This window comes from Paenibacillus plantarum (genome assembly GCF_013141695.1).
In the GTDB taxonomy this organism is placed as follows: domain Bacteria; phylum Bacillota; class Bacilli; order Paenibacillales; family NBRC-103111; genus Paenibacillus_E; species Paenibacillus_E plantarum.
Genome location: NZ_WHNY01000004.1, coordinates 1 through 57,671, shown reverse-complemented (window position 1 = coordinate 57,671; position 57,671 = coordinate 1). Strand labels below are relative to the sequence as shown.

The 57,671-nt window shown below is 45.8% G+C and carries 37 protein-coding genes (1 of these 37 running past the window's edge); 31 read left to right on the top strand and 6 right to left on the bottom strand.

Annotation, left to right across the window (positions count from 1 at the left end; all coding sequences use genetic code 11):
* The 14 genes from GC096_RS00200 to GC096_RS00135 all read left to right on the top strand — a co-directional run.
* Positions 1 to 93: the 3' end of an ABC transporter permease gene (locus GC096_RS00200; RefSeq protein WP_171628288.1), read on the top strand. Its footprint begins 861 nt before the window's first position; 93 of the gene's 954 nt are visible here — the last part of the coding sequence; the start codon falls outside the window, past its left edge; the stop codon is at positions 91 to 93.
* 69 nt (positions 94 to 162) lie between these two features.
* Entirely contained in the window at positions 163 to 987 is an 825-nt protein-coding gene (locus GC096_RS00195; protein WP_171628501.1) for a carbohydrate ABC transporter permease, read from the top strand.
* Between the two features lie 40 nt (positions 988 to 1,027).
* Complete coding sequence (locus tag GC096_RS00190; protein WP_171628287.1) at positions 1,028 to 3,133, top strand: heparinase II/III family protein; 2,106 nt, start codon at positions 1,028 to 1,030, stop codon at positions 3,131 to 3,133.
* 34 nt (positions 3,134 to 3,167) lie between these two features.
* The gene (locus GC096_RS00185; protein WP_171628286.1) at positions 3,168 to 4,589 is read left to right on the top strand and encodes a sulfatase family protein; all 1,422 of its coding nucleotides are present in this window, start codon (positions 3,168 to 3,170) and stop codon (positions 4,587 to 4,589) included.
* 294 nt (positions 4,590 to 4,883) lie between these two features.
* A complete protein-coding gene (locus GC096_RS00180; protein ID WP_171628285.1) occupies positions 4,884 to 6,686 on the top strand; it encodes a sensor histidine kinase in 1,803 nt (600 codons plus the stop codon).
* On the top strand, positions 6,664 to 8,196 hold the full coding sequence (locus GC096_RS38535) for a helix-turn-helix domain-containing protein (RefSeq protein WP_171628284.1): 1,533 nt from the start codon (positions 6,664 to 6,666) through the stop codon (positions 8,194 to 8,196). Before GC096_RS00180 ends, GC096_RS38535 begins: the two co-directional genes overlap by 23 nt.
* A 144-nt stretch (positions 8,197 to 8,340) precedes the next feature.
* On the top strand, positions 8,341 to 9,201 hold the full coding sequence (locus GC096_RS00170; protein WP_171628500.1) for an ABC transporter permease: 861 nt from the start codon (positions 8,341 to 8,343) through the stop codon (positions 9,199 to 9,201).
* Complete coding sequence (locus GC096_RS00165) at positions 9,195 to 10,055, top strand: carbohydrate ABC transporter permease (RefSeq protein ID WP_171628283.1); 861 nt, start codon at positions 9,195 to 9,197, stop codon at positions 10,053 to 10,055. Before GC096_RS00170 ends, GC096_RS00165 begins: the two co-directional genes overlap by 7 nt.
* Before the next feature lie 46 nt (positions 10,056 to 10,101).
* Positions 10,102 to 11,664 (top strand): extracellular solute-binding protein, encoded by a 1,563-nt coding sequence (locus GC096_RS00160; protein ID WP_171628282.1) that lies wholly within the window; start codon positions 10,102 to 10,104, stop codon positions 11,662 to 11,664.
* A 20-nt stretch (positions 11,665 to 11,684) separates the two neighbouring features.
* Positions 11,685 to 12,965 carry an FAD-dependent oxidoreductase gene (locus GC096_RS00155; protein ID WP_171628281.1) on the top strand — a complete coding sequence of 427 codons (1,281 nt, stop codon included), beginning with the start codon at positions 11,685 to 11,687 and terminating at the stop codon, positions 12,963 to 12,965.
* 174 nt (positions 12,966 to 13,139) lie between these two features.
* Positions 13,140 to 15,713: a fibronectin type III domain-containing protein gene (locus GC096_RS00150; protein ID WP_171628280.1), complete on the top strand. Its 2,574-nt coding sequence runs from the start codon at positions 13,140 to 13,142 to the stop codon at positions 15,711 to 15,713.
* Between the two features lie 230 nt (positions 15,714 to 15,943).
* Positions 15,944 to 17,041 carry an SGNH/GDSL hydrolase family protein gene (locus tag GC096_RS00145; protein WP_171628279.1) on the top strand — a complete coding sequence of 366 codons (1,098 nt, stop codon included), beginning with the start codon at positions 15,944 to 15,946 and terminating at the stop codon, positions 17,039 to 17,041.
* A gap of 14 nt (positions 17,042 to 17,055) precedes the next feature.
* A complete protein-coding gene (locus GC096_RS00140) occupies positions 17,056 to 19,617 on the top strand; it encodes a glycoside hydrolase family 2 protein (protein ID WP_171628278.1) in 2,562 nt (853 codons plus the stop codon).
* 1 nt (position 19,618) lies between these two features.
* On the top strand, positions 19,619 to 20,389 hold the full coding sequence (locus tag GC096_RS00135; RefSeq protein ID WP_171628277.1) for a sugar phosphate isomerase/epimerase family protein: 771 nt from the start codon (positions 19,619 to 19,621) through the stop codon (positions 20,387 to 20,389).
* Positions 20,390 to 20,463: 74 nt separating this feature from the next.
* On the opposite strand, the gene GC096_RS00130 is transcribed toward GC096_RS00135, so the two are convergent.
* Entirely contained in the window at positions 20,464 to 21,252 is a 789-nt protein-coding gene (locus GC096_RS00130; protein WP_171628276.1) for a helix-turn-helix domain-containing protein, read from the bottom strand.
* Between the two features lie 170 nt (positions 21,253 to 21,422).
* Between GC096_RS00130 and GC096_RS00125 the strand changes: the two genes are divergently transcribed.
* From GC096_RS00125 to GC096_RS00110, 4 genes are all read left to right on the top strand, one after another.
* Positions 21,423 to 22,865, top strand: a complete 1,443-nt coding sequence (locus tag GC096_RS00125) for an L-fucose/L-arabinose isomerase family protein (RefSeq protein ID WP_171628275.1) — start codon at positions 21,423 to 21,425, stop codon at positions 22,863 to 22,865.
* Entirely contained in the window at positions 22,862 to 25,345 is a 2,484-nt protein-coding gene (locus GC096_RS00120) for a hypothetical protein (RefSeq protein WP_171628274.1), read from the top strand. Before GC096_RS00125 ends, GC096_RS00120 begins: the two co-directional genes overlap by 4 nt.
* A gap of 58 nt (positions 25,346 to 25,403) precedes the next feature.
* Complete coding sequence (locus GC096_RS00115; RefSeq protein WP_171628273.1) at positions 25,404 to 26,501, top strand: SGNH/GDSL hydrolase family protein; 1,098 nt, start codon at positions 25,404 to 25,406, stop codon at positions 26,499 to 26,501.
* Between the two features lie 241 nt (positions 26,502 to 26,742).
* Entirely contained in the window at positions 26,743 to 29,094 is a 2,352-nt protein-coding gene (locus GC096_RS00110) for an AraC family transcriptional regulator (RefSeq protein ID WP_171628272.1), read from the top strand.
* Between the two features lie 22 nt (positions 29,095 to 29,116).
* Here GC096_RS00110 and GC096_RS00105 read toward each other — a convergent pair whose 3' ends face one another.
* From GC096_RS00105 to GC096_RS00095, 3 genes are read right to left on the bottom strand one after another with little or no spacing between them, the layout of a single operon-like run.
* Positions 29,117 to 30,085 (bottom strand): ROK family protein, encoded by a 969-nt coding sequence (locus GC096_RS00105; RefSeq protein WP_171628271.1) that lies wholly within the window; start codon positions 30,083 to 30,085, stop codon positions 29,117 to 29,119.
* Entirely contained in the window at positions 30,082 to 30,732 is a 651-nt protein-coding gene (locus tag GC096_RS00100; protein WP_246302488.1) for a D-sedoheptulose-7-phosphate isomerase, read from the bottom strand. Before GC096_RS00100 ends, GC096_RS00105 begins: the two co-directional genes overlap by 4 nt.
* A gap of 13 nt (positions 30,733 to 30,745) precedes the next feature.
* Positions 30,746 to 33,079: a glycoside hydrolase family 2 protein gene (locus GC096_RS00095; RefSeq protein WP_171628270.1), complete on the bottom strand. Its 2,334-nt coding sequence runs from the start codon at positions 33,077 to 33,079 to the stop codon at positions 30,746 to 30,748.
* 220 nt (positions 33,080 to 33,299) lie between these two features.
* Between GC096_RS00095 and GC096_RS00090 the strand changes: the two genes are divergently transcribed.
* Together GC096_RS00090 and GC096_RS00085 are read left to right on the top strand one after the other, a co-directional pair.
* Positions 33,300 to 34,550, top strand: coding sequence for an FAD-dependent oxidoreductase (locus GC096_RS00090; protein ID WP_171628269.1), 1,251 nt, complete (start codon positions 33,300 to 33,302; stop codon positions 34,548 to 34,550).
* Between the two features lie 99 nt (positions 34,551 to 34,649).
* On the top strand, positions 34,650 to 35,657 hold the full coding sequence (locus GC096_RS00085) for an SGNH/GDSL hydrolase family protein (RefSeq protein ID WP_171628268.1): 1,008 nt from the start codon (positions 34,650 to 34,652) through the stop codon (positions 35,655 to 35,657).
* A gap of 30 nt (positions 35,658 to 35,687) precedes the next feature.
* Here the strand turns inward: GC096_RS00085 and GC096_RS00080 are convergent, their stop codons facing one another.
* Entirely contained in the window at positions 35,688 to 36,539 is an 852-nt protein-coding gene (locus GC096_RS00080) for an AraC family transcriptional regulator (protein ID WP_171628267.1), read from the bottom strand.
* A gap of 271 nt (positions 36,540 to 36,810) precedes the next feature.
* On the opposite strand from GC096_RS00080, the gene GC096_RS00075 reads away from it, so the two are divergent.
* The 4 genes from GC096_RS00075 to GC096_RS00060 all read left to right on the top strand — a co-directional run bounded on the left by GC096_RS00075 (position 36,811) and on the right by GC096_RS00060 (position 46,608).
* Complete coding sequence (locus tag GC096_RS00075) at positions 36,811 to 37,713, top strand: ABC transporter permease (RefSeq protein ID WP_171628266.1); 903 nt, start codon at positions 36,811 to 36,813, stop codon at positions 37,711 to 37,713.
* A gap of 12 nt (positions 37,714 to 37,725) precedes the next feature.
* A complete protein-coding gene (locus tag GC096_RS00070; RefSeq protein WP_171628265.1) occupies positions 37,726 to 38,634 on the top strand; it encodes a carbohydrate ABC transporter permease in 909 nt (302 codons plus the stop codon).
* Positions 38,635 to 38,705: 71 nt separating this feature from the next.
* On the top strand, positions 38,706 to 40,262 hold the full coding sequence (locus GC096_RS39270) for an ABC transporter substrate-binding protein (RefSeq protein ID WP_171628264.1): 1,557 nt from the start codon (positions 38,706 to 38,708) through the stop codon (positions 40,260 to 40,262).
* A gap of 88 nt (positions 40,263 to 40,350) precedes the next feature.
* Entirely contained in the window at positions 40,351 to 46,608 is a 6,258-nt protein-coding gene (locus GC096_RS00060) for an OmpL47-type beta-barrel domain-containing protein (RefSeq protein WP_171628263.1), read from the top strand.
* A 39-nt stretch (positions 46,609 to 46,647) separates the two neighbouring features.
* On the opposite strand, the gene GC096_RS00055 is transcribed toward GC096_RS00060, so the two are convergent.
* Positions 46,648 to 47,526 (bottom strand): AraC family transcriptional regulator, encoded by an 879-nt coding sequence (locus tag GC096_RS00055; RefSeq protein WP_171628262.1) that lies wholly within the window; start codon positions 47,524 to 47,526, stop codon positions 46,648 to 46,650.
* Positions 47,527 to 47,671: 145 nt separating this feature from the next.
* Between GC096_RS00055 and GC096_RS00050 the strand changes: the two genes are divergently transcribed.
* The 7 genes from GC096_RS00050 to GC096_RS00020 all read left to right on the top strand — a co-directional run bounded on the left by GC096_RS00050 (position 47,672) and on the right by GC096_RS00020 (position 57,587).
* Positions 47,672 to 50,254 (top strand): GH116 family glycosyl-hydrolase, encoded by a 2,583-nt coding sequence (locus tag GC096_RS00050; protein ID WP_171628261.1) that lies wholly within the window; start codon positions 47,672 to 47,674, stop codon positions 50,252 to 50,254.
* Positions 50,255 to 50,462: 208 nt separating this feature from the next.
* On the top strand, positions 50,463 to 51,347 hold the full coding sequence (locus GC096_RS00045) for a carbohydrate ABC transporter permease (RefSeq protein ID WP_171628260.1): 885 nt from the start codon (positions 50,463 to 50,465) through the stop codon (positions 51,345 to 51,347).
* Positions 51,344 to 52,225, top strand: a complete 882-nt coding sequence (locus GC096_RS00040) for a carbohydrate ABC transporter permease (protein WP_246302486.1) — start codon at positions 51,344 to 51,346, stop codon at positions 52,223 to 52,225. The genes GC096_RS00045 and GC096_RS00040 overlap by 4 nt, the downstream gene beginning before the upstream one ends.
* Before the next feature lie 169 nt (positions 52,226 to 52,394).
* Entirely contained in the window at positions 52,395 to 54,191 is a 1,797-nt protein-coding gene (locus tag GC096_RS00035; protein WP_171628259.1) for a sensor histidine kinase, read from the top strand.
* A gap of 43 nt (positions 54,192 to 54,234) precedes the next feature.
* Complete coding sequence (locus GC096_RS00030) at positions 54,235 to 54,489, top strand: hypothetical protein (RefSeq protein ID WP_171628258.1); 255 nt, start codon at positions 54,235 to 54,237, stop codon at positions 54,487 to 54,489.
* A 35-nt stretch (positions 54,490 to 54,524) separates the two neighbouring features.
* Entirely contained in the window at positions 54,525 to 56,165 is a 1,641-nt protein-coding gene (locus tag GC096_RS00025; RefSeq protein ID WP_171628257.1) for a helix-turn-helix domain-containing protein, read from the top strand.
* 114 nt (positions 56,166 to 56,279) lie between these two features.
* Positions 56,280 to 57,587, top strand: a complete 1,308-nt coding sequence (locus GC096_RS00020) for an ABC transporter substrate-binding protein (protein WP_171628256.1) — start codon at positions 56,280 to 56,282, stop codon at positions 57,585 to 57,587.
* Positions 57,588 to 57,671: the final 84 nt, after the last annotated feature.

The window sequence follows — 57,671 nt, the reverse complement described above, 5'->3', positions numbered from 1 at the left end:
GCGGTCGGTCTTTTCAATTCCGTCATTAATTTCATTTTGGTTGTTGGAGCTAATTATATAAGCAGGAAGACAAATGAAAACAGTTTGTGGTAATGAGGGGGGATACAGGTGAAAAAGAAAAGCCCTAGTGGCTTCATATTTGACTCAGGCAATGCAATATTTATGATATTTATGATTTGCGTAACACTCTATCCAATGTTGCATGTCCTTTTTTCATCATTGAGCAAGCCGGAATTACTGATGGCCTACAGTGGACCGCTCATAAAACCTCTGGGTTTTAGCATCAAGGCCTATGAAGCCGTGTTTAATAACAAGTACATTCTTAATGGATTTATTAATACTAGTATCATTGTTGTCAGCGGTGTAACCCTGAATGTTTTTATGACTTCTCTAGGGGCTTATTTCTTGTCCAGAAAGGATGTCTTGTTTCAAAGACCGATCACATTGTTTATTATTTTCACTATGTATTTCCAAGGCGGACTGATTCCATTTTACTTCACTGTTAAGGGACTTGGCATAGATAACACGTTTCTTGCAATTATTCTTCCCACTGCCATTAATACTTTCAACTTGATAATTCTACGAACGGGCTTTGCTTCGATTCCTGCGAGTTTGGAAGAAGCGGCAAGAATAGATGGCGCATCAGACTACACCGTTCTTTGTCGGGTCGTGCTTCCTCTGGCTAAGCCTATGGTCGCTGTTGTTACGCTTTACTATCTTGTGAGTCATTGGAATTCATGGTTTAATGCGATGATTTTTTTGACAGACAAAAAGATGTACCCGCTGCAGTTAATCTTACGTGAGATCCTTGTGCAAAATGATACAAGCTCTATGTCGACCTATTCTGAGGTAGGGCAACAAGAGTCAATTGGTGAAACGATTAAATATGCAACCATTATGATTGTTACCCTGCCTATTTTATTTGTGTATCCATTTGTACAGAAGTACTTTGAAAAGGGTGTCATGATTGGAGCCGTGAAACAATAGAAACATATCACTTTTGCAGATAAAGGAGCAAGAAGAAATCATGGTGAATGGGACGGTGAATCAAATGACTCCTCTAGGTAAACTGTTGGACAGAGAAACGGATATCACGGATAAGCAAGTATTTGAAGCCCTTAATCTTAATTATCCAGGTCTTCAAAAGGTCAGAAGGGCACTCGAGCAAGGTGACGAACAGCTTGCAAAGCATGAGGTCGTGGCGTATTTTCATAACCGGAAGAACCGAACCTTTTTGTTTGATTACCGAGGAATGCCACTGCGACCTATGGATCCGGATACATCACCGCTTTCGTACCAGTCATCGAATGGTTTAGAAGGGAGCCTCAAGGAACTTTGTTTAAAGGTGGCAGAAAAGATGATGAACAACATTTATCTGTTGCCGAGCGGTAAGCGTGGAGAGCATTTCCTTGGGGAGTACTTCGAAAATATGCTGTTGCATAATGCTCTGACGGATAACGTTATACGCCATCGCTACCCTCACGATATGTTCACACGGGGGCAATTTTACGAGTCTCTTGCGGTTGCATATCACGAGAATGGAGACATCCGGATTGCAACTAAGTTCAGAGAGATTCTGGAAAAATTCTTTGAGACATACGAGCTGATTATTGAAAATAAAGACGCTGATGCGGGGCATTGGATGTTGACCGATGATCGGGATGCCATGAGTGTCGGCGGACTTACCCTTGTTTTGTTGACACTACTTTACACGGAGCTGCCGTATACACTTCCGGATGATCTGGCCTTTAAAATCATCGGCCGTATTTGGTTTTTTGGGTCACAATATCGCAGATTTGATACCGACACCTATCGTCCACATAATCACCATTTATGGGAAAGAGGGGTCTTGCCTTATATATTGGCGGTTATGCTGCCGGAGTTTCCGGTGATCGAAGCCATGAAGCTCCGCTGCAGGGAAGTCATTCTAGAACACTTTAAGGATGACTTTAATTCTCGTGGGGGCTATGGAGAGCACTCTACCTCCTACTGGGCAGGTGCAACCATCGGAGATATGCTGTTTCGCGCAGTTACGATTGCACGACTGAACAATGACCCCCTCTTGGACGACGTATCACTTGTCTCCCTTGAGAAAAGTATTTCTGTTCTGACTTCAATCTCACAGCCGACGGAACGTTTCCCGAATATCGGAGACAATCAGGGGACGAGTATTGAGCCATTTTTGCTAGCAGCTATGCAAATGACGGATAATTCATACCCCCCAGCCGTATTGGCTGTCAGGAATGGAGCGACGTTAATGGAGGACCAGTTGCCCTCGCTCGATTATTGCGATAACACCGTGGGATTTGCAGCAAGCCGAAGTAGTTGGAAGAGAGATGCCAACTATTTTATCATGTCCATTAAGGAAAACTGTGGGGTGTGCGGACACAACCATATTGACATGCTCTCGCTGATCATGGTTCTTCGGGGGCAGCAGATTATCGGTGAACCCTATTCCGGTGCATTGTACCATAAAATTCGCATGAACAGTGATCTGCGCGGTTTTATGTATAATATGGAGTCACATAATACGGTGCTTGTTCACGGATCGGCGGTTCAGCCCAACCGAATGTATGCGAACCGATGGGGGGTCTACCGTCCGGATGTCCATATCAGCCGATATGAAACAACCCCTCAGGGTATGCTCGTTCAAGGGTATCATGATGCATATACGTTCTGCCGTCATCAACGAACCGTTGTTTTTTCAAGAACAAAGGGATGGATCGTGAAGGATATCATTGAACACGGTATGCGTCAGCAACAAAAGCACATTCAACGGTGGTTTTTGGAACTGGACGTGATTTGTGAGGTTCTTGAAGATAAGGTACTGCTATTAACAAAGAATAATGTTCGGCTGCTTTGTGTTTGGGAATCAAGATCAGATGTTGAAGTGGAATTATGGAAAAAAGATGAGCTATACCCTGATATTGTTTCTGATCCAGAGCTAATCAACTATGCAGTGGATATCCATTTCCTTGCTAATGACCCAGAGCAAACAGCCGCCGACGGTGATGCAGTACTTCATGTCGCTATGCTGGATGTCACTGACAGAAGCCTACCTGATTTTCAGGATTTAAGAAGTATCTTCGCGCACAAGGAAGAAGATATGATGAATCTGCTTGAGCACATGTAAATAAATAATGAAAGTTACAATGGAGGGGGACACAATGAATAATCTGAAGAATATCCTTATTATTGTCACTGACCAGCTTTCATGGCAGGCACTGCCTGTCTATGGCGGGATGGCAGAAACCCCGAATATAAACAGAATAATGAAGGAGGGAGGGATTGCATTCGACCGATGTTATACCACGGTACCGTTATGCATGCCCGCCCGAGCTTCTATCTGGAGCGGTGTGTATCCACACGAGACAGGTGTTCTATCCAATGAAGGAAAGAAAGCAATTCCTGCTGATCTCCCAACAATAGGAAGGGTGTTCAGTCAGGCGGGTTATGATACAGTTCATTTTGGAAAGACTCATGATGCTGGAGCGTTAAGAGGTTTTTATTGTGAAGAGGAAGGTTCATTAGAAGTTGAAGGCACACAGGCATGGCCTGTATCTGAGGATACGAAGCGTGATCGTTTTACGACGGAAAAATCTGTGGCCTATCTGCAATCGATCAGGGATTCTGAAAAACCCTTCTTTATAATTACAGATTTTGTAAACCCGCATGACATATGCTCCTGGACTGGAAAAAATAAGGGGCTTCATGTGGATGTGGACCCGGGCAGCCCGTTGCCGCCATTGCCACCGAATTTTGAGTTCGATGACATTGAGAACAGGCCCGATTCCGTCAAATATCTTTGTTGTTCACATACTCGTCAGGCTCAGGCATCGGAGTGGGAGAGTGAAAGCTTCAGATATTATCTGGCAGCTTACTATCACTATATTCAGCGGGTAGATGCAGAAATCGGTCTTGTTCTGGACGCGCTTGAGAAGTCAGGCAAGTATGAAGAGACGCTGATTCTTTTCATGTCAGATCATGGCGACAGCATGGCATGTCATGGCAAGGTCACGAAAGATGTGGATTTTTACGAAGAAACCAACCGTGTACCGTTGATATTCAATATTCCGAAATTTCGCAATCAGCCGTCACGTACGGAACATGTCTTGACAAGTCTGCTGGATCTGTTTCCGACACTTTGTTCCTATGCAGGGATTGAGCAGCCAATGACACTGCGTGGCGAAAACCTGATGCCCTTGATGATGGGACAAGGAAAGCTGGAACGTGAATATATCATTGGTCAGTGGTATTCGGAATGGGATTTCTCCATCAGTCCTGGCAGAATGGTCCGGACAGATGCCTATAAATATACGCATTATATTGGTGACGGTGAGGAATTGTTTGACCTTGCCAAGGACCCCTATGAAACGAAAAATGTAGCGAGGCATGCTGCATATGCCGAACAGTTGGCAGTTCATCGTAAACTTCTCGAAGATCATATTGTAAAGACAAAGGATAATTTTATGAACTTACACTGGCGGGAATTGAATGACGATTTACAGTGGAGAAGCCACGAGATTGGATACGGAAAGCATCGTGGACCATCCGTAAGTGAGGTTGGAAAAGGATTGGTCAAGCGTTAAAGAGAATGGTAATATCCCCTTTAAGTAAACACTCAATAAAAACCTTATGGTACCATAAGGAAACGAGTGCAACTTGGAGGGGATTTTTTTATCCACTGATTATCTTGGCGATCATGGATATGAGACGAAGACCCTCTGTTTGTTTCAGAGGGTCTTCGTTCATTTACAGATGAACCGATCGGATTACGTTAAATATGTTCAATTGGCAAGATAAAACTGTTCCTGTTCATGATAAATAAAGTGCTGTAACATAAAATGTATCATAGGCGGATTATGTCATTGTATGGGGAGGCTATGTTGAAAATGATGGGACTTCTTCGCAAGCTGCTGCCGCAAAAAATTAAATTCCGTTTGTTTTTCGGCTTTGTACTCGTGATTCTGATTCCTCTGTTTATTCTGCAGCTCTACTATTACCGGCAGACAGAGGATCTGATCGTAAACAAAATCAGCGAGCAATTCGGCGCGCAGCTGAACATTATGAAAACGGACTATAACGACACGGTGAAGGCTATGTTTCTGCACCTGGTTCAATTGGAAAAAGAACCTGCCGTTATGGAAGCGCTGCAAGCCGGCGGCAATGGTCCATCCAGTGATAACGGTAGGCAAATTCGCGAAGTACTTGAGAAAATGCGTAATCGCAATCTTTCTCAAGGCCGGTATTTGTATATATCGGTGGCAGACGTGACCGGCAGTCAATACGATTCCTTCGATGCTCCGCAAGGGGAAAGGTTGCCTGATTGGAGCATCCGGGCTATTCGCGATCTGGAAAACAGCAGCGAAAGCTATCGCTGGCTATCCGCAGACCGAAACGATTTGCCAGTGGGGCTTAGCGAGAGTGCCCACATGCTGACGCTAACGGGTTCGCTCAAGGAACGGGGGAAGCTTGTGGGTGTCGTCCGCATCCGTTTCGATTATGAGGCTTGGATGAAAGGAATTGCCAAAGATTTTCCAGTACAACAAAACTATTATTTGGCTGATGAAGCAGGCAAGTTGCTAGCTCAGACGGAGAAAATGAGCGGGATGAGCTCAGAAGTGGTCCATAAGCTGCTGCAAAGCCCCGATCAGGAACTGCTGTCTTATATTGATGAACGTTATTCTATGCTATATAACTCGATAGCTTTGACTCCGCAAAAATGGCAGATCATAGGTGAATTTCCGCTTCGCTTTTATTTCGGCGATCTGAAGCTGCTGGAAAGGCGCATGGTAATCACCTTTTTGTTGCTGACCGTTGCCTTTATTGGTCTTACGCTGTTTGTCTCATCCACCATCACAAGGCCACTTCATCAGCTCAAGAAAAAAATGGAGGACATGGTGAAAATGAGGTTGAAAACGTTTTTACCGGAGACGAATTACCGTGGTGAAATACTTGCGTTAGCACATTCTTTCAATCAAATGGTCACAGATACGAATGTACTGGTGCATCAGCTGAAACAGGAGGAACGACAGAAGGAAGCTGTACGGTTTCAAATGCTGCTGGCACAGATGAAGCCGCATTTTTTGCTGAACACGCTGAATACATTGAAATGGCACGCGATCGACAGGGAAGATCAGGTGACATCGGAAATATGCATACAACTAGGCAAACTGCTAGAAACGAGTCTTAATGCGGAAGTGGAGCTGATTCATCTGAAAGAAGAAATCGAGCTGATCAACGCGTATTTGTACATTCAAAACGTAAGGTTCGACCATCTGTTCGACTTTCGTTACGAATACGACGAGAAACTTCAATATGTGCTCGTTCCAAAGCTCAGCTTGCAACCTCTTGTAGAAAACGCAATCGTACACGGATTCGCGAGAATGAGCCGTGGGGGTTTAATCGTCGTTCGCATCTATGAGCAGCATGACTCACTTGTGGTGGAGGTGCAGGATAACGGCCAAGGCTTGCGGGAAGCGGAGCGGCTAAGACAGAAGCGGATGCGAAAAGGTATCGGATTAACAAATGTGAAGGAACGGCTGGAGCTCCTGTTCAAAAAGAATGCAGAGCTGCAACTGATGGAGCTGGAGGACGGGGCATTGGTACGGCTGCGATTTCCTCTGCTGATGTCGGTTCCATATAGCAAGGGAGGGGATCTTCATGTGGAAACTGATCATCGTTGAGGACGAGCCATTAGTGAGGAGAACGATCGTCGGCAGAATCAATTGGCGGGAGCACGGCTTCGAGCTCGTTGGAGAAGCGGGGAACGGCCAAGAGGCATTTGAGCTAATCCGGTCGTGCAGCCCTGATCTGGTTATAACGGATATCGTCATGCCTCTGATGGATGGAATCGAGTTGCTAAAGGAGACCCGTACGGGTGGATGGGACTGCCGGTTTCTGATGTTGACCTGTATGAACGAATTCGAATTTGCAAGGCAGGCTCTCGAATATGGCGCATCTGGGTATTTGCTCAAGCTTTCGATGGATGTGAAGTCGCTCGAAGCGGCACTGCATAAAATCAAGCGGGAGCTGGAGAGCCGAGCGGAAGTCCGCGAGCTGCAAGCGAAACAGAGCTTGTACCGGTACCGTGACTTGTATCGCTCGCTTTGGGATCGTTTTTACCTTAGAGACAATGGGCTTCCAGGCTTGGAAAATGAGATGGAGTCGCTACCTGCATTCTCTCCGCAGAACGTTTTCATGTGTGCTTTTTTGAACGATAACACGGATTTTTGCTTGGAGCAAGCACGTCGAATAGGTTTCCTTGGCTCGGATGTTATGAATGGACCGTACGAATGGTCATCGTTCACGCAGGACGGCATTACGACCGTCTTTTGCTGGAGCGACCGTACTTTGGCTTGGAAAGTGCCTGCATCTGACGAATCAGGAATTTTGTGCGCCGCAGTTTATGCCAAACCGTTCTCGGCCTCCAAGCTTGGCACAGTCTGGTTCGACGCGCTGCTCATGCTGGACAGGTGCTGGCATGACGGGCGAATAGGCTTCGTAAGCGTTGATGCCCGCTTTGGGCAATCCAGGCAACCCTTCTCAGCCTTATCATGGTCGCACGAGAGGGAGCTACTGCTCATCTTCGAACAGAGTAAAGTGGAAGCTTGCAAGACGATACTTGATTTGCTGTGGAACGAAATGAGGGAGCTGACGATACCGGTTACGTTTGTTAAAGAAACAACGGTAAGGCTGGACCACCTTTTTGCGCGGATTGTCAATCATCCTGGACTGCCTTCTGGAGAATTGACGGGAGTTGCTTCTTCCCAGCGGCTGAAAGAGCTGTTTTGGCAACGAATCGAAAGGTATTTGCAGCATAAAGCGGCATCTGAGGAAGATCTGACAGACCACGAAGAGATAAATAAAATCATCCGGTTTATCCGGCAAAATTACGATGAGAATATTACGCTCAAATCAATGGCTAGATATGTTGCGATGGAGGAGCATTATGTCAGTCGGTTGTTTAAATCAAAGGTGGGGGAAAATCTGATTAACTACGTACAGCACTATCGCGTCGAAAAGGCGAAGGTGTTTTTGGCCGAGTCCGATTTATCCGTCAGCGATGTAGGGTGCAATGTTGGTTTCAGCAATGACAACTATTTCATTAAAATATTCAAGCGTGTGACGGGAATAACGCCAAGCGTATATCGAAAACGAATGGAGTCACAGAATGAACCGCAGCATACAAGTTAAATCCGTTCTATGATGTAGGCAATTCCGTTCCTTATTCGCGCCTCCGCTACCTGTTACGATAAGTTCATAACATGAGGAGAGGAGGTTTGCCGATTGGAACATGCTTATTGGAGAAGGGTATGGAGCTTTAGGGCATTTTACCTGATGCTGTTGCCAGGAGTTGTCTATTACATCATTTACAAATATGTTCCAATTTACGGCTTGATCATTGCGTTCAAGGATTATGACATTCTCGAAGGTATTGTTAAAAGCCCTTGGGCTGACCCGTGGTACAAACATTTTCAAGAGTTTTATGAATCCCCTTATTTTTCGCAGCTGCTTGGCAATACGGTTCTAATCAGTGTATACAAGATCATCTTCGGGATGATTCCGCCAATTGCCCTTGCGATTTTACTGAATGAATGCCGGTATAAATGGTTGAAAAGCATCGTCCAAACGCTCAGCTACATGCCGCATTTTTTGTCCTGGGTCATCATTTACGGAATTTTGGTCGTCTTGTTATCCGAAAATTCAGGTATTGTGAACCGCTGGATCATGGAGGCAGGTGGCCAATCGATTCCATTCCTCAGTTCAACCGAATGGTTTCGGACCGTTCTGGTCGGTTCGGACATTTGGCAGAACATGGGTTGGGGGGCCATTATTTACTTGGCTGCGATGGCGGGAATTGATCCGACACTCTATGAAGCAGCTCGTGTAGATGGGGCGAGTCGAGTGAGAATGATTTGGCATATTACGCTGCCGGGCATCCGCAACGTTATTGTGCTGCTGCTAATTTTGCGTCTGGGACAGATGCTGGATGCAGGGTTCGATCAAATTTACATCATGTATAACGTACACGTTTATCCAGTAGCTGACATTTTGGATACTTGGGTATTCCGTACCGGTTTGGAACAATGGAACTTTAGCTTGGCTTCCGCTGTCGGACTGTTTAAATCGGTGATCGGCCTAGTGCTTGTGCTTGGCTCTAATCGGCTGGCAAGAAGATGGGGGGAGAGCATATGGTAAGGATGCCGGGGGAAAGAGTGTTTAATGGTATTGCCTACACGTTGCTTGTCCTAGTTGGATTGGCAGCTGTCTTGCCGCTTTTATACGTCGTTTCCGTGTCGCTGACGCCTTACGGAGAAGTGCTGAAGAATGGAGGCTATGTGCTTATACCGAAGCATGTGACCATAAGTGCTTACAGCAAATTGCTGGAGACGTCGAACATTTTCCGCTCTTTGCAGGTAACCGTTTTAATCACGGTAGTCGGCACCCTAATTAACCTCGTGTTGACTACACTTATGGCCTATCCGTTAAGCAGGAAGAACATGCCTTGGCGCAGCTTTTTCCTCGGTATGGTGGTCCTTACCATGCTGTTCGGTGGCGGGATCATTCCGACTTACTTGGTTGTGAAGGCAACGGGACTGATCGATTCGATATGGTCGATGATTCTGCCCAGTGCCATATGGAGCTTTAATGTGTTAATTATGAAAAGTTTTTTTGAAAACTTGCCGGAAGAGCTGCTCGAATCAGCGCGAATTGACGGGGCTAAGGAATTTCGCATTTTGAGGCAGATCGTTGTCCCGCTGTCGAAGCCGTCCTTGATCACGATCGGACTGTTTTATGCGGTTGGTCATTGGAATCAGTTTTTTGCCGCAATCATGTATGTGACGGACCGCAGATTGTATCCACTTCAAGTGGTTGTTCGTGAAATCTTGATGATGACGCAGCAGCCACTAGAAAGCGCCGAAAACATGGTACCGACGGTGACGATGCAAATGAGCGCTGTGGTGCTCGCGAGCTTGCCCATCATTATTGTATATCCGTTTTTGCAAAAACATTTTACAAAAGGAATGCTGCTCGGTTCTATTAAAGGTTGAAATAGGACGTATCCAACACAAAGACGAAGAAAGAAGGGGTTCGTGCATGAAAAAAACATGGAAACGAGTTACCGCAGTTTCGGCTGTATTGGCGCTGGGAGGCAGTTTGCTAGCGGGTTGCGCTACAGGAGACGCAGAGAAAAAACAGTCTTCCGCTAGTCCTGCGACATCGAATCAAGGCGAGAGTGCCAAACCCGCAGCTCCCGTAACATTGAACATTTCCTTGACAGGTACGGGGTTGCCTTTACCGGAGGCGGATGTGCTTAAGAAGGAGTTGGACGCTAAGCTCGGAACCAATCTGATGTTGACCGCGATTCAGACGGCTGAGGACTACAACAATCAGCTGAGGGTCCGCATGTCGGGCGGCAATTCCCCTGACTTGTTCCAAGTATCAAACATCGATATGAAGGAGTATGCAGATAAAGGGTTGTTGCTCGATTTAACGCCGTACCTCGATAAGGAGCTGAAGCCGGCAAAAACGTTCATCACGTCACTTGGCAGCGATCTACTAAAGAAATCGACGGTTAACGGTAAAATTTATGCAATTCCGCGTAATGGCGACTTGCCTTTCAACTCGTTCTGGATACGGAAAGATTGGTTGGATAAGCTGCAATTGAAAATGCCGACGACGATCGACGAGCTGTTGGAGGTCGCTAAAGCGTTTACGGAGAAAGATCCAGACGGCAACTCGAAGAAAGACACCTATGGGCTGACGGGACTTGAGTTCAATGCATTTGCTCCGGTGTTAGGTGCGTTCGGTGTTAGCGACATGTTCAGCTCTGGCGTCTTCTACGGCAAAGATGGCAAATTAATGAATGCCTTCAATGACCCCGCAATGCCGCAAGCACTTGCTTTCATTCAAAAGATGATAGATGCAAACGTGGTCGATCCTGAGTTTATGACCAATAAAGGCAGCAACGTGCAGCAAAAAGCGTTCCAAGGAAAAGCAGGTATTGTCAACATGGCATGGACCGACATTGCGAAGGACGAAATGGTCAACCAATACAAGACGGTAAATCCGAATGCCGAATGGGTTCAGCTCCCTGCTCCAAAAGGACCAGCAGGACAATTCGACGGTTCGTTCGATTTCGATAAACCCTCCCGGCTGATGGCTATTCCGAAGTCGCTTGAGAAAGATCCGGTCAAATTGAATAAAGTGTTCGAATATATCAATTATGTATCTTCGCAGGAAGGTAACAATCTGGTCATGTACGGCATCGAGGGTAAGCATTACAACCTGAAAGACGGTAAAGTATCGATGACTGAACTGCTAGCTAAGGAAGGGAATCACTTCTATATGTATCAACTAACGGGGCGTCCGAACGATCAATATTTAAGCACGAAGTTCCCTAATCAGAAATCGATTATTGAATTTGCTGCAAAAGCGCAGCGCATTCGGCTGTTTGACAGTTCTGTTGTGCCTCCTTCCGGGTTCAATAAAGCGGACGCGGATCGCTATGCAGCGGAAGAATTGGTCAAATTCGTGTATGGCAAACGTCCGATCTCAGAATATAGCGATTTTCTGAAAACGTTGGAGGGCACATTCAAGTATAAACTGTACACGGAAGCAGCAGAGAAGCAAATCAAGGAGCAAGGCTTAATTAAATAACCTGCAGAGGAGTTGAGAACATGCTGGAATTGGAATATGACGTCATCGTGACAGGGGGTGGTCCAGGCGGGATCGCCGCCGCCGTCTCCTCTGCCCGTCTTGGGGCGAAGACGCTTTTAATTGAAAGATACGGCTTTCTTGGCGGCGCTGGGACGGCTATGATGGTTAATCCATGGATGCCTTATTGGGCTAGTTCGGCGGACGGCAAAGAGGTACAAGTTATTTTTGGTGTACTGCAGGAACTGATTGAGGGAATGACGGAGCTCGGCATGTACGGACATCCGAAACAAAGGGCAGCTTTCGATCCGGAGGCGTTAAAGGTGGTTGCCGAACGATTATGTCTAGAAGCGGGAGTCGAGTTGCTGTACCACACCTTTCTGGGTGGCGTGCGGATGGATGAGGCAGGAAGCGGGATCCGTTCGGTCATTGTGGCGAACAAAGCGGGACTAACGGAGCTGCGTGCTCGCATATTCGTAGATTGCACAGGAGATGCTGATTTAGCAGGTTTTGCAGGAGCTGATGTGGAAAAAGGCCGCAGCGTAGATAGCTTGATGCAGCCGATGACACTCAATTTCCGTATGGCGAATGTCGACACTGATCGCATGCCCGATAAGTTGGAAATCACGCGCCGCTTCCTTGAAGCGAAAGCGCGCAAGGAAATTGATTGTCCGCGCGAGGATATGCTCTGGTTTTACGCGAACCAGCCGGGCGTTATTCATTTCAACACGACACGAATCATTCTGAAAGATGCGACTTGTCCGTGGCAGTTGACGGAAGCGGAAATCGAAGGCCGGCGTCAAGTACAAGAGCTCGTTGTATTTTTGCAAAGGCATGTCGAAGGGTTCGAACAAGCCTACTTGCAAACGACAGCTCCGCAAATCGGTGTACGCGAGTCGCGAAGGGTTGTCGGCGACTATATGCTGACCGCGGAGGAGCTATTGTCAGCGTGCAAATTCGACGATTGCATCGCGCGTGGCACGTATCCGGTGGACATTCACAATCCGAACGGCGAAGGCACGGTCATTCAACATTTGGAACCGGGGAAATGGTATGAAATTCCGTTCCGCTGTCTTGTTCCGAAAAAGATTGATAATTTGTTGGTGGGCGGCCGACCGATATCCGCCACGCACGAAGCGCATTCGGCCATACGTATTCAGCCGATTGCCATGGCGATCGGCCAGGCGGCGGGAGCTGCTGCCGCTCTCTGTGCACGGGGGAATATGGCGCCGAGAGAGATGAATATCCGAAGTGTGCAAGAGGCTTTGACAGGGCAGGGGGCGCAACTCGGACTGTCGGTGTAACAGATATAGACCAAACTGTAAGGCAAGGTGGTAGGCAAGAGAGAGACACAACTCGAGCGAAGAATAGCGTTGTTGGACGTTGGTACGCTGATGGCAGCGTACCACGCGTTCTCTCATTGGCTGTATGCTTCGTCCTAAAACAATGAAATATGAAACTAAGGAAGGTTGTGACTTATGAAAAAGAAAATCAGCACCATGCTTGTGGTCGTTATGATGGCGATAACCATCTTGCAATTATTCATATATGAAAGCGTTATCAATGCAGCTGCCAATGACAATTTATTTGCTTACAACAGCGGGTTCGAGCTGACACCTGATTATACCGGATGGGGGAAAGGCGCTGTATCTGGCGCTGGGGTCACGATTCAGGGCGGTGTGGTTAGAAGCGAGGCCAAAGCGGCAAAAATCGTGTTTGACGGCAGTGATAAGACGTTAGAGATCGACCGGTTTTCTGCTGTTGAAGGTGGCACAGCTTATTATTATGAGTTGTGGTTGAAGACGGATAATATCATAAGCAGCGGACATAAACCGCAAATTACGTTGATGGGCTATAACGGAAACACTTTTAAAAGAGTGATTCAGTCGACCGTTGAAACAAGTTCGAATCAGGACTGGACGAAATACGAGGGAACCATTGTGATGAACACGGACGAAAACAAAGTAAGACTATTGATCCGCAGAGCAGCGGGTGGCGGGGGCATCACAGGAACGTTATATGCAGACGATACTGTGCTAGCCAAAAAACCGGATTCGCTCGCTGTTACACCGAATTACCAGCAGTTTTCCATCGGCAGCAGCGCCGATTTAAGTATGCTGCCTGTATCAGCCCAATATGGTTCGGAATCGATCGAAGTTACGCCAGCCGTTAAGTGGTCGGTTAGCTCTGGAGCGGCTTATGTGCTTAACAACCGACTGTACTTTACTGGCAATTCGGGAAGTGGCACGGTTACTTTACTAGCGTCGTATATGGGCTTGACGGCAACCGCGACAATCGATTTCGTTCAGGACAATGAGCCGCCGACAGCACCGGAAAACTTGAGAGCGGAGCAGATCGGCATCTCCAAGGTGAAGCTCCTGTGGGACGCTGCGAGCGATAACATCATGGTTACCGGGTACGATGTGTATATGAATAATGCTTTGACCGCATCCGTTACTGGAACCGTGTATACACCAGAAGGGTTGACACCGAATTCGGCATATATGTTCAAAGTGATAGCGAGAGACGGGGCAGGTAATCTATCCGGACCGAGTCAGCCGTTGACGGTAACGACGAAGAGTGACGTTGCATCGGCAACAGCTTCGATCAATACGAACGATGTCGTCAAGGAGGCTAGCAAGCGCTTGCTCGGCTATAATCACGACTGGTATCAAAGCCAGATAGCCATCATGGAGGATAATCCGGCGAGTCTAAACATCAAAAGTGAATATACAGATCTGCTTCGCGATTTCGGCTTGCCGATGCCGCTGAACCGGATGGCGGGCAGCGACTCCCAAGTATTCCGATGGCAGCAGGCGGTCGGCGATCTTACACAAAGAACGCCGCAAAGCACCTGGGGTGAACCAGCCGCTGTCTACCGTTTTGGTCCTGCTGAGTGGCTTCACTCGGTACTGGAGGTCGACCCTAATGCCGAATTTGTCTGGAATTTCAACATGATGCTAGATACGCCAGAGGAGCATGCAGATAGCGTTGAATATTTGACTGGAGCCGGCGGTGGTGTCAATCCGAATGGCGGTATCGATTGGGCACAGCGGCGAATCGATGCTGGCATTGTCGCTCCGGTGAATGTAGCCGTATGGGAGCTTGGGAATGAGCTTGATTTTGCCAAATATAGCGCCAAGTTTGGTCCAGACGGAGTCGAAGCCTATATTGAGGCGTGCAGGGAGACGATCCTTGAAGTTCGTAATCTGATTCCAGATGCGAAGATTGCCGTACTAGCCAAAACGTCGCCGTGGAGCGACTATAACGATAACGTAGTTTGGCGTGAATGGCATCAAGCCATCCTGCAAGAGCTAGGCGACGATATCGATTATATGACGTTCCATCCGTATTATTTGGGTTACCCGATCAGCAAGATGGAGCAATATTTGGATGCGATTCGTGACGATATTGTGCAGATTACCGGCTCCGACCGAATCAAGGTGTTTCTTTCTGAGCATTCCGTATGGCCGGATACGTTGCCAGGAAAAACATGGAAGGAAAGCTGGTATCAGACACACGCGTTAAAAGGTGTTTTGGGAACGGCGCAATTTCTCAATCGGATGTTCCAACGCCCAGAAATTGCTTCTGCCACCTATCACTCGTTTAGTTCCGGTCCTTGGGGCTTGGTGTACAAATCACCAGATACTGGACAGCTTTATTTGACGGGTATGGCTGATCTGATGAAGCTGCTGAATGAAAGCCTTGGCAGTGAAGTGGTACACGTAACGCTGACAGGCGAGTCCACAGAAGTTGGGAATCAGTATGCCAGTCTTACGGTGAACGCAATGAAAACCGCTGCAGGGATCAACCTCGTTATTGTCAACCGCGAGCCGGAATTAAAGCGGCAAATTCACTTCAGCGGGTTGAACGGTTACGTGCCAGTCAAGGAAACCATATTGACCGCCGATTCGCTCGATTCGCATAATACGGGAACAAGTCAGGAAATCCAGGTCAATACGACTGAATTAACGGGGAATGCTCCGTTAGCCACATACCTGATGCCGGCAAAAAGTGTGGTCGTGCTCGCGTTGGATACGATTACGCCTTGAAGATATAAGATTAATATGTATAGGACATTTGTCCTTAGTCAGCAACTGCGTTCACCCCACAGGGTGAACGCAGTTTTTAATTTCAGGGGGAGTAACTGCGACAATTTTTATAATTTTCGACGTAATTTACAGTATACATTTTAGCGTGTGTTCGCTACGTTTAAACGAAGGAGTGGGTTGCTGCCCAATGGGCTCACCATACTCGAAATTCACATGGAGATGAATGCATAATGGAGACCATACAGCTTCGAAATCGTTTAACACAAGTCAAAAGTAAGCTGCAAGCTGGGCAATTAACGTTGGGTTTCATTGGTGGGTCCATAACCGCAGATAGCAGAGTGATGGCGAATTGGCCGGAGCCTGTCGCACGTTGGTTTGTAGAAACGTTTCCTCACGCACGCATTACAGTGGAGAATGCTGCGATTGGTGCGACAGGCAGCGATTTGGCTGTTTTCCGTGCAGAGCGGGACTTGATTAACCATCAATGTGATCTAATTTTCATTGAATTCGCCGTCAATGACTACAATACACCCTCTGAACAGCGGATGAGGGCGAGAGAGGGATTAATCCGCAAGCTATTGGCAGACGGACGAAGTGAGCTCGTATTTATTTATACCTACTGTCAGAAAATGTACGAGGACATGTCTCAAGGGAAAGTTCCAGCTAGTATCGCTGAATTCGAAGAGTTAGCGGAACATTATGGCATCAGCACGGTGTGGGTCGGACAGCATGCCTGGCAGGAAGTGATGAAAGGCCGCATGACCTGGGACGAATGGTTGCCGGATGGGCTTCATCCTACGCATCGAGGCAGTCTAAGTTATGGGCATTGTGTGATTGCTTATTTGGAAAAAGAATTGTTAACGGCTCTCGATGCAGAGAGTGGCGTAATCGATAAAACGATCGCAGCGCCGCTTAATAGCAATCATTGGGGACATGTGAGTACGCTCTCCTTCGATGAGGTTCAGTTGGATGGACCGTGGATGACTAGACGCGCTGCGGCTCACATGCATTGGGTTGATCAGATATTGAGCACATCTGCATTCGGGGCGAAGCTGTCCTTTTCATTTACAGGCAAGGGGCTGGCATTAGCCTTCGATTTTGGTAAAAAATCAGCTGAATTCACGTATAAGCTCGACGGAGGTCCTGCGATCACGACTTGTCGCGATCGGCCTAATTGGTGTGAAGATGGAGGCTGGTTCCGCATCTATTGGATCGCGGATGATCTGAAGGACGGGCTGCATCATATGGAGCTAGAGGTTGTTCACGGTAACCGAGAGGAATGCACGGGGACGAATTTTCATTTGGGACTTATCGGAATAGTGAAGTAAGGGGGGCGATGACGATGAAACTACATTTAAATGAAGATTGGCAGCTAACGTGGGAGCCGCTCTATCGTCAGGCTGCGGATTATTTTCAAGTTAAAAATAAGCAACAGAATTGGCTCATGTCCGATTTGCCTTGTGATGTGCATATGCCGCTCATCGCACAAGGGATCATCGCAGAGCCGTTAGTAGCGGATCAGTGCTTTTCGAGTGAATGGATCGAGGACCGCTCTTGGTGGTTTAAGAAATCTTTTGTGTTGTCCGATGATCAGCTGCATGCAGACCAAATACTTCTTCGATTTGAATCTTTGGATGTAGAAGCCGATATCTGGTTGAATGATGGCCATCTGGGCCATCATCGCAGCGCCTTTTATCCGTTTGCTTGTGATGTGAAAGGTAAGGTGCAGCAAGGGGTTAATCAACTTTTTGTGCGTGTTACCGCCGGTTTGGAGCACTATTCAGAGAATGATCTTGCGCTGATTCGTGAAGCCAAAGTGGTGTACAAGAACGAGCAGATCAGGCATCGAGGCGATCATCGCCGTGGCATGCTGAGAAAACCGCAATATGTATTTGGTTGGGATTGGGGACCAAGGGTCGCGACGTGCGGGATCATGGGCGAGGTGAGTATGGAATTTGCTCACAGTTTTCAAATTCGCGACGTTCAAGTCACAACGACAAGCTTGGATGCTGTGAGCAAAGCGGCACACTTACAGTTGCAATTAGAACTGGAGAATCTACACCCTTTTCAAACGTTAGAAACGGAGTTGAAACTGGAAGTTATTTTCCAGGGGCAGCAGGTACAGATTATTCAGAAGGATTGTTGTCTTCGTTCTGGACTGAACTATATCACAATTCCGATGGAGGTGCCTGACGCTAAGCTTTGGTGGCCCAATGGGATGGGTGATCAGCCGCTGTATGCGGTTCGGGCAACGCTGCAAACGTCAACACATGTTGTGGAATATCCCTCTTTTTCATTTGGGATACGCACATTGCACTTAAACATGGATAAGATCCCAGAGAGTCAGGATGAACGTTCATTCGCGTTTGAAATTAACGGTGTGTCTGTCTTCAGTAAAGGTGGAAACTGGATTCCTGCGGATGCCATCTATGCGCGTGTCACAGATGCCACATATGAAGCTCTGCTCAGTGAAGCCAAGGAAGCTAACTTCAATATGCTGCGTGTATGGGGTGGGGGTATCTACGAAAGAGATATTTTCTACGACAAATGTGACGAGTACGGAATTCTCATTTGGCACGATTTCATGTTCACCTGCGCAAAATATCCAGATCACTTAGCTTGGTTTCGGGACGAGGTGGAGCGGGAGATCGATTATCAGACTCGTCGGCTCCGCAATCACTGTGCGCTCGCGCTTTGGTGCGGCAACAATGAGAATCATTGGGGCTTTGAGGAATGGTGGAATGAGACGGAAGCTGCAGATTTCTACGGGGGAGCAGTCTGTTACAATGACATCGCGCCTCGCCTTGTCCAGCAGAACTGCCCGGCTATTCCCTATTGGAATAGTTCGCCTTATGGCGGTGTCCATCCGAATGGCAACCAATCTGGCGATACGCATCATTGGAACGATTGCATGATGCATGCCGACATGGAAAAGCGAATTACACCCGAGGAATATGACAAGGTGAGCGCTAAGTTTGTCTCGGAGTATGGATACATTGGTCCCTGCCGGAAGCCATCCATGGCGATCTACCATAACGGTCAGGAAATGGATCGCGCGAGCAAGCTATGGCAGCTTCATACTAATTTTTTCGAAAAAGATACGGTACTTGCCGGTATAAACAAGCATTATTTGGCTACCGAACATTTGGAAATCGACGATTACTTGTTATTCGCGGGTTTATGTCAGGGTCTGATGCTGGGGTATTCGCTTGAGGCGATTCGGTCTAAGTTGTTTTGTTCTGGCGCACTATTTTGGATGTACAATGACTGCTGGGGGGAAGTTGGCTGGTCGATCATTGATTATTACCTAACCCGCAAAATTTCTTATTATTTTGTGAAACGGGCACTAGCACCGGTTAAACTCATTTTACGCGAACAAGATGGGATGATTCAGCTCACGGCCATCAATGAAACTAGCTCGTCTATTGGTGAAGTCCTAGAATACGGACTTGTCTACTATGATGGGAGCGGGAAGCAAGCAACGGAGGTAACAGTTGAACTCCAGCCATTCTCGCGGGAAGTCGTTCTACAATGGGCTACGCCTATCTATAATTCGAAAGAGGCATGTATGTACGTCAGAGCGCTAAGTGAATCCAGCGAGATTATGCCGGCTACCCTACAAAGCGAAGTGTTTCGCGATCTCATTTTACCTGACCCACAAGTAAAAGTGTCAAACATCCAAGCCATCGAACCAGGGCAAATTCGCCTTACGGTTTCAAGTGAAACCTTTGCGCATGCGGTGCATTTCGGATTGGATGAAACGATTCAGTTGAGTGATGAATATTTCGACTTGCTCCCAGGCGAGAAGCGGGATATTACGATACGACACGGGGAGACTGCCCTTACATTAGATCAGATTGTACCTCGAGGAATCACACTAACTAATAGAGAAGGCGGCGTATAAAATGAAACAGAAATTTGCGGTACAGCTGTATACCTTGCGTAACGAATGTGAGCAAGATTTTCCAGGGGTACTAAGAGAACTGAAACAGATGGGCTGGGCAGGGGTTGAATTGGCAGGGCTACACAGTTACTCGGCAGAAGAAATTTCCGCGGTGCTGCAAGAAACAGGCTTACAAACGGCAGGCTTGCATGTTTCTTTTCAGCGTTTAAGCAGTGAGCTGGAAAGTGTGCTTAAGGAAGCACGATTGTTCAATACGACAACATTAATCTGTCCTTCCGTCCCCCATGAGCTTCGAAATGAGGAAGGCTATCGACAATTTCGGAATGGATTGAACGACATTGCGAAGCAAATACAGCCGGATGGCTTTACACTGAGCTTCCACAATCATGCTTTTGAGTTTGAAACAAGTGTGGATGGTAGAAGTGCTCTGGAATATCTGATTGAGCCTTCTGCGGATAATGCAATACTGGCTGAAATTGACGTCTATTGGGTGAAGAAAGCAGGCAAAGATCCGGCTGATTTCATTCGTCCATATAGCCACCGGATGCCAACGATGCATGTAAAGGATATGACCAACGATGAGAGGCAGACGTATGCTGAAATTGGTACGGGCGTGATTGATTTCGATCCTATTTTGCTATGGGGAGAGCAGAATGGCGTGGAGTGGTACGTTGTGGAGCAGGATGTGTGTCAAGGTAATCCCATGGACTGCGTGAAGTTAAGCTTAGAGAATTTACACCGAATGGCTGAAAGACTCGTAGCAAATACATAGATCTATATAAGGAAGAGCTGCCACGAGGCAGCTCTTCTTTATATGGAAGCTTGCCTGAATGCCAATTAAACAGACTAAGACTTCCAAACCTGAACCTTCTCTTTCATATAGGTGGAGGGTAGGGTGCCGGTACATTTTTTAAACACCTTATTAAAATACGACTGCTCACAAAATCCGAGGAAATCGGAGATTTCTCCTACATTCATCTGCGAATTGGTCAATAGGTCACAAGCGGCGGCAATACGGATTTGCTGGATGTAGTCTGTGACGGATTGCCCGGTAACCTGTTTGAAAATCGTGCTGACATAGTTAGGGGTCCGATCCGCATATTCGGCTAGTTCGCTCAAAGTGATCGTTCTGTGATAATGATTGAGAATGTAGGCTTGAAGCAGCATTACGATGCTATAAGATTTGCCCTGTGTAGATTGCGAATCAATTTCTTCATTGATAACCGCGAGCATTTCAAGCAGGATACCGTGGCAGATAGTGTCTGAATAGACCGATTTGCGCAGCCAGTGCTGGGTCAACAATGAAAATCTTTGCTTCATATAATCAAAGTTAAAAGGTCTAGTTAAGCACCGATCAGGTGTGATCAGCAGCGGAAGTCCATCCCCATCCCCCTGATAATGAAAGTGCGCGACATACATATCATGCGGTTCCTTGGTTGAATTCATCGCACTGCGCCAAACACCTTGAGGGACAAATAAAAGATCGCCTTTTTGCATCGTAAAAGTATGATCTTCAACGGTATAGTGAATGGTTCCATTGGTCATGAGGATTAAAATATGGTTATTCGTCCTACTCTTGGGTACATGCCAATTCGGCTCACAATGCTCGAAATAAATAGCAACAGGTTGGATCATAGTATGCTCCTTTCAGACAATACGCTCGCCTCTGTCAAGGTCTTGTTCTCTTTCTCATAGTATAACTGAAATCGTAGAATTGTTGAAATAATTATTGGATAGTTCATTGTTTCAATAGCCTGATTTCACTAAGCTTAAGAAGAAAGATATGCGGGGAGGATGAGGGAGAAATGAGTAGTTTATTCCAAAAAGTAAAAGCGCGTGTAGGCGTGATGACAGTGGGTCACGAGCCATATTGGGCACAATTTCCGGGCTTAAAAGAAGAGCTTGAGGGCTACGGCCGAGAATTCGAGGAAATGCTTCGTAAGCATGATGTCGAGGTGGTGTCGGCAGGTTTTGTCGATTCGGTAGATAAGTCTTTTGCCGCTTCCTCCTATTTGAAAAGCCAAGATGTTGACTTTCTATTTTGCTTCTTGAGCACATATGTGACGTCATCAACAGCGGCAACTCCGATCCTGAACTTGAATGTACCGACGGTACTTGTTGCGTTGCAGCCAAGGAAACGTCTTGATTATAGAAATACGACGACGTATATGCAGCTAGTCAACGATAATATTTGTTCCCTTCCCGAAATAGGCGGGGTGCTAGTACGAGCAGGGAAGCCTGCGGCAGGGATGATTGTTGGAACACTCTATGATGATCCACGGGCGATGAAAGAGTTACAAGGATGGTGCCAAGTCGCCAATACGCGTAGAGCGTTCAAATATGCCAAAATCGGCTACTTGGGGCATACCTACGAAGGAATGTATGACATGAATTCTGATCCGACGGCTTTCACGGCAGCTTTTGGTTCGCACGTGCAAATGCTGGAGATGTGTGATTTGGCCAAGCTGGTCAATGGCGCAACAGCGAAGGAAATAGCGGATAAGCTGGATGAAATTAAAAGCGTTTTCAAAATATCCGATCCCTTTATCGATCCAGTGACAAGACCGATCAAACAAGAGGATCTCGAATGGTCTGCTAAAGTTGCGGTTGGGCTGGATAAGCTGATCGTGGAAAATGGCTTAACGGGTCTGGCCTATTATTACCGGGGTCTCGACAATAATGAATATGAACGAATCGGATCGAACATGGTGCTCGGTAACTCGCTGTTGACAGGCAAAGGGGTTCCGCTTGCCGGAGAAGCCGATTTGAAGACATGCGCAGCGATGCTAATTATGGATCGACTAGATGCAGGAGGTTCGTTCGCGGAGCTGCATCCTTGTGACTTTGTAGATGATGTCGTGTTGGTGGGACATGACGGGCCGCATAATATTAAAATTAGCGACGGGCAGCCGATCATTCGCGGATTGGATCTGTTTCATGGCAAAAGCGGATCTGGTATCGGCGTCGAATTCAGCATCAAATCAGGTCCTGTTACATTGCTCAGTATTTCACAAACCGCTAGCGGCAAATACAAAATGATCGCCACGGAAGGCGAATCCATCAAAGGTGAAATTCCGCAGACGGGCAACACCAATACACGTTGTAAATTTAATTATAGTGTTTCAGAATTCGTGGAAAGATGGTGCTCAGCAGGTCCTACGCATCACTTTGCGCTTGGTGTGGGGCATGTAGGTTCCAAGATTCGTAATGTAGCCAAAGTACTAGGCATTGAGGTGGAAGTGATATGACAACACTCGTAAAACCAAAGAAGTCTTTGCAGAGAGTTACACTGGAAATGAGCCTAAAGCCATTCAAAAGTATGGCACCTGAGGCGATTGAAGCTGTGTGTACCGAGGCTATCCGGCAATGGCTCCCATTGATCGGCATGGCAGACAGCTGTTCAATCCTGCTGTGGGTCGCTGATGGAAGCGAAATCCTAGTTTGGGACGGCGATTTGCAGCGCGAGATTGAATGGGGCCGCTATATCGGATTTGCCAATGAGGAGTATTTCGGCCACATCAAGGACGACAAAGACCCGCGAATCGCCGCGCCTTACATGAGTGAACCTGCACGAATCACTTATGGTGATTTGCAAGTCATTATCGCCACATTTAAAAGAATTGCAGCCGAGCGTTATGGTATTCGCATGGAAGTGGGAGCTACCTTTGACGCAGGACCTGAATTTGCCTACTCGGATTTCAAATATAAGCTGCACCCGGAAATCAATCGCGCCGAAGTTGGCGGGCAATTTATATCGCTGAAGGCGGACTATACCGTAGTATGCAGTTGGTCGAAGCTAAAAGAAGACAAGGTTGCTTATGCGGCTTATCCTGACGGCATTTCCCAAAACACAGCGTTTGGCGAGTTTCTGGGGCGGCAGTGTGCCAGCTTTTTACCTACATTAGGTTTTGATTATATATGGTTTTCTAACGGATTCGCGCTGTCGTACTTTCCTTGGACCTATTTAGGCGCTAATTATGATGGCACGCAGATGGCGATGGCAGAGTATGAAGAGTTATCTTCCAAGATGCTGTCATTCTGGGAAATTTTCAAGCAAGAGTGCCCGAATTACCGCACAGAAATCAGAGGGACGAACTACGGAACCGGCATGGATCTTGCCAAGGACTGCATTCCCTTACTTGATCTGTATGAGAGAAAATATGTTGAATTTCCGCCGCCGAATTCGCCATGGGGAGCTCTTAACTATGATTTCGGCTTAGAACTGACGGGCTACATGTCGCGTATTGCTGTATTGCCTGCAGAGACGTACCTCTTCCGCTTTTATGCCAATGATCCGTGGTTCTGGCAAAATCCGTGGTGGGATCTCTACGATCGGGAGCCGCATGATATTTATTGTCCGCTCACGGTCGCTCGCGTTAACAAGGAAGGCGAGTTGGAGAGCCCGGGTGTTGTAGAGATTTTGACCATCGATTCGGAAAAAGGCGAGCTGGATGCAGATATCCCGTTGGAAGTGATTCCTCATATTAAAAAAGCATTCAAAGACGCTCCCGACCAACCGGGGATCTTAACTTGGTTATACCCGTTCCGAGAGTTGCATGAAGCGATGGCGGAATCGGGCGAGCATTCGAGCGACGTGTTCTTCCATGATTGGTTTGTGCGCAATGGGATTAACCAAGGCTTGCCGCTGAACACGGTGCTTAGCACAGATGATTTCTTCGCGATGAATGACGATGCCCTCTATAAGCTGCAGGATACGATCTTGTTTACTTCGGCTTTTTGGATCAAAGGGGAGAAAGCAGAGCGAATCATCGAGTATGTTCGTCGTGGCGGAAAGATCATTTTCTATGGCCGTGTCGATGATCCTGAACTATATAAGCTGCTGAATCTCAAAAGCGAGCCTGAACTTGAAGGTGCTTTTTCCGTTAACCTTTCATTGTCAGAAGATACGATCAAGAATGAGGAGCACCCAAGGGGTGAGGGGACTCTTCGATTACAACACTATCCGCACATTTCAGGCGGTGGGTTAAGTGAAGTTGTGGATGATCTGGCAGATCGCGCTACACAAATTCATGCAAGTGTGAATCAAAGTGGGCTAGAACGGGCATTTACGATAACTAGAGCTTTACCTGAATGGGATGGAGGTAAAGTGGGGTGGGTCCGCGGTTCACTGCCATTCCAAGCCGCAGGCGTCTCGCATTTACCGATTCGTCAGGAGAAAGAATTTCTGGATTCCTCACTCTTCGTACGATATGTCCTGCAACAATTTGGTTACTCCTTGTATCAGGTGAAGGAAGAGGCAGCATCTGAATCAGCGCTGATGTTCATCACAAGGAATGACAACGCGTTTATCTTTACGGGTTGTAAGCAGGATACATCCGTTGCGCTGCAGCTTCAATTTCCCGATGGCGCGCCACTAATCATCGGTCAGTCCGTTATGATTGGAGAAGGAACGGCTGCTGCGTATACACTGGATCGCACGTTTCATGACGAATGCCGCGTGTTTGTTAACCAGAAGCAAAAGTCTCGCATTACGTGCAGAGAAAAAGCGCCTGATCCAACACCTCACAAACGTAACCGCACGCTTCGTAATTTTAGTGTAAACAATTTAATTGAGGCCGATCTTACCATCTATCCGCCTATTGCGCAGCTGCAAGCGGGTGATGTTGAAGTGAAGAATGGGGAGCATAACTTGGAATTATCCAATAAAGTGGTAGGGAATTGTATACGACTAACCCAAATTAGTGGGACCCTTGATATATCATGGTAGGCATCTAATTGTTTAGTTACTTGAATCAATCCGTTATGTGAAAGGGTGGTGAAAATACATGGATACATCAAGGAAAAATGAGATCGAGAAGCTGGACAGTAGTATGAAAATTGATGTCGATATCAACAACGACTGGGAATGGCACTCACCGCGAAGTGAACCTTTTCGGATAACAGGACTGCCTTGGCTGGAACAAGACGGCGTATATCGAAGATTGCCACTTGAACCAAGCCATCCGATTCGATCAGAGGTAGATCGACTTGCGAATTATACAGCAGGCGTGCAGATTCGTTTCCAGACAGATTCACCAAAACTTTCTGTAAGGGTTGTTCTGGCTGACAGGGCCACGATGTACCAGATGCCTGCCACTGGTCAATGTGGGGTTGATTGCTATATCGGTACAACGGGAGCTCAGCTTTATGTAAATACCACTCGCTTTGATCAGTCGCAAAATGAATACGAATCCATACTCTTTGAATCCTTACCGTGGGAAATGCGGGAAATCACACTTAATCTTCCGCTATATCAAGGTGTGAAGGAGATTTGGATAGGTTTGGATCCTTCTTCATCGGTAGCTGGATTTCCTGGCTTTGCCACCAACAAGAAAGTACTTATCTACGGAACATCCATCACTCACGGCGCTTGCGCTTCGAGACCTGGTATGGCCTACTCCAACATTTTAAGTCGGAAATTTCCGATTGAGATGGTGAATCTCGGTTTCTCTGGAAATGCCCAGGGGGAACCAGAGCTTGCCCATTTGATCAGCCAAATCGATGAACCGGCGTTGCTTGTTCTGGATTATGAAGCCAATACACCAAGTACAGAACGCCTTCAGGAATCGTTGCCTGAATTTATCCGGATTTATCGTTCACGTCATCCAGAAGTTCCAATTCTCGTCATCTCACAGATTCGACTAGCGAAGGAAGCCTTTGACGAAACCATGCTTCGCCGCCGGGAAGAACGGAAACAGCTTCAAATGGCCATCGTTGAGCGATTGCAGCAGGAAGGGGATACGAATCTCCACTTTTGTGATGGTGCAGAGTTGTTAGGGGCGGATTACCAGGAATGCACCACAGATGGTATTCACCCTTCAGATTTGGGTTATTTTCGTATAGCGGAAACACTTAGCCCTATTCTTGGGAAACTGATTTTCTAATCGCGTATGTAAACTATTTTGTAGATCGCCTTGCCCGGATCATAGTTCCGGACGGGGCGATTTTTTTAAAGTTCCCTTATTTATAGGAAATGACGTATATTAAAGTATACATTCGAACTTCATACAATTACATTTATATAACATACTAACATGCAAAATGTAGGAGTTTAGACGTTGGATTGCGCGGTGGGACTAGTGTATGCCAGTCGCTTTCACTTCGAATAAAGGAGAATATAAAGGCATGAACATAAAAGCTTTTTTAGGAGCTAAAGCCTATTTTATAAAAATGGTTCTTTGGATTAGCATAGCTATTTTGATACTAGTTGTTGTACTTTCAACGGTCATTTATATTAATTCGCAAAATCTTTTGGTCAAAAATGAATATGCAGCCAATCAAAAAATACTGTATCAGGTCAAGTATAATATGTCTTTTATGGATCAAACGATTTCCAATTTATCGAAGTTTCTTTACTTAAATAGCGATGTAACCGCTATTATGTATGCGAAAAAAGAAGATATGATTGAAGTGTCAAGCCACATGTCTAAAGTCGTTAGCTCTGTCACTTCAGCTATTCCTTATATTCACTCTATTGGCATTTATAATCGGAATTTGGATCATTCCTATAGTACGGGTTTTCCTTTATTTTTTAAAGATCAGATGCTCTTCGACTTTATTAATTCGGACCAAGCGCTGCCTAAGTTGAAACCGATTTTCCGTGATATCAAAAAACTAGTAAACGGGGTAACCGAGTCTGAGTATGTATTCTCCTATTTCATATACGAAACTACAGTGAGTGGGGCTAAGCCGGATGGCGTTGTCGTTATTAATGTGAAGCCGGAGTGGTTGCTGGAGAATATTAGTCAAATCAATATGATCGATAAACAAAAGGGAGATAACGTATTTATTCTAGACCAGGCTGGCGAGTACTTGAATGATAGTACCAATGACCCTGCAATCAAGAAGTGGCTGAAAACTGACTTTTTAGTGTATAAAACAGCACATCCACAGGCTGATCGAGATGGTTTTTTTCAAAGCAAGCATGGCGGAACGAAATATTTAGTCACGTACACAAATGTCGACAACACGGGGATGACGCTGTTAAAAACGCAGCCTGTTCTTGAAATTTATACCTATATCAACAGCTTAAGAAATAGTATTATCATCATCACGCTCATTTTTCTTGTCATGGCCATTGTGATTTCTATTGGCATATCTCGGAAAATATATGGGCCCGTGGGGAAACTGGTGAATTCGATTATGTTGGATCGGATACGGAGATCGGACAAAGACGAGGTCGTCGATGAGATCTCTTATTTGAACACCGTTTACAGACAATCCATGGAAATGCTCGATCATTATGATAAGGAAAAGATGCAATATAAAGACGTCATGAAGCATTATTGGTTAAGCAGACTGCTCACGGAAAGTTTATCGATCGGCAGGTCAGAATTGGAAAGCATTTTTAAAGAAATGAGGATTTCTTTAGTTTTGGATGGTTCCTATGCCATATGTGTATTGAAAATTGATAACTATAAGGAATTCCAGCATGCTTTCCATGCCAAAGATAAAGACACGATTCGCTTTGCTATGATCAATATTGCATCAGAAATTATGGCTAGAAAGTACCCGAACGAAGGACTGGATATGAAGGACGATCATGTCGCCTTAATAGTAAGCATTCCGGAAGAAGATGATCAGTTTCAAGCACATATCCAGGCTCTTATCAAAGAAGCTCAAGAGAATGTATCCCGTTTTTTTAAAATCTCCTTTACGGCATCGATTAGTGAAAAGACGAGTCATATGCAGGAATTGAATGGCATGTATCATAAGTCTCTCGATCAGGGGATGTATCGCTTATTACTAGGGCATTCCTCGGTCATAACCTACGAAACGGTTAAGAAAAATGTGGAAAGTAAAAAAACGGGATATTCCAAAAATCATGAGGAATGGCTTGTGGAAGCGATGAAATCGAGCAACACCACAGCGATAGAAGAGGTTTTGGGGAATATATTTGAAGAGCTGGGCACGCTCAATTATCACAATGCTTTAGTCTCCATCATAAGACTTGTGGATGCAGTCATTGAGACATTAGAAGAAATGAAAGTGACAGTTGCGCCATCTTTGCACATCTCTTCGATCAGCCGCAATATTTTGGAGAAGGAGACGATTGCCGAGATTCATCGGATCATAGTCGGTGCCCTGCAAGATTCGTTCAAAAAAGATTTCGAGGGAAATGCCAATAAACTAAACTACTTTTTGGTAGATGCGGTCACGGAATACATTCATAACCATTATCAAGAGCCTACCTTGAGTTTGACTTCGATCGCTTCGATGATGAAAATATCGACAAGAAATTTAAGCAAGACATATAAGGAAGCTACCCATATATCGATTCCTGATTTTATTAACGAGTTTAGATTAGCCAAAGCAGCAGACCTTCTTATCCAAGATGACCTTAGCGTGTATGAAATTGCTGAAAAGGTAGGGATCTTGAATGAAACTTATTTTTTCAGTTTGTTCAAAAAGAAATATAAGGTCACACCGAAGGAATATGCCTTGCGGAGAAATATGACGAATTTGATTCAAAAGTAAAATATGAAAGCTATTGGCTAGGTCACTTCATCTGATATTCGGCAACGGACAGACTAGCGTAATCGCCTACAAGTTCACCTAACCCGGCAGGGACTACGCGGCATACATGATGAGCGTGAGGGAGCGCCTCCCTTTGAAGTTCCTCAAGTGTGGCAGCTTCAAGCAGATCGCGCTGTCTGGCATACATGCTGCCAATGACGATTAACTCCGGGTTTAGAAGGTCCACCAGGACAGATAGACCTCTTCCAAGCTGTACCCCCACAGTACGAAATACTTGTAAGGCTATAAGATCCCCTGCTTGCGCGGCCTCCGCGATCTGCTGAGCGGTCAACGAGTCCAATTGCGACTCGGATCGGCAAAAGCTCGGAGGCTGCCCTATCGCCAAAGCTTCCGCGGCTTTCATTCGTCCCAATTGGGCGATGCCGCCTCCGCTGCAGAAGCCTTCGAAGGAACCGGCTTTGCCATAACCGATGGGTCCTGTAGGCTCAAGCCTCATATGACCCATCTCACCAGCCATATCATTGGTCCCCGTATATAGCTTGCCATCGAGAATAAGGCCAGCGCCCATACCCGTACCGAAAGTCAGGAAGATCATATTCCGGGTTCCAACGCCAGCACCCCAGCGCCATTCTGCCAACGCACAGGCATTGGCATCATTCTGCAAATTGGCGGGAACACCAAAGTGTTCCTTGATTAACGAAGTAATATGAATGTGATCCCATCCTGGCAAATTCGGTGGTGAAAGGATGACCCCTGTTTTGCTGTCAAGCGGCCCCCCGCAACTGATGCCAATCGCTGCGAGTGAACCACCTTGTTCTAGCAATAATTGCTCTAAGACTGAAATAAGCTTCGTGATGGTCTGATACGGATCTTTGGGAGTGGGAAATTGAACTTTTCCAAGCAAGGTAATCTCATTAGGGTCCATCCGTCTTCCAATCGTAACGGCACACTTGGTTCCTCCAATATCAAAGCCAGCAAGGATCATGCTCATCCGAAAAACTCCCTTTCCAGCATCGTACATAGGATGTGATAAATCGGCAGGTGGCGCTCCTGGATATCCGGTGTTCGCTCCCAAGGCACGCTAATGGTCACGTCGCATAACTCCTTTAATCGGCCACCTTGTTTTCCGGTTAATCCGATGGTACTCATTCCTATTGCTCTCGCGGTCTGAACAGCCCGAAGGACATTCGAGGAATTCCCGGAAGTGGAGAGAGCTAGGAGGACATCTCCCTTTTTCCCATAGCCGTACACTTGTTGGGCAAAAATCATTTCTGGGTCTACATCATTAGCATACGCAGTTATCAAGGCAGCGTGATTGGTAAGTGAAATGGCAGGGAGCGCCTGCTGCAGATGATCTGCTAAATAGTCCCCTTCTCTTTCATCCCATTCTTGGATTAAAGAACCACGGAATGATAAGGGGACAGGCCTTCTGGATAGAAAGCCTTTCATCAGCTCACCGGCAATATGATCACAATCGGAGGCGCTTCCCCCATTGCCGCATAGCAGCATTTTCCTACCTGTATGGAACGCTTCCGCACATAATTGAAATGCTGCTATAATGTCTGGCGTACATATTTCTAGGTCTGGATAACGCGCCACAAGCTGCTGCATGTGATTTTCCACTATCATTTTATCCATTGTAGAATTCCTCCTATCGACCGATTTCATCAACCTGAAATTCATTGGAAATAGCAGCAATTTGCGGCAGCCAGCGTTTATAAGCTTCTAATGAGAAAGCCGGAAAACCGTGCAGGTAGTGATTGCCATAGGTTCGTCCATTGAAGCTCCATTGAATTAGAAGCAATTGCTGGTTGGCATGAGAAATCGGGATTTTCCCTAGTTCGGAAGTTCCGTTAGCCTCGACCGTGAAGCTTCCCTCCATAAGTGTTTCATTGGAATCTGCAACCCATATACGATAGGTGCCGGCAGCAGATTCTCTGGAGTCATTGCCTACAGCTACTCGAACATGCCAATTCTCAGGCTCATCGATCATAATGCAGACGGGGACTTGGCTTCTTTGGATGTAATGAAAAGCTAACTTCTTGCTATAGTAATAATCGACGACAGCGTCGGAGAATTGTGGCCAACCGTCAATCATATTCCACCAAATGATCCCTGTTTTACGCCATTTTTTGAGCCGAGTCGTCTCGATGAAGAACTTCTTGGCCTCAGCTTGGGAAATTTGCGAAGCAAGTATGAAGTCTTCCAGAGATTCAGGAATAGCCCCAAACAGCTCTTTAATTTGATTCGCCATTAATTGAATACGTGTCGCGTTATGTCCATCATAGCCGCTAACTGCCGTTGCGTGGGCGACCCATTGCTCATCCTTACTGTTAAATGGCCATAGATGATCGGGTTCGATGAACTTCTGGATTGACGATAGATTCGGACAGCCGTGATAGCCAATTTCAGATATAAAATGGTCAGTACTCGTCTTATAATAGGAACTTTTATAATAATCCCGCGGCCCCCAAAGATGCCGTTCAGGAGCTAGGTTCATGTTGCCTGATCGGATAACCTCAGGTGACAGATAGGGGGAACTTGGCAAATAAGCACGGTGAGGATCATAGAGCTGAATCACTTGCGGAAGCAGGTTACGGGTAATGGAATTCACATTAGGATCCGACAACCCATACCACCCATAAGCCTCGTCGCATTCATTATCCCCGCACCATAGGACAAGCGAAGCGTGGTTCCGTAATTTGCGCACAACAGCGCTTGCTTCAAGTCGCATGGACTCGCTGAACTCGGGCGTCTGTGGATAGACAGCGCAGGCCATGGCAAAGTCCTGCCAGACCATCAAGCCATGACGGTCGCAGAAGTCAAAAAAAGCATGATCCTCATAGACATTGCCTCCCCAGCAACGAACGATGTTGCAGCCTGTTTCAGTGAACAACTGGAGAGCCTTCTCGTAGCGGCTGGCGTCTCGGCTATGAAACGCATCCATCGGCACCCAATTTGAGCCTTTGCACATGATCGGGGTATGGTTGACTTTAAATAGAAATTCGCCGCCAGCTTCAACCGTGGTTGTTTCTGTGCGAATCAATTGAACTTGACGAATGCCGATCCGCTCTGTACGTGAAGCGAGTACACGTCCTTGATGAATCAGTTCGGTGGTAACCTCATAGAGATGAGCTTCCCCGTATCCATTTGGCCACCAGAGCAGGGGATTCTCGATGGATACGGTCAGGGAGCCGACGTTGAATAAGACGGGCCTACTCATCTGAAACTCGGATGTACCTGATTTACCCCATATCCGAATCTCCAATCCATGATAAAAATAGGCAGGATCTGTGGCCACTCGGTAAAATAATCCGATTTGGGCCCCTGAAAGATTTTTATCCACAGATAGGGTATAGAAATATAGGTCGGTCAGGGCATGATCCTCACATGCGACCAAGGATACGGATCGCCAAATGCCAGCAGACACTGCACGGGGCATAATATCCCATCCGAAGCTATGAGCGGCCTTGCGTACGAATAGCTGCTCGACATTGGGGATCTGTCCATAGCAAATCGCATCGGTGCTGCGCTGCCCTGCCTCGATAATCGGCGAACGTAACCGTACACATAGCGTATTCACACCATCGTACAGGAGCGACTTCGTTGTTTCGAGATTCACCTCAATGAACATATTGTCGCTGGATCCAAGCTCTTCGCCGTTCAACCAGTAGGTTGCGAAGCAGTCAACCCCTTGAAACACCAGTTTGGTTCGCTTGCCCGCCATCGTCGGCGGAGCGGTGAACGTTAAGCTGTACCACCACTCGTAAAGCTCGTAAGGACGAAGCTCATTGATATTCGTTCCGAGGAAGGGCTCAGGAAGCAGGCCGCTGCTTACCAAGTCGAGCTCCACATTCCCTGGAACAGAAGCGTTAATAGATGGCAAATCTAATTTACTCAATTCATCTGGATGGTGGACCTGCCATTCTCCTTGCGGAAAATAAACAAGCTTCCATTGACCGTCCAGGCACAGTTCTTTTGTCATTTGAAAACCTCCCTCAATTAAGTGCTATGTACTCATTGTAAAAGGGAGGTTAGGATAAAACTTGCCGTATGTTCAGAATACTTGCAGGATCTTCGGATATGACTCATTTTGAAGGAAAATGCGTAATGTGAAATATACTTTCGCGAAATCATCACCTAAAGTGGAGTTGTGTAGCAGGTAGGAAGGCAGCATAAGTAATCGAGAGAAATGAGGTCGTCACATGGTTACGAATCATTATGAGCTTCACCGCCAGATTCCAGTCTACGATCGAGCTGATTTGGTGGTCATCGGAGGAGGACCTTCAGGTGTTGCTGCAGCCATAGCGGGAGCCCGCCATGGGAAAAAGGTCATCCTTCTTGAGCATACGGCTCAACTTGGTGGGATGGGGACGCTCGGCAATGTGAGTATTTTTATGAAAGTTGGCAATTGTACGGGCATTTACAGGGAGCTCATTGCTGAATTTGCTTCTGCACATCTTCCGAATGGGCATGAGGAAGGATTAGAACATCAATTTAATCCTTTTCGGCTCCGCTATTATTTAAATGAAAAGCTGGAACGCGAGCATGTGAAAGTATGCTACCATACAAGCTTTGTATCATCCGTTCTCATTGAGAATCAGATGAGCGCTGTTATGATCAACACTCGTGAAGGATTAAGGGCAGTAGAAGGCGCTGTGTTCCTCGATTGCACGGGAGATGCTCGTGTTGCGATCGATGCTGGCGCTGCCTACACCTCAGGTCGCGAATCGGATGGGATGACACAGCCCATGACGCTGATGTTTATGATGCAGAATACAGGAGTTCCTGTACAAGCTTATTTGCCAGAAGGATGCTATTACTATGAAAAGCCGGAGGATTTGCCCCAAGGGCGGCACTTATATTGGGAGCGAATGGGCGATGGCACGCTGCTAGTTAATATGAGTCGGGTGAAAGGAAATGGCGCGAAAATCGACGATGTTAATTTTGCAGAGAAGGAGTGTCTCCGACAGGTTTTCTCTATCGCCCATTATTTACAGCGCAATGGTTTTGAGACGTACACGATTTCCCATGTTGCTTCTCAAACTGGAGTTAGAGAGACCAATCAGCTTGTTGGTTCATATACGTTGACGGAAGAGGACTTAATGGCGGGGCGGCGTTTCCCAGATGTGGCGGCGCAAACCAACTACGAGATTGATATCCATAGTCCTGATGGTGCGAAGGTTACCGATGAGCGGCATATAGATGGTTATGACATCCCCTATCGCTGTATGGTACCTGCAAGCGTGGAAGGATTATTGGTAGCGGGACGCGCTATTTCCGCCACCCATGTTGCGATGTCATCGATGCGCATTCAAGCTACTTGCTACGCACTTGGTCAAGCGGCCGGGGTAGCTGCTTCGATTGCGATAGACAGCCATTGCAAGCTAAGGGACGTTCCTATGGAGAAGCTGCATGAAGCATTAAAGAAGCAAGGCGTTCATTTTGTTCAATGAACGATTTGACGGCTTCCAATGTAACAAAACATCCAAAGGATTTGAAATGAGACTGACCTCGGGTGAATATGATTTTACAATTGAAGGAGTGGTGTGCCCATGAATCCAGAGAGCCGCAAACAGACTGCGGAAGCATTCATTTTTGTAAAAGAAGAGAACGTGTCTATCCGATACCGCCCTTTAGCCAAGCAGGGGATGGAATTGCGGAGTCATTCGGATGAAGATCATCCGGGCAATATTATTTACACAGAGGGAATAGACTATGTCGTCGATTACGATCGCGGTGTCATTCGCCGGACGAAGCAAAGCCGGATCCCAGATTGGTCCCGTCACGAATTATACGGCCAAACGGTGTTTGATCATGCAGCGTTCAAAAACTGCAGCAATCGTGATTTTACCGTGTATGGGGGTTATATGTATGAGAACGATCCGCTTACGGACTATATTGTAGCCCACGATAGCGGAAATCGAGCCAGGATGGAGCGCTGGCTTTCCAAATTGCAAACCGGCGAGGAGAGCTCAATCGTTGTTTTTGGTGACAGCATTAGTGCAGGTGGGGAGGCGAGTGAAGACAAGTTTATGTACTTCAACCGGGTTCATCAATTTCTCACTGACTACTATCCGCGCAGCCGAATCCGTCTGTTGAACAAATCAGTCGGCGGTGAAACGAGCAAAGATGGAAAAAATCGCATACAGCGCGATGTCATTCCTTTGAGCCCCGATCTCGTAATCATCGGATTCGGGATGAACGATCAGAACAAATATGGGGAAGGAGTGGGCGTTTCGCCGGCGGATTTTGAAAGTAATCTATGTCAAATGATCGAGGCCGTCAAGAAGTTGGACAACAGCGATCTTGTGCTCGTGACGCCTTGCCTGCCGAATCCGAAATGGTGGTATTCCAGTGGATCGACTGGCAGGTATGCGGAAATCATCCGCCGGCTGGGCCGGGAATACGGTGTCGGCGTGGCTGACGTCACTGCGGTATGGGAGCGGGAACTGGCTGCTGGCAAATCGCCGGGAAGTCTGCTCCTGAACAATATCAATCATCCGAATGATTACGGGCACTGGCTGTATTTCCAAGCTTTTGTCCCGTTGCTGAAAGCTTGAGAAATCAAGCTTTTTTGTCATTGGACTCCTTCACAGAACCCGCCGCCCAGCACGCGGAGACAACCCATACTTACTTTTAAAACAACGGATGAAATAAGGCAAAGAATTAAAGCCGGAAGCCAGCGCGATCTCCGTAACGGGTAAGGAGGAATTGTGCAGCAACCTATGGGCATATTGAAGCCTATGCTCTTGCACATATTGCTGAAAGGATTGACCGATAATGGTACTGAATTTTTCGCTAAAATAGTTCGGGCTCCATGGTGTATGTGCTGCAGCTTGCTTAAGCGTAATCGGTTCACGAAAATGGAAATCGATATAGTTCAAGGCTTTGCGCAGTTTGATCCGTCCCGGTACATAAATGGAAGTGTTTTCCAATACTGGATGAGGATCAGTCGGAATCATACGCAGCAGATCAACAAGCAATCTGTCCAATGTGGCACGGATCGCTTGTTTTTTGCCAATTCTGGATTCTGTGCTTTCCGCTAATAATCGGCGGCATTCCTTTGCGATGTCAGCCAAGTGTTCACCCTCACAACAAACCGACAAGCGATTCGGCTGACTAAAGAGCAAGAGTCGCAACTCCTCATCGAGCCACTCCTCGGTAAATTTCAAATTAATTAAACGAAGAGGAAAACCAGGATCAGGAGTAATCGTATGGAAATCGACAGGGGTTAAAAGGTAAACCGAGCCGGGGGTGAGTTGGGACGACTCTCCGTTCAAAATTTGTGTGCCTTTTCCAGATAAAATAATCTCCATCTCAAAAAATTCATGGCCATGCAAATCGTGAAACCGACTTACCTCATACTCGGAGATACTGAAATGAAAAGACGGAGTAAGAAATTCATCGATCATATAGCGATAGGGCACTACTGCTTTTCGCATGTTTACGCTCCTCTCCATGTCTTCTCATGTGTGTAGTATACAATATCATTCGCCTAAGGTGGAGGATACAACGCAGTTTCCTTTCCATGCCTACGAAGGTTAGAGGAACTCACTTGATTTGGAGTTTTCTATCCTCAAGGAAAGGCAGCTAACTACACATTTTTAGAGGAAAATGCCTAGTTCATAATATACATTCCCTTGGGCATCACCTAAAGTTGGGATATCGACCAAGATGGCAGACAAAATTACAAAGCTAGGATGTGTTGGATGGATGGTAAGAATTTTCAAGAAAAATTTCGGAGTGACCCTGCTGGCACTGCCAGGTTTCCTTTTGATTTTGCTCTTTAATTATGTGCCGCTATACGGATTGCTGCTTCCTTTTAAGAATTATAAGTACAATCTGGGGATTTGGAATAGCCCTTGGGTCGGGTTAGACAATTTCGGATTCCTATTTAATGGCAATGTACTTTATCGTGTTCTACGCAATACGCTCCTGTATAACATGGTATTCATTATTTTGGGGACGTTTCTCTCCATCGTCATTGCCTTATTGTTATTTGAACTGAGTCGAAAATTTGTGAAGGTGTATCAAACGATTTTATTCATTCCTTATTTTATTTCCTGGGTGGTTGCTGGCTTTGCCTTCAGGGCGCTGTTTGATATGGATCATGGTGTTATTAACAGCATCTTGGTTGCCGTGGGTAAAGCACCCATCCTCTGGTACAGCGAACCTCAGTATTGGCCGTACATCCTAGTGGCAGCTGCTGTTTGGAAGGGACTCGGGTATGGATCTGTCATCTATTACGCTGCTCTGATGGGGATTGATGCTGAGTATTATGATGCTGCGAAAATCGATGGAGCAAGTAAGTTCCGCCAAGCATTTTCAATCTCAATTCCGATGATCAAACCGATGATTACCATGTTGGTTATCCTTCAAATCGGAAGTATCTGCTACAGTGATTTCGGTTTGTTCTACAATGTGACGTTGAATTCATCCTTGATCTATCAGACAACAGATGTCATTGATACTTTCGTTTATCGTTCTCTGATTGACATGGGGGACATTGGGATGGCATCAGCAGCAGGATTTTTTCAATCGATCGTCGGGTTTTGCCTCGTTTTGTGTACCAATACTATCGTGAGAAGGATTAATCCTGAAAATTCACTTTTCTAAGGAGCATCGACTATGAATCCTCAAAAAGCCATTCGGTTACGACCTACACTAACAACGGGTAAATTAGTGATTCATATCCTATTTATCTTGTTGTGTGCCGTGTGTGTGTTTCCTTTTCTTGTCATTATCGGCACCTCGTTTCAAACGGAAAATGACATTATCAAATATGGGTATTCCATGATCCCTAAGAACTTTACGTTAGATGCGTATAAGGTGATTCTGCGTGAGCCAACTGTTCTGCTGAACTCTTATCTGGTTACGATCGGTACGACGGTCATCGGTTCTTTGATTGGGATGTGGGTGACCACGACCTACGCTTATGCGATTTCGCGCAAAGATTATTCCTACCGTACGTTCCTTGCCTTCTTCATCTTCTTCACGATGCTCTTTCATGGAGGGATGGTTCCTTCTTATATTCTCATGGTGAAATGGTTGGGACTCCGCAACAATATCCTGGCACTCATTTTGCCGTATCTAATTAGCGGTTGGTTCGTTCTCCTCATGAAAGGATTCTTGCAGACCATACCGGATGCCATCATCGAGTCAGCTAAAATGGACGGCGCAGGCGAGCTGCGCATATTTACCCAAATTGTTTTGCAAATATCCAAACCAGCACTGGCAACATTAGGCCTGTTCTTTGCTCTCCAATACTGGAATGATTGGTGGCTGACCTTGCTTTACATGGATCAGAGCAATTTAATGAAGCTGCAATATTTACTTATTCGTGTTCTAAAAAATATGGAGTATTTGAATTCGGCTGAGGCCATTCAATATGGACTTGTGAAACCAGGTATGCAAGTACCTTCCTTAACTGCTCGCATGGCGATGTGTATTTTGGCTGCAGGACCGATGCTGCTTGTTTTCCCACTGTTCCAAAAGTATTTTGTGCAGGGGTTAACGGTAGGGTCTGTCAAAGGTTAATAGTTTCAGGTGCAGGAGAAACGCGCTGCGTCTGTAAATTATATAAAGACAATATAAGGGAGGCAATCCACGTGAAAGGTCAAAAAACAAAAGCTTCAAAATGGTTTGGACCAGGAACATCCGTCTTGCTTGCAACAACGATTGTGATTAGCGGCTGCAGTACGGATAACAAAACGAGTGAAAGCGCAAGCCCAGCTGCTAGTACGGCAGCAAGTACGGCAAGTACGAGTCCGACGAAAGATTATGTGGATATTAGCTGGTACATGCCAAAACCGATCGACAATATGAAGGATCAGGAAGCGGTTGAAGCGGCAGCGAACAAACTGATCAAAGAAAAATTGAATGCCAATGTAAAATTTAACTTAATTGATAATGCGGGCTGGGAAGATAAAATCAAGTTGAAATCAGCTGCTGGCGAGCCTTATGATCTTGTATTTACCTCTAATTCGTCCAATAACTTAAATGCGAATGTGCAAAAGGGTGCCTTTATGCCCCTCGATGACTTATTGCAGAAGTATGGTCAAAATATTTTGAAGAAAGTAGATCCTCGCGCTTGGAAGGCAGTTACCTATAAAGGGAAAATCATGGCGATTCCTGCACAGACCCCTTACAGTCCGGCATCTGCCTACGTATTTAAAAAAGATTTAGTTGAAAAATATAAATTTGATTATAAGAGCGTCAAGAGTCTTAGTGATTTAGAGCCATTCTTGAAGACAATTAAGGAAAATGAGCCGAATATGATTCCAGTCATTGCAACGGCTAATGGAGCGACCTCTGGTGTAGGATTACCCGACTATACAACTGTCGTTGGTGGCATATCTTTCAGCGAGAAGGATGGTACATTCGTCAAAACCCTTGATATTCCACAAAATTATGAAAATTATAGAGTCATGAATGATTTCTATAAGAAAGGCTACATTGCCAAGGATGCAGCGATCAAAACAGATTATCTAGCTGAAGCGAAATCCGGAAAATATGCCGTGCTGCGTGATTCAGGCGGTTATACCGAGGATGGGTCGAAATCGACGAGCACGTATGGATTCCCAACGGTTGAAACATTCAGCTCCCAGCCGACCATTTCAACTGCTTCCATGACTGCTGCTGCGACAGCGATTAGTGCAACGTCGAAGAATCCAGAAAGAGCGATGATGCTGCTCGATTATATTTGGAGTGACAAGTACTTATTGAATACACTTGCTTATGGCGTTGAAGGTAAAAATTACACGGTTAAATCGGGTACGGTTAAAGATCCTAACCCAACGATCGAAGCAAAAAGCGGTGCTGAACAAACATGGGCGATTTGGCACAACTGGCTTGGGCCGCTTTGGGATCAATGGGATTCCAACTGGAATTCAACGAAAGCTTTGGAAGCGATGAGAAAAACAAACGACAACGGTAAGGCATCAGGTCTGCTCGGATTCGTCTTTAACAACGAGCCGGTCAAAACGGAAATTGCACAAATCAATGCCGTCAATAAAGAGGCAAACCCGATCTTTACGACGGGATCCATGCCGGACTACGCGAAGTATGTTGAGGATACGAAGAAGAAACTGGTTGATGCAGGTATAGATAAAATAATGGCTGAGATTCAGAAGCAATATGATGCTTGGAAGGCTAGTAATAAATAAAGTTAAACTCGTGACAACAATGACTCTACTAATTAAAAGTAGGGTCATTGTTTTTAATAAAAGCTAATCCAATAGGAAAGGGAGTTTAATGATGGGTAAAAAGCTGTTAGGCATAATCGTTACATTTTTATTTGTATACGCTGTCATTTTCATGTTTCAGCCAACGCAAGTTAGAGCGGATGTCGCCAATCCGGAAGTGGGTTATTTGATTGACGACGATTTTTCGTTCATGTCAGCCTTGACGCCAGGGAATAGCCAGCCGTCCGGGTGGGATGTTCGCGCTGCAGGAGGGGCGCTGGTCTCCCTGTATAACACGAATTTCAAAATCAGCGATACGAGCACGGTACTGCCTGTTTCGATGAACAAGAAGTTTGTTTCGCAAAGCGCAGGTAATCTGACCATGGAATTTCGCATTAAGCCTATGTCAGTCATTGACGGCTTGAAGTGGCAGTTGCTCAGCGATGAGGTCGTAGGCGTGAGCCTAATAACGCAAAATAATACGCTTAGTCTGGAGACTTCCGCAAACACCGTGCTGCCCTTGCAAACCTATGCAGCGACCATTGAGTATGGAATCAAGGTTGTAATCAACCTGAACGCGCACACAACGGATGTGTACATCAATGGTGTAAAGAAGGCAAACGGAGCATCGTTCAAAAATGCCGTAGTGAATTTGAATCAGTTTCAAGTGAAAACGGGCGATGCCTCCATGGGGGAATTTTTCTTTGGCCCTTTGAAAATTTATAAAGGGTACGCCGTCAATGAGAGGCTGATTTCGGTCATTAATGGTGGCGCGATTCCACAGGATTGGACTACGGTTACGTCAGGCGGCGCAATCACCGTCGGCAGCATGCTTAGTTCCCCGCAGCCGGATATTAACAGCATGAAGCTGAACGCGGCTAGTAGCACCGGCAGTATGAGTCTGTCTAAAGCGATAACACCAATGGCAGATAATTTTACTTACGACTTCAAGGTTCTTTACAAGCAGAAAGGGGATGGATTGGAAGCTGAGTTAAGGAGTGGCACGACGAGCGTCATTAAATTAACGACAGCGGGCGATAAATTGGCTTATGTCAACGGAAGCGGGCAATCTGTTCCGTTGGAATACGCGTATCTAGCGAATCTGTGGACGCACATTCAGATCAAGGTGAACTGGGCGACGGCTACAGCGGATATTTATATCAATGATAAGCTTGATAAGCAAGGTGTGGCGCTCGCTTCAGGCGTGACAGCCGTTGACAGCATCAAATTTACAACTTCCGCTTCATATCGGGGAGAGATGTGGCTCGACGATATTCTCTTGTATAAAACGTTGCCCCTCCCGGCTGACTATGTACCGGCTCCTGTTGCGGTCAGTAAGATCGAGGGCGCTCCGAAAGTGGGCGTTCAAAGCTGCCCGATGTGGCGAGAAGGCCATCATCTGGGTTGGGATATGATTCAACCGTACCCGGATCGGACACCTCTTCTTGGTTTTTATGATGAAGGCAACCCGGAAACGGCGGATTGGGAGTCGAAATGGCTGGAAGAGCACGGGATCGATTTCCAGATGTCCTGCTGGTTCAGACCGCTTGGCGGAGATACGGATCGGATGCCGATTAAAGATTCGTATTTATCCCATGCTTTGGATAACGGTTATTTTAATGGCGCGTATAGCGATACAACTAAATTTGCGATTATGTTTGAAAATCTAAACTCTAAAGTCAAAGACGCAACAGATTTCCGAACGAACTTAGTTCCTTACTGGATTGAATATTACTTTAAAGATCCGCGTTATTTGACCATTGATAATAAACCTGTCTTTACAATCTACAATTATGAGGAGATGATAAAAGCCTTTGGCAACAGTATTTCGACCGCTAAGGCGGAACTGGACTACTTACGAAGCGAAGTGAAAAAAGCGGGGTTTGCGGATATTATTCTGCTGAATGTGTATAACGGGACGGATTCGCAGCAATTGTTGAACCGCAAAGCGGTCGGCTTTGATGCGGTATATGCGTATTCCTGGGGCTCCTTCGGTGGCCATCCGGAATTTCAGAAACTGAAAATGACGCAAGAGAAAGATGCCGGTGCTATTGATATTATCCCCGGTTTGAGCATGGGGAGAGATGATACGGCTTGGGGCCTGAACTTCGGTTATTATGCGACGCCGTCGGAATTCCAGTCATTGGCGCAGTGGACGAAGGATAGCTTTATGCCATCGCTTCCTGCGGGCAGTCTTGGCAAGAAGCTGGTGATGTTAGATAACTGGAATGAGTTTGGAGAAGGTCACTTTATTATGCCTGCCGGGCTAGCCGGTTTCGGTTATGTGGATGCCATTCGCAATGTGTTTGGAAGCAGTACACAGCATACGGACAGCGTACCGACGCAGACTCAGAAGGATCGGATCAATACCTTGTATCCTTTGGGGAGAGTGGTTCCTAATTTGAACCAACCACAGCCAGTGATGACCAATGTCTACGGGAACATGTGGGAATTCAATACGCCTGGCGACGCGGAGGGCTGGACAGTTGAGAAGCAGATTGTAGGCGTGACCGTACAGGACGGCAGTTTTTCGGGGGTAACGAACAATACCGATCCCGGCATACGTTCCACTGATCACCTCGGGATTAAGGCAGAGGATATTCCTTATATTGTGATTCGAATGAAGAACAGTGCGAATGATATTGACGGCCGCTTTTTCTTTACGACGGAGACAGATGGAACCTGGAATGAGGCTAAAGCTGTCGGCTTCTTTGTAAATCCGTTGGATAGTGGTTATACGGAGTACATTGTTGAGGCGTGGAGAAACAAGAACTGGACGGGGACTATCCGGCAAATGCGGATCGATCCAATTTCGGCTGTAGGACCGATCAGTATTGATTACATTCGAACAATTTATTCTCCGCAGCCGGGTATTCGGACTTACGTGGACGGCACTTACAAACCGTTCAGCCAGCCTGCGCTTTTACAAGATGGCATCGTCATGGTTCCCATGAAAGATATGTACCTGCAAATCGGCGCAAAGCCGGAATGGGACCCTGCGACGAATACTCTGTTGGCTGTGAAAGATAACGTTGTCTATAAAGTAAAGGTTGGCGATAGCATCGCTTATAAGGGAAGTCAGGCGATTTCGTTAGAGCATGCGCCTGTCAAGCTTACGAACGGAACGGTGATGGTGCCTCTCAGCTATCTTCGCCAAGCATTTGGCGCAGTTGCGAAGTGGGATGCCACTGCGCAAAAAGTGAGTGTGTATCCAACGGCGATCACATGGGATTTTGCGACGAGCAGCGGTTGGACGGCTAACAGCCAAATCACGAATCCCGTCGTGGCGAATGGTGTATTCAGCGGAACTTCAAATGGGATTTCCGGAAGTGTGCAGCCTGCTATTCTTTCACCGGACGTTTTGGATATTGCGGCTTCTGATATTAGGCGGATTCGAGTCAGCATGAACAATATGACAAGCGGCGAAGAGGCGAAGATTTATTTTACGACGACCGGGGATACCAGTTGGAATGAGGCGAAAATGATCTCTTCCTATATTCTCCCAAATGATTCCGTTTATCGCGAGTATGTGTTTGATACATCAAGCTTAGCTGCTTGGACGGGAACTATCAAACAGCTCCAAGTTGTGCCAACTACGGCTTCCGGAGCTTTCAGTTTGGATTCCGTACAATTGGAAATAAAGCCAACTGTTGCACTAAAAGGAGATAATCTCATTGAAGATCCGGGATTTGAAGGAAGTACAACTTCACAATATATGCTGCAGAATGCGACTGCTGCAAAGGATACGACACAATCACATAGCGGCCATCAGTCCGTCAAGATCACGAAATCGACACGTTACGGCAGTATTAGTTTTCCAGTGAATGTGGAAAAAGGCAAGCCGTATACGTACTCAGCTTGGGCCAAGTTGGCAACAGGCACGACGACCAATGAATTTTTAAGGGTGGGAATCCAATATAACTTGGACGGGGGTCCTCCCAAGCAACTCATTATTTTCACAAGCCCTGGTCTGAAAGCGGGAGAGTGGACACAGATCGAAGGTACTTACACGATTCAAGAATCAGGAGTCGTAACGAATGTTCTGATGTATCTCTATACGGAGATTGACAATCCAGGCGGCGTTTACTATGTCGATGACGTTGCGGTTAAGCCAATAACAGATTCGGGAAGTTCGGTTTGGGTTCATCCATCGAATATAAGTTTTGGTGCGACCTCAATGATGGTAGGTGTTGGTAAAACCAAAGCATTGGTTCCTGGGTTCACACCAGTGAATGTAAGCAATAAAGAATTAATCTGGCGTTCGAGCAATCCAAGTGTAGCGACCGTGGATATGAACGGCATGGTGTATGGTGCAAGCTTGGGCACGGCAACCGTAACGGCAACGACGGTAGATGGCGGGAAAGTCGCATCTGTGCTCGTCACCGTAGATGCTACGGTTGCGGTTACTGGGGTGTCGCTAACACCAACTTCACTCAGCTTGCCGCTCGGCAATCAGCAAACGCTTGTCGCGACGGTAACACCGGCCAATGCAACGAATAAGGTGATCAAATGGGAATCCGCCAATACGGTTGTGGCGGTCGTCGATGCCAATGGGATGGTTACAGGCGTGGGTACGGGCATAACCCAAATTAAAGCAACCTCGGATGATTCGGGCATTGGGGCCATTACAACGGTTACGGTAACAGCACCGACGAACGCGGTAAAAGGCACAAACCTTATTGTAGATCCTGGCATGGAAGACAGTACGTTAGCCCCTCCTAATTACGCTTATCAGGCCGTGCCTTCCCTGACTTCGACGGAACATCATTCGGGCCAGCAGTCCTTATTGTTGACGAAGACAGATAAATACGGAGGCGTTAAATTTCCTGTCCCACTTGTAAAAGGCAAACCCTATTACTATTCAACCTGGGCGAAACTAGCATCTGCTCCTACCGCAACCGAGACGATCAGGATCGGTTTGCAATATAAGGTAGACGGTGATCCTGTGATTAGGCAGTATATTATGTTCGTCAGTCCATCACTAAATGCTACAGAATGGAAACAAGTGCAAGGGAGTCTGATTATTAATGAAACGGGTGTTGTAACCGAAACGACCATGTTTTTATACACCGAAACTCAGGGTAACGGCACTCCGTTCTATGTTGATGACGTAGAGGTCAGACCATTGACCGTCGATGATGTGCCTCCCGTTACGGTCAGTGATGCACCATCCGGCTGGCAGACAACGGCTCAAGTTATTCACTTGACTGCGAGTGACTCAGGAAGTGGCGTCGCGGGCACGTTCTACAGCTTGGATCATGGAGCTTACATCGCTGGGAATACGATCTCTATCACTGGCGAAGGTGTGCATACGCTGGATTATTACAGCAAGGATTTGGCTGGTAATCAGGAAGCGACGCAAACCGTCAATGTCCGTATCGACGGAACGGCTCCAACAACATCCGTCGTAGCCCCATCTGCGCCTGACGGACCAAGCGGTACCTACATCAGCCCTGTTACAGTCACATTAAGCGCTACTGACAACGTGTCTGGCGTTTGGCAGGTCGTCTACAGCGTGAATAACGGCGCGACATGGACGCCTTATACGACTTCGCTCACCTTTGATAAGCAGGGGGCTTATACGGTCCTATACCGAGCAACCGACGCAGCGGGCAACAGCGAGACAGCCAAGAGCATAAGCTTCAATCTTGCCGCTTCAACGGTGAAGGTTCAACTCAAGGACAGTACCGGCAATCCCTTAAACGGCGGAGTGGTTAAATACTACGACGGCGGATGGAAAGATTTTGGCGTAACGGATGCCTTGGGAAATGCAAGCAAATCTTTACAGGATAAGGGCTATACCTTTGGCATCACGTATGAGGGAACGTATAAGGAGATTGTACAACATACAGGAACGGACGCTGTCGTCGTATTTCAGACCGTCAAGGCCAAGGTACAGTTAAAGGATAGTCTGGGGAATCCCCTCGATAGTGGTACGGTGAAGTATTATGCAGGAAGCTGGCGGACCATCGGCAATACAAGCGGAGGCGAGATCAGCAAGGAGGTACTGCCTAGCTCCTATACCTTTGGCATGACGTATGGGGGAAGATATAAGGAAATAGTACAAAATACAGGAACAGACCCCGTAGTCGTATTTCAGACGGTCAAGGTCACTGTACAGCTGAAGGACAGTCAAGGGAATCTGTTAGACGGTGGTGTGGCAACCTACTACGCGGGAAGCTGGCAGACGATTGGCGTTACAACCGGCGGGGGGATCAGTAAGGAGTTATTGCCTGATTCTTATACATTTGGCATGACTTACAATGGGACTTACAGAGAACTGGTACGTAATGTAGCAACGGATCCTATAGTTATATTTCAATTGTAAAAGAAGTCGATCTCATCATTTGAAAAAGAATGGCTGCGCTCAAAAGGCAGACCATTCTTTTTTTTTGTTTCTTCGATAAGTACCAGGGCTAGTACCTATGATGGATTTAAAAGTTTTGGAGAAATGATGAACGTCCGTAAAGCCGCAGTATTCGCTCACTTTCTGAATAGAGACCCCTTCGTTTAATAATTCTCGCGCATGTTCGATGCGTAAATGCAACAAATATTGGTAAGGTGTCGTGCCAAAATGCTGTTTGAAGAGCACGTTAAATCTGGATGGCGAAAGCCCGGCTCTCTTGGCCATATCGATGACGTTGATTGGTTCGGAAATGTGAAATGCAAAATAAGATGTGATCCAGTTCAAAAAGGGCTGGGGAGATACCGATACCGTTTGGGGTTTCATGTAGATTTTGAATATTAGAGTCAGCCATTCGTGGGCAAGCTGATTGGCCTCCATGACGCCTGTATACGTTTGTGATTGCCAGCACTCGATCATTCTCAGCACCAGATCTCTCATTTTATTCGAGTGGGCCGTCTCCAGCTTAAAGGGGATTCGGAGATCCTGGCAATCATGCATCCTAGGTTGCATATAAGCGGCGTAGGGGGCAATGTCCAATTGCCCAGGCAGGGTTACAAAGCTGCTTTCCCTCAACGGATTATAGAAAAAATCAAGGTGAATATATGGATTAATCGTAGGGGTAATCCCCTTAATGATATGCACATCACCAGGCTGAAACAGACAGAGGTCGCCTTCCTTCAACATATGGGTATCACCGCCCAGTTGAATCTCAAACTGACCTTCTTGCACATAAAAGAGGATATAATCCAGCAAGTTGCGTTCACCTAAAATAAACGGAGGTCGGACTGCATAACCCGCGATTCGAATAAAAGGAGCTACCGCATAATTTTCTAAAATCACAAATATGACACCTCTTTCAGAATGCAATTGCAGTTGTTTTTTACATAAAAAAAGCATTTTATCCACAAAGAATTTAGTCTGTTTTTACATTATGATAAAGGGAGTAGATAACTTTAGTATACCATTTTACAATCGGAGGAAACACATGAAAAACGTGTATAAAGGCGCCAAAACAAGAGAAATCAGCTTTCCAATAGGTGGCATAGGAAGCGGATGCATAGGTTTATCGGGGAATGGAAGATTAGTGGATTGGGAAATTTTTAATCGCCCAAACAAAAAGAGCTTCAACGGTTTTAGTCACTTTGCAATAAAAGCAGAAAGGCATGGAAAAGTTCTGGATGCACGTGTGTTAAACGGAGATTTGCAAGCTTCTTACGTAGGTGAACATGTTCGAAACGCTCCTTTACATAGCGGATATGGCTTCGGACCGGAGAGCCAAACGATGGCAGGGATGCCGCATTTCGAAGAAGTTGAGTTCAGGGGAGAATTCCCATTTGCTGAAATGTCGTTCGCGGAATCAAAGTTCCCAGGACGTATTGAACTAGTAGCTTTTAATCCATTTATTCCCCTTCAAGAGGACGATTCCAGTATTCCCGCTGCCTTTTTCGAGTGGGAGTTGGAAAATACGGAAGAACTGCCGCTCACTTATACGTTATGTCTCTCTGCCGGCAATCCGATTCCAACAGAGAAGGTTATTCACCAGTACGGAGATATGGATGGCGTCCATTCGATCCTGCTAGGATCCAATCAGTATGACAGTGAAGATCCTTATTATGGCGATATAACGATTGCCACGGATGCGGCAGCTATTAGTTATCAAGAATTCTGGTACCGTGGCGGGTGGTGCGATAATCTGGAGATGTTCTGGCATGACTTTGCGCAACCAGGGCACTTGAACAACAGGCAGTATCGCGAGGATGAGCCACCTGTGCGCAGGAAAGATACGGCATCGCTAGCTGCGCATACGGAGCTAATGCCTGGCGAGAAGAAAAAGATCAGATTCACAATCAGTTGGAGCTTCCCGAATGTGAACAATTATTGGAATCCAAATCCAGATGGTCCTAATGTCTGGCGAAATTACTATGCGACCCTATTTGAAGATTCTCGGGCAAGCGCGAAGTATGCTTTTAAACATTGGAAATACCTATATGAATCTACCCTTACATTTAAAGAAGCGCTGTATGCTTCCACCGTGCCTGATGTTGTCAAAGACGCGGTTTCCGCGAACTTATCTGTCCTCAAGTCGGCGACGAGCTTAAGGCTGACTGATGGTTCATTTTATGGATTTGAAGGCGTCATCGAGGATACCGGGTGTTGTGAAGGATCCTGCACACATGTGTGGAACTACGCCTACGCATTGCCGTTTTTGTTCCCGAGGCTGGAACGCAGCATGAGGGATCTGGATTTCAAGTACAACAAACGCGAGGATGGCAGAATGTCATTTCGTTTGATGCTCCCGCTAGGACGCGAGAGGATGGATTTCCGCGCTTGTGCAGACGGACAATTCGGCGGCGTCATGAAAGCTTATCGGGATTGGAAAATATCTGGTGATACGGCGTGGTTGCAATCTATCTGGCCTGCCATCAAGCAATCGATTGAATACGCGTGGTCTGACACTAATGAGGACAAGTGGGACCCCGAAAAGAAAGGCGTTCTTGTCGGCAGGCAGCATCATACGTTGGATATGGAGCTGTATGGTCCAAACGCTTGGTTGAGCGGATTATATTTGGCTGCGCTCAAAGCAGGCGCCGAAATGGCTGAGTTCTTAGGCGAACAGGCAACAGCAGAGGAGTTCAGTCATTTATTTCAAAGCGGTAAACAGTGGGTAGATGAGCATTTATTCAATGGTCAGTATTACGTTCAACAAGTGGATTTATCGGATAAATCGTTGCTGGATCAATTCGACGAGGAAACGGTTCTTCAATATTGGAATGTGGAATTGGAAGAAATCAAATATCAGGTTGCCGAAGGCTGTGTCATCGACCAAGTCATTGCGCAGTGGCATGCTAATTTATCGGGGCTAGGCGAGATTTTTGATAAAGGCCAAACGCGCACCGCATTGCAGTCACTGTATCGGTACAATTTTAAAACCAGCATGAGACACGAGGCCAATACCTGGAGGCTGTACTCGCTGGGTGATGAGGGAGGACTGGTTATCTGCACATGGCCCGAAGGAATAAGCAAACCAGCGATTCCATTGACGTACAACACGGAAACGATGACGGGTTTTGAATATCAGGCTGCCTCGCACATGATCCAGGAAGGATTCATTGAAGAGGGGGTGTCTATCGTGCAAGCGATTCGTAATCGTTACGACGGCGAAAAGCGCAATCCGTGGAACGAGATCGAGTGCGGCAGCAACTACGCCAGATCGATGGCCAGCTACTCCTTGCTGCAGGCTTTCAGCGGATTTGAGTACAATATGGTTACAGGTATGATCGGCTTCAACCCCGTACAATCCGAAGAGGGGATATTCCGTACCTTCTGGTCGCTTGATGCAGGCTGGGGGACTTTCGAGAAACGTGAAGAGCAAATATGCCTTCAAATTTTAGGTGGGCAACTTAACTTAAAGGTATTTAAACTTCCCGTGGAACAACTCATGGCGATTGAACAAATTCAATGGAATGGTGATAACTTAGCATACACAATCAAAGGTAATGAGATACATTTTACTGAGGGGTATACGCTGGATACGACGCATCCGCTTGTAATCAAGCTCCGTTCATAGATGAAAAAATAACCATGAAACAAAGCCTTACGAGAAATCGTAAGGTTTTTTCACGTTTAAATGGTCATTGTTATTGTTCAACCATTTGATCAGTAAAACGGAGGCAGACACAAAATTTATCAATCGAAAGCACAAAAATTATCATGTGAAAGCGCGTCCAATCTCACTAAAATTAGCTTTACATTAGGTAGGAATGAGAGGGACACACATGAATGACATGATGCAAAAGAGAGTGCTTATTTTTTCTTTTCTGGCTTTGCCGATTGGGTTGCTGTTGTTATTCCTGATTTACCCAACTGTCAAACTGTTCCAATACAGTATGACAGATTGGAACGGGATCAGCAGAGATTTGCATTTTGTAGGTTGGGATAATTACTTGAAAGCGTTCAAAATGTCGCAAGTGTGGCAATCGCTTTCAAATAACTGGCTGTATTTTATTATCCATGCAGCGCTTATTCCGTTTGAGATATTATTAGCGGTCATGCTCAATGCCAAAATGCGGGCAAGCGAATTTTTCCGCTCCATTGTGTTACTGCCTTACATTATTAATGGCGTTGCAGTCGCTTATATTTTCAGCTATTTATACAACCCAGTAAACGGTCCTGTGAATGAGCTGTTGACAGCTATCGGCTTAGAGGGTTGGATTCATAACTGGCTCAGCGATGTAAACATTGTGAACTATTCACTTGTCGCCATCTCCCTATGGCGGTTTGCAGGATTTCATATCATTTTATTTCTAGCGGGCGTGCAGTCGATTCCGAATGACCTTTACGAAGCGGCAACCATTGATGGCGCGAACAAATTGCAGCAAATTCGCTATATCGTGCTGCCAGGTATTCGGCGAGTGATTGAAATTATTTTGTTCTTAAATATTCGAGGCGCACTTCAAGTGTTCGATATTCCTTTTCTGGTTACGCAAGGCGGTCCAGGCAATGCAAGTAGTACCTTTACAATTTTTACGATCAATACAGCGTTTAAATACAATAGCTACGGCTTGGCTTCAGCGATGGCCATTATTCTTATGTTGATGATCATTGTATTCACTTTCATTCAAAACTTATTGATCCGCGAGAAGGGAGACAAAGCATCATGAGCAAGTCACCTATCCAATTGGCAACCAAATCGCAAAAAATGGAATCAACTGTATTTATCGCAAACCTTGGCAAAATCCTGTATTACTTGCTATTATCAATCATCACGCTAATTATTTTCGTTCCTCTGCTTGTCGTTGTATTTGCAGCATTCAAATCAGCGCCGGAGTTGGCATCCTCATCGCCATTCTCACTTCCGATCAGTTGGTCGTTCAAAAATTTCATCGTCGTGTTCGAGAAAACGAATATGCTCCTTGGATTTCTAAATTCAATCAGCATTACAGTCTCAAGTGTGGTCATTAATGCCATTCTGGGAGCAATGACAGCGTTTGTTCTTAATCGGTTTAATTTCAGATTCAAGAAAACGATTTTCCTACTATTCATCGTTGCATCCGTAGTGCCTACCTATACGACGGAAGTAGCTCGTTTTCAGACCATTAAATCGCTAGGTGTTTATAACACACTTTTTGCTCCGCTCATTATTTATGCAGGAACGGATCTCATGCAAATTTTCATCTACTTGCAATTTATTGAGAAAATCTCCAAACAGCTGGACGAAAGCGCACTACTAGACGGGGCCTCTTATTTCCGGATTTTTCGCTCCATTTTATTTCCGCTCATGCTTCCGGCAACGGCGACGCTCGCGATTATTAAAGCTGTAGATATCATGAATGACATGTACATCCCTTATTTATACATGCCGTCCAAGAAGTTAAGCACACTTTCGACCGCATTAATGACGTTTGTAGGCGAACGTGCAACCTACTGGAACGAACTGTCGGCAGCGATCATATTGGTCATGTTGCCTACGATCCTCATGTATTTGATCTTACGTAAATTTATCTTTGCTGGACTGATGGATGGAGCCATGAAGGAATAAGTCGTGTACATACGCTGAGGGGAAGTCAAGACGCCTTCCTCTTCGGGTAGAAGGAGATATATGGGATTTTTTGTGGAATTGACGTCACCTATGTTCCAATCTAAAATTAACATAGATGACTGTAGAATTTTGTCAAACAACAGGAGCTTTATTAAATGGGGGCGCTTACATGCGTATGTTCAAAAAAAGATGGCCAATCACATCGATTCTGTATGTCATGTTCTTCTGCGTCATTGTCATGCCGATCGCTTTGGTTACTTTTTTATCCTTACGTGCCTACACAGATATTTTGCTGACCAACATCACTTCACGCACGATGCAGACGCTAGAGCAAGTATCGTATTCCATCGATCAGGAACAAAGCAGATACATTAGGACAAGTGCCGCCATTGCCACGGATAAAGATCTCATCTCCCTTGCTACCTCTTATCATCGCAGCAACGAATCCAATGAACAATTCAGTTATTCCAGCCAAATCGAAAATCAAATAAAAAGCTATTTACACGATATGCCTGACTTCGTTTCGGCGATGTTTGTTTATCGAGATGGAGGTGCTTACTTCTTTGAAGGCACCCACTTTCACAACATTAACACGCGTATTAACGTCAATTATTTGAAAAGTACGTCTCTGTATAAGAAAGCGCTCCAGAACCAAGGGCGTGTCATGCTGTTCGGGCCTGATGAGAATAAACTGATCGAATCTGGCGATAAATATATCGTATCAGCTGCCATTGCGCCGCAATTTGAGAAGTCATTTAATGATGTTGAAATGATCTATTTTGTGATCCAAGCCAAAATGTTCGAGAATCTTGCCGAGTCTAGTTCTAACCAAAACGGAAGTTTTATCATCCTCGATGGCAATGGAAATATCATGTTGGATACGAGCAAAGATAAAAATAATGCCATTGAAAAGAAAACGATTGAAGGGGCAAGCAATAAGAAAAGCGGCCATTTTGAAACGAATGAACAAGGTGGCAAGATGTTTGTAACCTTTATGACAATGGAACGAACGGACTGGAAAATCATCTACATTACACCGTATGATCAGATGACTGCGCAAGTCAAACAGATCTATACTTTTATTATGAATGTATCTGCTTCTGGGTTAATCCTGTTTCTAATTGTCTCTTTTTTCCTTGTCCGCAGCATTGTCGGGCCTATTAAATCATTAATCTATCAAATGAATAAAATGAAAAGCGGTTCCTTTCAAGTCGATTTGGATCTTCAGGGCCCATTAGAAATATATTCGCTAGGGAAAACATTTCAGAATATGGCAGTACGCATTCAAGAGCTCATTATCGAAAGGCAAGAGCAGGAGAAGTTAAAGAACCGAGCAGAGATTGATGCGCTTCAATCTCAAATTAATCCGCACTTTCTTGTTAATACACTCAATGCGATAAAAATTATGGGCATGCTGTCTAAGGCGACAAATTTGGTCGAAATGACTGATTCACTCATTAAGCTTTTATCCTCTACGTTTCATCGCGGCGGATCGTACATCCAAGTATCGGATGAAATGCAGAGTTTAGAGAAATATATTCATATTATGAAAGTTCGGTATGGGGATCGTTTCAAAGTGGAGTATGACATGGATGCAAGTGTTACAAATACCTACATTCTCAAGCTTCTTTTGCAACCTATTGTTGAAAATGCCATTATTCACGGATTTTACGGCAAAGAATCGATGGGAATCGTCAAAATTACAGGTAAACAAGACAATAATCAACTTATTCTTACGATTACTGACAATGGGAAGGGCATGGAACAGCGGAAGATGGGAGCCTTGCTCCAAGAGAAGAAGGTGGAGTCACTGTGTGGGATTGGGATTGCTAATGTGAAGGATCGCATTCGTTTGAATTACGGAGAAGCCTATGGACTGATCATCACAAGCGAGCTTGGACTTGGCACGGAAGTCGTCGTGACATTGCCGCTGCTGTCCAGCGATCCTGACCATCCACCATCCTGATCGTTCTATAGAAAGTTAGAGAGATGTAAGGGGGGCAATTTGAATGAAATTTTGTTTATATGATACCAAGTATGAACGCATCATCCTTGTTGCGAAAAACTTGACGACGGCCTTTTCGCAGAAAGAAAAGTTCGCACTATCCAACGATGTATCGGTTCTTCCGCTTTTATCAAAAGAGGAATACATGCTATATCCGCATTCATTTCGCGGGATCGTTAACGGCCAAAGTTATTTGTTGTTTGAAGTACCTGGTTGCCTCGAGCATAAGTATGATCGTGTGATTGTTCAAGATGAATAGAATCCGGATGACTTTCAAGAGGGGAAATGAAGCGTATGTTTAGGGTGATGATCGTCGATGATGAGCCGCTAGTGAGACTTGCTTTGAATGCCCTTATTCCCTGGTCTGAATTGGGATGTGTTGTAGTAGCTGAGGCTGTAGATGGACTTGGAGCTTGGGAACGCATATCGGGTTATCAGGATATTGATCTCATGATTGTCGATATGAGCATGCCCATTATGGATGCGCTCACGCTGCTATCTAAGCTGCAGGAAGCTAATTTGGCTCACGCTCCGATGAGTATTGTACTGAGTGCCTACTCGGATTTTGAATTTGTGCGAAAGGCATTTCTACTTGGCGCTGTTGATTACATCATGAAAGCAGATCTTGACCCTGAACATATTATACCGGTCATTCAAAAGACAACGAGCCTCCTGACCGAAAAATCGGTATTTTCAGCAAATTTGGATAAGCAACATCATGAGTTAGATAGTAAACAGCGAGAAAGTTGGCTGCGAGGTTTGATCTGCGATAAAGACTACACATATAACCATAATGTAGCGCAAGATGATACGTTTCAACAGTGGGTGACGGCATATGCAAGCTATCAGGTTGTCCTAGTAGCTATATTGCCGGATAAACCATCGCCTGATATTTCATTGTCTGACGCTGTGGAGATAGGTAATTATGAACATTTGGCTAGAACGATTCAACAAAGGATCGAGATCGTCAAGCATCCATTCGAGCTTATTGCTGTTCAAGAGGATGAAATTGCACTCCTTCTCTGTTTCGAATCTTCGACTTCTTATTTAAATTTGCGAGGACAAGTGATGGAACTCTTAGACTCCTTGCGAAATACGGTCAAAAATTTTCTGAATGTATCGCTATCGATTGGTGTATCTGATGCATGTAAGGATTGGAAGAACTGGCATCTCAAGTACAGCCAAGCAAGAAGCTTGGCTTGTCTGCGATTCTCAGAAGGTCCAGGGCGTGTCTATTATCCTGAAACGATCGTCATGAATGATCGACCCTATCTGATGCCATGGGATCATGATCTGATGATGCAACGTATGGAGAATGGCGATATGAACTGGCAGAAGCAGTTGTACGAAGGATTACACCAATTGAGTGAAGTGTCTAATGTGACCTTAGAAAGCGCTCTTCCTGTGTATGAAGAATTGATTTGGAATATCGGCGCCTTGCTGCATGCGAAGGGGATGAATTGGACGCATGTGATTGAGACCCGGCGAAGACCCTATGAAATTGTTGAGCAGTTTACATTCCGTGAGGATCTCCATGCGTGGATTGAGCAACTTGTGATCAGGTTTGCAGAGCTGCTTCATCCTGATAAAATGCGCGAAGAAAACCCACAGCGCTTAGTAGAAAAAGTTAAACGTTACATTGAGAAGCATTATTGTAGCAGCATCACCCTTGGTCAAGTGAGTGAATGGGCGCAAGTCACGGAGAGTCATCTCAGCAAGCAGTTTGTCAAAGAAACAGGAGAGCATTTTATTGAATATGTCACGAAACTACGTATCAATGAGGCGACAAGGCTAATTGAAGGTGATATGAAAATGTATGAGATTGCTGTGAAAGTGGGATATGAGAACCCCGAACATTTCAGTCGTGTATTCAAAAAATACCGGGGAATAAGCCCGCAGAAATATCGGGATTGTTACGCTAAGAAGAAAGAATAAACCCCAAAATTTATCAAGGTAATCACTAAATATATCAATGAAAGCGTATTCTGGTTTTGTGTAAGATAGGGGTGTAAACAACTTAACGTAACTTCAAGGGGGTAAACAAAGATTATGAAAAGAAAATTAGTTACATCTGTACTTTCCATTGCCTTAACTTTCGGACTAGCAGGATGTGGAGACAAAACGACGCCGACGGGCAGTAGTTCTTCGGTTACACCTACGATCGTAGATAGCAAGAAAGAGGATGCGATCACATTAAAACTTGCAATGTGGGATAGCGACAGTGGATTTCTAGACAGCTGGACAAAGAAGGTAAAAGAGTTCTCGACTGTGATGCCTAACGTGAAAATGGAAGTCGAAACGTTCAAAAGTGATGGCGACTATTTGCAAGCAATGAAAGTAAGACTAGCAGCGAATGAACTACCAGATATTATTGAGCTCAAGCCGAATTTCATCAATGACTTTAAAGCTGAACTCCTTCCACTAGATGATTTAAGCGTAACGTCCAAAAATACGAAAGCAAAGCAGTTCGCAGTAGACGGTAAAGTTCTTGCGTTGCCGATGATTTCTTTCCCTGAACTTGTTTACTATCATCCGAGTGTTTTTAAAGAGTTGAACTTGAGTGTACCTACAACGTGGGAACAGTTTGTAAGCGCATTAACGACGATTAAAAAAGCCGGAAAGTATCAACCATATGCCATGGGCGGTAAAGACTCCTGGCCGAATTATCCGTTCAATGAGTTCATGCCATTGTTGGCATCAGGCGATGAAAACTATTATGACAAAATTGCCGCAATGGACAAACCTTTTGATAAAGGTACACCATTCTATCAAGCCTATAGTGATATTCAGAAGTTGTATGATGCCAAAGTCATGGGCGCAGATCCGTTAGGCTTAAGCAATGATCAAGCAACTGGATTGTTTGAAGCGAAAAAAGCAGCTGTGATCGCTGCCGGATTATGGTACTTACCGCAATATCAAGCGAAGGTAGGCAATATTGATGATTTGGCAGCATTCCCATTGCCTGCACGTCATTCGGAGACGGAGCCGTTGAAAGTGATGACGTTTACGGATAACTTCTTCGGAATTAACAATAAATCCAAGAATAAAGAAGCGGCTAAGAAGTTCCAAGAGTGGATGTTCGGCTCAGATGCTTACACATTCTATGTCAATAAAAAGCAATCGAATTCCGTGATGGAAGGCGTTAAAGCGGATGTTCCATTCTTGAATGATTTCTACAAAACGAACAAATTTGAAGAATTTAACTATCGTCCAGGCGGAGAGAACTTCAATAAATACGTGAATGCCATCCAGTTGGATTGGAAGAAGCTTGGTCAAGAAATGATGGGCGGTACTGCGCTGGATAAGATTTCTAACGATCTCAATAACAATTGGACGAAAGCAAGAGCAAGTAAGTAGGTTTTGGTGTTAAAAAGGGAGAGGGATGTGTGTGTGGATAGACACCTCCTCTCCTATCCTTTAGGGAATTAGTTCTCTTTTTTT

Coding starts and splice junctions, on each gene's coding strand:
- GC096_RS00195 (WP_171628501.1), top strand. CDS start 163: ATGATATTTATGATTTGCGTAACACTCTATCCAATGTTGCATGTCCTT.
- GC096_RS00190 (WP_171628287.1), top strand. CDS start 1,028: ATGGTGAATGGGACGGTGAATCAAATGACTCCTCTAGGTAAACTGTTG.
- GC096_RS00185 (WP_171628286.1), top strand. CDS start 3,168: ATGAATAATCTGAAGAATATCCTTATTATTGTCACTGACCAGCTTTCA.
- GC096_RS00180 (WP_171628285.1), top strand. CDS start 4,884: ATGTTGAAAATGATGGGACTTCTTCGCAAGCTGCTGCCGCAAAAAATT.
- GC096_RS38535 (WP_171628284.1), top strand. CDS start 6,664: ATGTGGAAACTGATCATCGTTGAGGACGAGCCATTAGTGAGGAGAACG.
- GC096_RS00170 (WP_171628500.1), top strand. CDS start 8,341: ATGCTGTTGCCAGGAGTTGTCTATTACATCATTTACAAATATGTTCCA.
- GC096_RS00165 (WP_171628283.1), top strand. CDS start 9,195: ATGGTAAGGATGCCGGGGGAAAGAGTGTTTAATGGTATTGCCTACACG.
- GC096_RS00160 (WP_171628282.1), top strand. CDS start 10,102: ATGAAAAAAACATGGAAACGAGTTACCGCAGTTTCGGCTGTATTGGCG.
- GC096_RS00155 (WP_171628281.1), top strand. CDS start 11,685: ATGCTGGAATTGGAATATGACGTCATCGTGACAGGGGGTGGTCCAGGC.
- GC096_RS00150 (WP_171628280.1), top strand. CDS start 13,140: ATGAAAAAGAAAATCAGCACCATGCTTGTGGTCGTTATGATGGCGATA.
- GC096_RS00145 (WP_171628279.1), top strand. CDS start 15,944: ATGGAGACCATACAGCTTCGAAATCGTTTAACACAAGTCAAAAGTAAG.
- GC096_RS00140 (WP_171628278.1), top strand. CDS start 17,056: ATGAAACTACATTTAAATGAAGATTGGCAGCTAACGTGGGAGCCGCTC.
- GC096_RS00135 (WP_171628277.1), top strand. CDS start 19,619: ATGAAACAGAAATTTGCGGTACAGCTGTATACCTTGCGTAACGAATGT.
- GC096_RS00130 (WP_171628276.1), bottom strand. CDS start 21,252: ATGATCCAACCTGTTGCTATTTATTTCGAGCATTGTGAGCCGAATTGG.
- GC096_RS00125 (WP_171628275.1), top strand. CDS start 21,423: ATGAGTAGTTTATTCCAAAAAGTAAAAGCGCGTGTAGGCGTGATGACA.
- GC096_RS00120 (WP_171628274.1), top strand. CDS start 22,862: ATGACAACACTCGTAAAACCAAAGAAGTCTTTGCAGAGAGTTACACTG.
- GC096_RS00115 (WP_171628273.1), top strand. CDS start 25,404: ATGGATACATCAAGGAAAAATGAGATCGAGAAGCTGGACAGTAGTATG.
- GC096_RS00110 (WP_171628272.1), top strand. CDS start 26,743: ATGAACATAAAAGCTTTTTTAGGAGCTAAAGCCTATTTTATAAAAATG.
- GC096_RS00105 (WP_171628271.1), bottom strand. CDS start 30,085: ATGAGCATGATCCTTGCTGGCTTTGATATTGGAGGAACCAAGTGTGCC.
- GC096_RS00100 (WP_246302488.1), bottom strand. CDS start 30,732: ATGGATAAAATGATAGTGGAAAATCACATGCAGCAGCTTGTGGCGCGT.
- GC096_RS00095 (WP_171628270.1), bottom strand. CDS start 33,079: ATGACAAAAGAACTGTGCCTGGACGGTCAATGGAAGCTTGTTTATTTT.
- GC096_RS00090 (WP_171628269.1), top strand. CDS start 33,300: ATGGTTACGAATCATTATGAGCTTCACCGCCAGATTCCAGTCTACGAT.
- GC096_RS00085 (WP_171628268.1), top strand. CDS start 34,650: ATGAATCCAGAGAGCCGCAAACAGACTGCGGAAGCATTCATTTTTGTA.
- GC096_RS00080 (WP_171628267.1), bottom strand. CDS start 36,539: ATGCGAAAAGCAGTAGTGCCCTATCGCTATATGATCGATGAATTTCTT.
- GC096_RS00075 (WP_171628266.1), top strand. CDS start 36,811: ATGGTAAGAATTTTCAAGAAAAATTTCGGAGTGACCCTGCTGGCACTG.
- GC096_RS00070 (WP_171628265.1), top strand. CDS start 37,726: ATGAATCCTCAAAAAGCCATTCGGTTACGACCTACACTAACAACGGGT.
- GC096_RS00060 (WP_171628263.1), top strand. CDS start 40,351: ATGATGGGTAAAAAGCTGTTAGGCATAATCGTTACATTTTTATTTGTA.
- GC096_RS00050 (WP_171628261.1), top strand. CDS start 47,672: ATGAAAAACGTGTATAAAGGCGCCAAAACAAGAGAAATCAGCTTTCCA.
- GC096_RS00045 (WP_171628260.1), top strand. CDS start 50,463: ATGAATGACATGATGCAAAAGAGAGTGCTTATTTTTTCTTTTCTGGCT.
- GC096_RS00040 (WP_246302486.1), top strand. CDS start 51,344: ATGAGCAAGTCACCTATCCAATTGGCAACCAAATCGCAAAAAATGGAA.
- GC096_RS00035 (WP_171628259.1), top strand. CDS start 52,395: ATGCGTATGTTCAAAAAAAGATGGCCAATCACATCGATTCTGTATGTC.
- GC096_RS00030 (WP_171628258.1), top strand. CDS start 54,235: ATGAAATTTTGTTTATATGATACCAAGTATGAACGCATCATCCTTGTT.
- GC096_RS00025 (WP_171628257.1), top strand. CDS start 54,525: ATGTTTAGGGTGATGATCGTCGATGATGAGCCGCTAGTGAGACTTGCT.
- GC096_RS00020 (WP_171628256.1), top strand. CDS start 56,280: ATGAAAAGAAAATTAGTTACATCTGTACTTTCCATTGCCTTAACTTTC.